Origin of the sequence: Pseudomaricurvus alcaniphilus, from assembly GCF_011440395.1 — a bacterium.
GTDB classification, from domain to species: Bacteria; Pseudomonadota; Gammaproteobacteria; order Pseudomonadales; family Cellvibrionaceae; genus Pseudomaricurvus; species Pseudomaricurvus alcaniphilus.
The window spans coordinates 288358-346028 of sequence record NZ_JAAOIX010000003.1; the positions used below are offsets into that span (position 1 = coordinate 288358).

The window sequence follows — 57671 nt, forward strand, 5'->3', positions numbered from 1 at the left end:
CAATTCGAGCCTCGGCCATGAAATCGGCGACCAGTTGATTATGGAAGTGGCCAGGCGCTTGCAGCGGCTACAAGCGGGGCAGGGGGTTTTTCATTTAGGCGGCAGCGAATTTATTGTCATTCACGACCTGGCTGCCGCTGAAGACACAGTGGTCAACGCTCATGGCCAGGCGATTTTAAAGGCCATGGAGCCGGCGTTTCGCTACCAAAGCATTTCCCTGTATATCGAAGTGCAATTGGGTCTGGCGGTCTACCCAGCCGATGACCTTGAGTCTGCCAGGCTGCTGCAAAAATCTGCCATTGCCCATCAGTACGCACGCAGTTGCAGCCAACCCATGCAGGTGTACAACGCGCGTATGTGTGACCAGGGTGTCGAACGCCTGCAGTTGATCAACGATCTGAAAATTGCCATCCAGCAAAACCAGCTGGAGCTTTACTATCAACCCAAGCTGGACCTGGCGACAGCCACAATCGGCCACGTCGAGGCCCTGGTGCGCTGGCATCATCCCCTCAAAGGCATGATTCCCCCGGACACGTTTATCGGTATTGCCGAGCAGACCGGACTGATCAACCCGTTGACCCTTTGGGTATTGCAAGAGGCTGCACGGCAGTATCGGCAATGGACGAGGGATGGCGTCGAGCTGTCCATTGCGGTAAATATCTCCGCCGAAAACCTTAAGGATAAAGACTTTTACACAACCGTGTTATCCATCATCGACACTGAGTTGCTGGCACGCAAGGCCATCTCGCTGGAAATGACTGAGAGCGTGGTGGTGGCCGAGCCGGAAGCCGCCATTGCCGAATTGCGGCGCTTGCAGGCGTTGGGGCTGGGCATGGCTATTGACGATTATGGCACCGGTTACTCCTCCCTGGCGCAATTGAAGCAGTTGCCGGTTGGCGAACTGAAAATCGATAAATCCTTTGTCCAGCACCTGACTGGCGACGCCGCTGACCAGGTCATTGTCAAATCCACCATCGAGCTGGCCCACCAACTGCAAATGCAGGTGGTCGCTGAAGGGGTGGAAGATGTGGCTACGCTCAATTGGTTGCGCAACAACGGCTGTGACCTGGCACAGGGATATTTTATCTGTCGGCCCAAGCCGGCAGCAGAGTTGCTTGAATGGTTGGCCCAGCGCAACGCTCAGGGCCCGGCAAAGATATATTCCCTGCAGCGTGGTGAATAGGAATACCGGGGCCCTCAGTTAATGAATATTCGCCAAGCCGTTGTGATTATCCTGCCCTGGTTGTTTTATCTTGCCGCCGCTCACGGCGTCGAGCACAAGCTGGGTGGTTTGCTGGATCTGCGCTTCAGCGTCAGTGACACGCTGCCGTCCTATTTGGGCGGCGACTACGGCAAGTTTCAATACGCTGATGGTGCCACCCTTGCCCCGGCGCAGGCCGCACTGAGCTACCGGGGGGAGCTGACCGATGCGGTCAGTGTGCACCTGGTCGGCCTCGGCTATTTTGGCGGGGTGCGGGATGGTGCCGGCCTCAGCGAGGCTTATCTCCAATACCGGGGTTTACCATCGGCGCAGGGTTGGCGCTGGCAGGCCCGGGCAGGGCTGCTGTATCCGCAAGTGAGTATGGTCAATATCCAGACCGCTTGGACTTCACCCTACACGCTTGATTTTGACACCATCAATAGCTGGATCGGCGAGGAGGTGCGCCACCAGGGCATTGATATTGCCCTGACCAGGCTCGGCAATGCCCACAACAGTGGCCACGATTTTAGCGCTGGCATGGCGGTCTACCGGGATAACGATCCGGTGGGGGCAATGCTCTCCTGGCACGGCTGGGTGCTTAGCAGTCGCCAGTCCCTGCGCCATGAAACCCTGCCACTGCCCCAGTTGGAGCCGGGTTTTGTACCCGCCGCTTCCGACCCTTTCCTGGAACTGGACAATCGCCTCGGCTACCACTTACGCGGGCAGTGGCACTGGCACAATCACGGCAAGCTGTTGCTGGGCTACTACGATAACCAGGCCGACCCCAAGGTCGTGGAGCGCGGCCAGTGGGCCTGGACCACCCGCTTTGCCCATCTGGGGGTTCATTGGCAGTTGCCCGGTAACATTGACCTGGTGGCACAGTACCTGGCAGGTGACACCTTGATGCAGTCGTCCCGGTCGGGCACGGACCTGGTCAATAACGGCTACCACAGCGGGTTTGTGATGCTGAGTAAGAAAGTCGCCCGCCATCGCCTCAGTGCACGGTTGGAGGAATTTGCAGTGGTCGACCGGGATAGCATCGCCGCCGACAACAACAACGAGTACGGCAAAGCCGCGACCCTCAATTACAGTTACCGGCTCAATCGGCACTGGTTCCTGCACTCGGAATACAGTTGGATGGAGAGCCGGCGTCCCGCCCGAGCCGCAGCCGGTCATTCTTTGAATTTAACCGAGCAACAGTGGCAGCTCGGTGTGCGCTTCTTGTTCTAGGAGCCTGTCGGACTTAGGTGCCCGTAGCGAGAGAAAGTCCGATTTGAGTCAGTTTTTAACCATTTTTGAGGCGAATAGTGGTTCTATTTAACGAGGAAATGGTTAAAAAATGGCCAAACTCGGCTTTTTCGCAGCAGGGCAACCCTAAGTCCGACAGGCTCCTAGCTCAGGTCAACCACACCGCCAGGCACACCGCGATCACGATCACCAGCAGTAACCAGCGCAGTACTTCCTGGTTAACCGAAACGGCGAAGTTGACCGACAGTCGCGCGCCGATTACCGAGCCCAGCGCCAGCAGCAATCCGGGTATCCACAGTATCTGGTCGCGGGCAATAAACACCGTCAGCGCAATGGCGGTAAACACTCCGGTGGCGACCATCTTCAGGGCGTTGGCGCGCACCAGGTCATAACGCAAGGCGCCGGCGAGGGCGGCAATCAGCACAAACCCCACTCCGGCCTGGATAAAACCGCCGTAGACACCGGCAAAGAACATTCCCGCAAACCCGCTCGCCGACTGCCAGGGGGACAGAGGCTCGGTGCCCGGTGGCGGCGTGACAAATGAGGGCTTGAAGACCATCAGCAAGGCCATGCTGATCAGGGTGATGAGAATAATCGGCTCGAGTAGTGCCAGGGGCATATAGGAAGCCAGCAGTGAGCCCAGCAGTGAGCCGGTAACGGTGGGTACCAGCATCGGCACGATGGCATTCTGTGGCAGCATGCCTTTGCGCTGAAAACCGCGGATACCCTCCACCGCTTGCAGCATGACGCCGACCCGGTTGGTGGCATTGGCAATGTCGGCGGGAATGCCCAACAGCATCAGTGCCGGAATGGTGAGAAAGGAGCCGCCGCCGGCGAGGATATTGATAAAACCTGCGATCAGGCCGGTGCCGACCAACAGGGTCGCCATCCACCAACTGAGTTCGTATGCCAAAATGTATATTCCTTAGTGACTTGTTCTGCTGTGACGCGAATGACTCCCGCTTAGACGGGGATCAATGGTAGCGGTAATGCGACTGCGACCGGGGGGTAGCTTGGGACAAAAAACAGCTTGGGTTGCCGCCGGAGACGCTAGCGGCTTAAAAAGCTTCTACCTGGAAGCGCGATACGTTTAGCGTCTCTGGGTCGATGTCTGTCGGGATGCCAGCCTTGCGCCGCAATTGCAGCAGGAATTCTACAGGGTCTGGCAGCATTTCCCAGACTTGCGGTAAAAAAACAGCGCGCCGGCCATGGGCCTCAAGGATGACGCCATCCACCCGGGGGCGGAGAATGTCGTGCAGTTCAGTGACCTGCTGGAACTCCACCGGCCGCGGCTGGCTGAGTATGGAAAGGCTGATGTTGAGTTGCTCTACTTCGGTCGCCGTCACCGGCTCGAAGCGCGGGTCTTGGAAAGCGGCGGCGTGGGCGTTCGCACTGACGTCCAGCACCAGTGCCCGATGGGATTCGATGGTGCCGATGCAGCCGCGCAGTTTGCCCGCCAGTTTGAGGGTGACAAAGCTGGCCCCGGGCCGGGTCAGCTTTTGCGGCCAGTGCTGCAGGTCAATTTGCACAGTTTCACCGTCGAGCAGTGGCTGCTCAATGGCTGTTCGGGCCAGTTGCAGCAGTTGCTGCCGTTCGCCGGGGTTGAGCATGCCCGCCTCAGTGTACGGCGTAGGCGCCATAGCCCACTACCCGCTGTTTATCGCCGGCGGTATCGCCGGAATTGCGCAGGTCGAGGGTGGCTACCCGGCAGTGGTGGCTGGCAGCGACCTCCAGCAAACCACAGAGGGAGCGGCAGCCGCAGGCTTGCTCGGGGCCAATGGCGCTAATGTCACAGTGTTCGATAGCGTCTGAGGTGCTGCGATCGAGTCGCTGGGCGGTGCGGTAATCGTGGTAATGGCTGAGATCTGAGCTGATGGCCACCAGGGTTTCCCCGTCCTGCCAATAATGTTGAATAATTTCAGCCACTTGCGCCGGACTCGCCTCGCCGACCACCAGTGGCAACAGCTCGGCCTCGGGAAACAGTAGCTGGATAAAGGGCAGCTGGACCTCCAGGCTGTGCTCCTGGGCGTGGGCGGCGGCGTTGGCCTGGACAAAGGGCAATGCCTGCAACTGTTTGGCCCCCGACTGGTCCAATGGCACAGGGCCCAGTGGTGTTTGCCAGTGGCTGGCCGGGCTGGTGGCAAGGCCGCGCAAGGCCACTCTATGACTGGGGCCAAGTAACAATACCCGCTTGATGTGCGCGCCACAGCGGCTGGCATGGGCCCAGGCTACGCCGGCGATGGCACCGGAATAAATGTAACCCGCGTGGGGGGTGACAATTGCCAACGGCACGTTGTCCTGTGCAGCCGCAGATTGATCCTCTGCCCTGGCGGCGGCCAGGAATCCTTCGACCTGGGCTTGCAGTTTCTCCCGTTGCTCCGGGTAGAACAGCCCGGCCACCGCCGGCGGGCGGAGATTGGTGGCAGTCATATCGGCCTCCTTTCAGGCTTATAGCTTTAAATATGGGCCTATTGCCCCAAGGTTTCAAGAGAGGGAGCTGGCCGCAGTGAAACGGGCCCGGGTTAGATCGTGGAGCCACTGATTGAATCACGGCTAAATTGGTCAGACTCCCCATGCTGGTAGAGGTAAAGGCAGATGAGTGACACAGGTATAGTCCGCGACAGCAGTGTGGTCGAGACGCGCTACTGGCATCCATTGACGGACGGTCGCATCCAGTGCGACGTCTGTCCCCGAGCCTGCAAGCTCAGGGAAGGGCAGCGTGGCCTGTGTTTCGTGCGGGGGCGGCTCGACGACCGGGTGGTGCTGACCAGTTACGGCCGCTCCAGCGGCTTTTGCATCGACCCCATCGAGAAGAAGCCACTCAACCACTTCCTGCCCGGCACACCGGTGCTGTCGTTCGGCACCGCCGGCTGCAACCTGGCCTGCAAGTTCTGCCAGAACTGGGATATGAGCAAGTCCCGGGAAACGGATACCCTGGCCGATGCCGCCAGCCCGGAAAAACTGGCCCAGCGCGCCGCCGAGCTGGGTTGCCGCAGTATTGCCTTCACCTATAACGACCCCGTGATATTCATGGAATACGCTATCGATACAGCCCTCGCCTGTCACGAGCACAACCTCAAGGCGGTGGCGGTGAGCGCCGGTTATATTTGCGATGAACCCAGAGCAGAGTTTTTCCGGCATATGGATGCCGCCAATATTGACCTGAAGGCTTTCAGTGAAAACTTCTACCACAAGGTCACCGGCGGCCACCTGCAGCCGGTGCTCGACACTCTCAAATATTTAAAACATGAAACCAATGTCTGGTTTGAGATCACCACCCTGCTGATTCCGGATGAAAACGATTCCGACCGGGAGCTGGAGGCCATGTGCCAGTGGCTGAGTGAGGAGTTGGGGCCGGATGTGCCACTGCATTTCAGCGCCTTTCATCCGGACTACAAGATGACCGACAAGGCCCACACCCCGGCGGCAACCCTCAGCCGGGCACGCAAGATCGCCCTGCAGGCCGGTTTGCGTTACGTCTATACCGGCAATGTACACGACCGGGTGGGCGGCACCACTCACTGTCACAGCTGCGGTGAAGCACTGATTGCGCGCGACTGGTACGAATTGCTGGAGTGGAACCTGAACCCGGCCGGTCGCTGTAAATATTGTGATACGGCTTGCGCGGGCGTATTTGAGGCGCAAGCGGGGCGCTGGGGCGCACAGCGAATGCCGGTGCGCATGTTAGCCGGCAGGTAAAGGCCTGCTCACCCAATCATCATAATTCAAGCTTCATTGCTAACGGCATCAGGGCACAATTAAGGAGGAGTTGCGCATAGCGCGCCAGTCGCTATCATATCGCCCAACCACGCCGGCCAAGTTATGCGGGAGTCGCCAGCGTTCCGAGTACCACTATCATTTATCCCATAAGGCGGCCCATGAGCAGCGAATTTCCCATTGTCTATATTCCCCACGGAGGTGGCCCAAGGCCGGTGCTGGGGGCAGACGATCACCAGGCATTGATCGACTTTTTGCGAGGCCTCGGCGCAACTTTGGGCCAGCCCAAAGCCATAGTGGTGATCAGCGCCCACTGGGAAGAAGAGATTCCGACCCTGACCGGCGCCGAGAACCCGGGCTTAATCTACGATTACTACAATTTTCCCCCCGAGTCCTACACCATCGAATACCCGGCACCGGGCGCACCGGCACTGGCGCAATCCGTGCAACAGCTACTGGATAAAAAGGGGATAGCGGCCACCATTGATCCGCAGCGCGGGTTTGACCACGGCCTGTTTATCCCGCTGAAACTGGTGTACCCAGAGGCGGATATCCCCTGTATCCAGCTGTCACTGCGCAGTGACCTGGATCCGGCCAAACACATCGAGCTGGGCAGGGCGCTGGCGGAACTGCGCCAGCAGGGGGTGTTGCTTTTCGGCTCCGGCTTGTCGTTTCACAATCTGCAGGCGTTTTTTACCGACGACCCGGGGAATAACGAGCATGTGGAATTTCAGCATTGGTTACTGGACACCCTGGTCAATCCGCGCCTCAGCGAGCCGGAGCGGACCCAAATGCTGATCGACTGGAGGCGGGCGCCCCACGCCAGTTACTGCCACCCCCGGGAAGAGCACTTGCTGCCCCTGCACGTCTGTTACGGCGCCTCACTGGCGGACCAGTCAGGCGCTCGCATTGTGTTTGATGACGTCATTATGGGGCGCAAGGCGCTGGGTGTTATGTGGTCGTAACTATATATGATGCGGTCGTAGCTATCTGTAGTGCTGGCTGGTGGCTTGTCCTGCCCCGCTCACTTGCCGCGAAAGACCGGTGTGCGCTTCTCGTTGACCGCTTGCAGCCCCTCCTGTAAATCCGGGGAAGCATTGCAAGTGGCAATGAGCTCGGCGGCAGCCTCGGGGTCCAGTTGGTGATGGGTAATCTGGTCACATAATTGCTTCATGGCCTGCACTGCCAGTGGTGCCAGGCCGGCAATGGTTTGGGCAAAATCACTGGTAGCGCTTTCCAGGTCTTCGGGTGCCAGCAAGTGGGTGAGATAACCCAGTTCATAGAGTTGCTGGCCGTTGAACTCTTCACCGGCAATCAGCAGGCGCTTGGCGAATGTGTTGCCCAAATTCCTGACCAGGCGTTTGATTCCGTCCAGCGGATAGCACAGGCCAATGCGGGCGGGCGGCACAAACAGGCGCATTCCCGGCGTGCCGAAGCGAAAGTCACAGCACAGTGCCAGTTCGGCACCGCCGCCGTAGGCGTTACCGTTGAGCATGGCGATGGTGGGGATTGGCAGGGTGGCCAGTGAATTGGTCAGGGTGGAAAACAGCTCGCCACTCATACTGCCGTCGAGCATTTGCTGCAGCGATGCGCCGGCACAGAAGGTCTTACCCTCCCGATTGGTGACAATCAATACCCGTACCGCGGGATCCGTGCGCAGCGTATCGAGGTGTCGTATAAACAAGCTGACCGCGTCAGCGGTGAGCGAGTTGTGTTTGGCGGGGTTGCTGAGGTTGATGGTGGCGATCGCACCATCTACAACCAGTTCTATGGTCATGTTGGATTCCGGAGTGATTGCGCTGGTGCAGGTGCGGAGTTCTGGATAACCAGTAGCAAAAAAAGTCTATGGTCAGGCCGCCCAAGGCTAGGAGCCTGTCGGACTTAGGGTTGCCCTGCTGCGAAAAAGCCGAGTTTGTCCATTTTTTAACCATTTTCTCGTTAAATAGAACCACTATTCGCCTCAAAAATGGTTAAAAACTGACTCAAATCGGACTTTCTCTCGCTACGGGCACCTAAGTCCGACAGGCTCCTAGATGGAAAGGGCTGTATTCTACCGGGATCAGCTTTGAGTTAAAGGTATAACCGGTGCCCGGCGGCAAACGCATGCCGTGGTGGGCTACAAATAATCCACCGTTTCGAACTGGCTGACCAGGTGCTCGACAAACATCCGCACCTTGGGTGACAGGTGGCGGTTACTGGGGTAGATGGCCCAGACCGCGGTGTCGGTGGCCTGGAAACTCTCCAGTGTGGTCTGCAAACGGCCGGCATTGATGTCGGCGTAGACGTAGAACTCCGGCAGTTGCACCAACCCCAGGCCCTTGCGGGCAGCGGCGAGCAGGGCGTGGCCGTTGTTACTGTGCCAGTTGCCCTCCACCTTGATGTCCAGATGTTGGCCGCTCTCGTCGCGAAAGCGCCAGGTGGGCAGCGACCCCACCAGGCAGTTGTGGGCTTTCAGTGCGCGCAAATCCTCCGGAAAGCCGTAGCGGTCAAAATAATCGCGGCTGGCGCAGGTGATCAACTGCCGGTTGGCAATGCGGCGGGCGATCAAGGACGAATCTTTCAACACTCCGGCGCGGATGGCCAGGTCGTAGCCCTCAGCCACCAGGTCGACGTTGCGGTTGGTAAAGTCCAGTTCGATGCTGAGCTCCGGGTGCTGCTGCATAAAGATGGCGGCGGCGGGGGCCACGTAGCGCTCGCCAAAGGCACCGGCAACGGTCAGGCGCAGGTTGCCGCGGGGTTTTTCCTGCTGGTCGATCACCGCCAGCTCCACTTCGTTGAGCTGGTTGACGATATCGCTGCAGCGCTGGTAGTAGGCCTGGCCGGTTTCCGTCAGCGCCAGTTTGCGGGTGGTGCGTTGCAGCAATTGCACCCCGAGGCGATTTTCCAGCTGGCTCACCTGGCGGCTGGCGTGGGACTTGGACAGCCCCAAACGCCGGGAGGCGGCGGAAAAGCTGCCTTCGTTGACGACGGTGACAAATATTTCGGTGGCATCCCAGCGGCTCATAGGTTGCTTTTCCAAAGGGTATCCGATGAGATCATTGTTGTTGCCTGGCAACAATCAGTTGACTGGCGGCTATATTATCATTCCGGGGAACAAAATATATACTGGCTCAGACTTTTCAACCTATATATAAAAGCGGAGCAAAGAATGAAGACAAAAGCAGCGGTAGCCTTTGCGGCAGGCAAACCCCTCGAGGTAGTGGATGTCGACCTGGAAGGGCCCAAGGCCGGTGAGGTGATGGTGGAGATCAAGGCCACCGGTGTCTGTCACACCGACGCCTTTACCCTGTCCGGCGATGACCCGGAAGGGGCCTTTCCCGCCATTCTCGGCCATGAAGGCGCCGGCGTGGTGGTGGAAGTGGGTCCGGGGGTGAAGGGCCTCAAGCCTGGCGACCACGTAATTCCCCTGTACACGCCGGAGTGCCGGGAGTGCAATTTTTGCCTCAACCCGAAAACCAACCTCTGTCAGTCGATCCGCTCAACCCAGGGCCAGGGCCTGATGCCCGATGGCAGCAGTCGCTTCTCCCTCGACGGCAAGCCGATCCTGCACTATATGGGTTGCTCCACCTTTTCCAACTACACCGTGTTGCCGGAAATTGCCCTGGCCAAAGTGCGCGATGACGCGCCGTTCGACAAGATCTGTTACATCGGTTGCGGCGTCACCACCGGTATAGGCGCGGTGGCCTTTACCATGAAAGTTGAAGCCGGCTCCACGGTGGCGGTATTTGGCCTCGGCGGTATCGGCCTGAACGTCATTCAGGGCGCCAAGATGGTGGGTGCCACACGTATCATCGGGGTCGATATCAACCCGTCCAAGGTGGCGCTGGCGAAGAAGTTTGGCATGACCGATTTCGTCAACCCCAAGGAAGTGGACAATGTGGTGGATCACCTGATCCAGATGACGGGCGGCGGTGTCGATTACAGCTTCGAGTGCATCGGCAACGTCAACGTTATGCGCCAGGCGCTGGAGTGCTGTCACAAGGGTTGGGGGCAAAGCTGCATCGTCGGTGTCGCCGGCGCCGGCCAGGAGATATCAACTCGCCCGTTCCAGTTGGTCACCGGTCGCTCCTGGCGTGGCACCGCATTTGGCGGCGCCCGCGGCCGTACCGATGTGCCGAAGATCGTCGACTGGTATATGGAGGGGCACATCAATATCGATGACCTGATCACCCACACCATGCCCCTCACCGACATCAACAAGGCCTTTGACCTGATGCACTCCGGGGAAAGTATTCGCTCGGTAGTGCTTTACGATTAATGCTGCACAAAGACTTTTAATAGGGTCGAACCTGAGTAACAGGTAAATCCGGTTAACGTCATTCCCTGTCAAGGTCACCCCGGTGTTAGCGCCGCGGTGACCTTTGGGTAGAGACAAATTGCGGCATTTCAAAAGAGCGAACTATGGAACAACTTAGCGACAACAAATCCTTTGGCGGGCGCCAATTGCGCTTTAAACACCCGTCGGCAACCCTCGGCTGCGACATGACCTTTTCCATCTACTTGCCACCCCAGGCGTGCAGCGTGCAGGGCGGCGCCAATGGTGGCAATAAAATTCCGCTGCTCTATTGGCTGTCGGGGCTCACCTGCAGCGATGAAAATTTTGTTATCAAGGCCGGTGCCCAGCGCTACGCCGCCGAACATGGCATTGCCATTGTCTGCCCGGATACCAGCCCCCGCGGGGACGGTGTACCCGACGATGCCGAAGGTGCCTATGACTTTGGTTTGGGGGCGGGCTTTTACGTCAACGCTACCGAGGCGCCCTGGGCACAGCACTACCATATGTACGACTACGTGGTGCAGGAACTGCCGGCGTTGATCAACAGCAACTTCCCGGTGGACCCGGCGCGAGCGGGAATTTTCGGTCACTCCATGGGCGGCCACGGGGCGCTGACCATCGCCCTGAAAAACCCTACTCAGTACAAATCGGTGTCGGCCTTTTCACCCATTTGCTCGCCCATGAACTGCCCCTGGGGCGAGAAGGCGCTGGGCAATTATATTGGCAATAACCGGGATGATTGGCGCCAGTATGACGCCACTGAACTGTTGCGCAGCGCCAGCCACAAACTGCCCATGCTGGTGGATCAGGGCGGCGCGGATAATTTTCTTAAAGAGCAATTGAAAACCGAGCTGCTGTTGCGAGCCAGTATCGAAGCCGATTACCCGGCCAATATTCGCCTGCAGGCGGGCTACGATCACAGTTACTTTTTTATCGCCTCATTTATCGGCGAGCATATCGAATTCCACGCCCAATACCTGTGATGCTCAAGTGGCACCAAACACCTCATCAACGGTCTTGATGGTGCCGCAACCGTCGGCGGAGTAGCCCGGCAACTGCTGCACGGCATTGCTAAAAGTGTCACCCCGAATAAAGTCCAGCAGTTGTTGTACTGCGGTCTTTTCGAGACTGTCACGATGGCAGACCAGCAGGTAGTCTTCCGTGGTGACCGGGACGAAGTCGAGGCCGAATTGGCGCGCTGCCGGTTCTACCCCAAAGGCGGTGTCGGCCATGTCCGAAGCGACGTAGGCGGCAACCGCCGAATGGGTAAATTCTTCATTCTGGTAACCATTGACCTGGTGGGGTTGGACATTGCTGTTGAGTAGCAGTTGATCCAGCATTGCCCGGGTGCCCGAGCGTGTATCGCGATTGACAAAGCGCACATCGTCCCGCGCCAGGTCGTCGATTCGTAAAATGGCTTTGGGATTGTTCGGCTGCACGTGCAACCCCAGGTGCCGGGTTACCAGGTGCACGATGCGGTGGGTTGCGCGGTCCAGCAAGCGGGCATAGTCCTGCAGCAGGCGCTCGATTCGAACCTGCGCCGGCAGTGGAAACCCGGCCATGTCGCAGCTGCCGGAGTTGAGGGCCTGCAGCGCCTGTAGCGGGCTTTTGTACTGTATGTCCAGTTGAAAGCTGTAGTCGAATGTGGGCAGCAGGGCGACCGCATAGCCGTAACTGGCGTGGATCTGCAGCAGCGGGCTGCTGTGATTGAGAATGCGTTGAATATCCACATTCAATTCGGAGGCGAGGTTCTCCATCTGTGGGTTGAAGCGGGCGCTGGCCCGCTGTTCCGCCCAGAGCAATTTTTCCCCCAGTGGCGTCAAACTGGCGCCGCGGCCGCGCTCCAGTTTGACCAGGTCGCTGCCAAAGAACGTCGACCAGTTGCGAATCAGGTTCCAGCCGTGGCGATAGGAGACACCTATTTGCCGGGTTGCCTCGGTCAGCTTGTGCTGGTGACGGATGACCGCCAGCAGGCGAAACAGATGCGGGTCTATGCGGTTGCCGGCATCGTCGGTGAAAACCCACGAGGGCGAGATCTGGATGCGTTTCGGGGGCATGGAGTAACCGGGGCCGGAATTCAGAAGTTAGGCACAAAATATCATATTTTCCCCCGCCGAGGGGCGTGATATGGTCAGTAGAATGGATCAGTTGCAAGAAGCCGAGCAGCGGTCTGCGTAATCGGCAACAAGTATAACAACGTCATTTTCAGTCATACCAGCAGAGAGAATAACGATGGCATTAAGCGCCACGCAAACAGCAACCATTGCCTCGCTGATAGAGGCAGAGGCTCACCGCCAGGGCCCTCTGTTGCCGATATTGCATGCGGTGCAGCAGGCACTGGGCTATATACCGGCAGACGCCGTACCCACCATCGCCAAGGCGCTGAACCTGTCCCGCGCTGAAGTGCACGGCGTGATCAGCTTCTACCACGAATTTCGCACCGAACCGGGCGGCCAGACCACGGTGCAGGTGTGTCGCGCCGAGGCCTGCCAGGCCCGCGGCAGTCGCGCCCTGGAAGCCCACGCCAAACAAGCACTGGGGCTGGAATACGGCGAGACCAGCGCCGACGGCAGCGTCACGCTCGAGGCCGTCTATTGCCTTGGCAATTGCGCCTGCGGTCCGTCGCTGCGCATCGCCGATGAGGTTTACGCCCGAGTAGACGCCGGTCGTTTTGATCAATTACTTAGCCGGATAACCGGGCGGGGGGACGCGGTATGAGTATTCGCCTGTTTCTGCCCCAGGACACCACCGCCTGTGCACTCGGTGCCAATGAGGTTGCCAGCGCACTGCTGGCAGCAGCTGCCGAGCGTGATATGGACATCGAGCTGGTGCGCAACGGCTCCCGCGGGATGTTTTGGCTCGAGCCCATGCTGGAGGTGGAGGAGGATCATCAGCGCCATGCCTTTGGTCCCCTGACCACCGACGACGTCGACCTGCTGTTGCGTTGCCTGCTGGATGACCTGAGTGTGCACCCGCGTTATCTCGGCCCCACCGAGGCCATTCCGTATCTGCAACAGCAGCAGCGCCTGACCTTCGCTCGGGCCGGCATTGGCGATCCCTTGTGTCTGGATACCTATACCCGCCTGGGTGGTTTTAAGGGTTTGCAGCGGGCTCTGCAGATGGATGGCCAGCAGATCGTCGACGAGGTCAAAAGCTCGGGTCTGCGCGGCCGCGGCGGGGCGGCATTTCCGGCCGGGATCAAGTGGCAGACGGTGCTGGATGCCCAGTCTGCCAAGGGACAAAAATACATCGTCTGCAATGCCGACGAGGGCGATTCCGGCACCTTTGCCGACCGCCTGTTAATGGAGGCCGACCCCTACCAGTTGATTGAGGGCATGCTGATTGCCGGTTTGGCCGTGGGCGCCACCCGTGGCTTTATCTACCTGCGCTCCGAGTACCCCAGGGCGTTTAAAATATTACAGCAAGCTATCGAGCGGGCCGAGCAGGCCGGTTATCTGGGCGCTGACATCTGCGGCAGCGGCAAGACCTTTGAGCTGGAAGTGCGCCTCGGCGCCGGCGCCTATATTTGCGGCGAAGAAACTTCGCTGCTGGACAGCCTCGAAGGCAAGCGCGGCATGGTGCGCGCCAAGCCGCCACTGCCGGCCATCGAGGGTTTGTTCGGCCAGCCGACGGTGGTCAACAACGTACTGACCCTGGCGGCGGTGACCACTGTTATGGCGGAGGGGGCAGACTACTACCAGAACTACGGTATGGGTCGCTCCCGCGGCACCTTGTCGGTGCAGTTGGCCGGCAATATCCAGCGTGGCGGCCTGATTGAGTTGGCCTTTGGCGCCACCCTGCGCCAGGTGGTGGAGGAGTTTGGCGGTGGCACCTTTAGCGGTCGCCCGGTGCGCGCCATCCAGGTGGGTGGTCCGCTGGGCGCCTATCTGCCCCAGCAGCACTGGGATACGCCACTGGACTACGAGGCCTTCGCCGCCATCAAGGCCATGCTCGGTCACGGCGGTATCGTGGTGTTTGACGATACGGTGGATATGGCCGACCAGGCCCGCTTTGCCATGGAGTTCTGCGCGGTGGAGTCCTGCGGTAAATGCACACCCTGTCGCATTGGCTCGGTGCGCGGGGTCGAGGTGATCGACAAGGTTCGGGCAAATGTTGAGCGGGACAACAACCTGATTCTGCTGCGCGATTTGTGCGACACCATGGAGGCGGGCTCGCTCTGCGCCATGGGCGGTATGACGCCCTACCCGGTGCGCAGTGCGCTGGATTATTTTGCGGACGACTTTCAGCGCTGAGACGCGAGCCAAAAACAACGAGGTAACAGGCAATGCTGCAGTTTTACGAACCGGACGCCGATTACGGCACCCCACCCAGCACCAGTGACACCCAGGTGACCCTGAGCATCGATGGAGTGCCGGTTACCGTAGCCGAGGGCACCTCGGTGATGCGCGCTGCCGCCGAGGCCGGCATTAAAGTGCCGAAATTATGCGCCACCGACGCCCTGGATGCGTTTGGCTCCTGTCGTATCTGTCTGGTGGAGATCGAGGGACGCAAGGGCTATCCCGCCTCCTGCACCACTCCGGTGGCTGCCGGCATGGTGGTGCGCACCCAATCCGACCCCATTGCCAAATTGCGCCGCAACGTGATGGAGTTGTACATCTCCGACCACCCGTTGGACTGTTTGACCTGTCCCACCAACGGCGACTGCGAACTGCAGGATACCGCCGGTGAGGTGGGATTGCGGGCGGTGCGCTATGGTTACGAGGGTGAGAATCACCGCGCCGCGGAGAAGGACCAGTCCAACCCCTATTTCACCTTTGACCCGTCCAAGTGCATTGTCTGTTCCCGCTGCGTGCGCGCCTGTGAAGACGTGCAGGGCACCTTTGCCCTGACCATTGCCGGGCGCGGTTTTGATTCCAAGGTCAGTTCCGGCCAGGAGGAAAGCTTTATGGCTTCCGACTGCGTCTCCTGCGGTGCCTGCGTCAACGTCTGTCCCACCGCGACATTGACGGAAAACAGCATTATCGACGCCGGCAAACCGGAACACAGCGTCATCACCACCTGCGCCTATTGCGGGGTGGGTTGCGGTTTTAAAGCCGAGCTGAAGGGCAGTACCGTGGTGCGCATGACGCCGTGGAAAGACGGCAAGGCCAACGCCGGACACGCCTGCGTCAAGGGTCGCTTTGCCTTTGGCTACGCCACCCACAAGGATCGCATTACGGCGCCGCTGATTCGCCAGTCCATTGATGATCCCTGGCAGGAGGTGTCCTGGGAAGAGGCGGTCAGCTACGCCGCCCAGCGTTTGCGCGAAGTGCAGGCGAAACACGGCCGCACCAGCATCGGCGCCATTTCCTCGTCGCGCTGCACCAACGAAGAAGTCTGGCTGGTGCAGAAGATGGTGCGCACCGCCTTTGGCAACAACAATATCGATACCTGTGCGCGGGTGTGCCATTCACCCACCGGTTACGGCCTGAAGCAGACCCTCGGTGAATCCGCCGGCACCCAGACCTTTGAGTCGGTGCAAAAAGCCGATGTCATTATCGTTATGGGTGCCAACCCTACCGAAGCCCACCCGGTGTTCGGTTCGCAGCTGAAACGGCGCCTGCGCCAGGGCGCGAAACTGATCGTTATCGACCCGCGGGAGATTGAGCTGGTCAATTCGCCCCACATCAGCGCCGACTATCACTTGCCAGTGCGCCCGGGTACCAATGTCGCCGCGCTCAATGCCATGGCTCACACTATTGTCAGCGAGGGCCTGCAGAATCAGGCCTATATTGAGGCCCGCTGCGAAGGGCCGGCGTTTGAACAGTGGCTGGCGTTTATCCGCGACCCGCAACACTCGCCGGAAGCCAGCGAGCAGTACACCGGTATTCCCGCCGCCGATCTGCGCGCTGCTGCCCGTCTTTACGCCACCCAGGGCAACGGCGCCATCTACTACGGCCTCGGTGTCACCGAGCACAGCCAGGGTTCCACCACGGTGATGGCCATCGCCAACCTGGCCATGCTCACCGGCAACGTCGGTCGCGAAGGCGTCGGCGTCAACCCGTTGCGCGGCCAGAACAATGTGCAGGGTTCCTGCGATATGGGCTCCTTCCCCCACGAGTTGCCCGGCTATCGACCGGTCACGGACGACGCCATTCGCGCGACCTTCGAAGCGGCCTGGCAGGTGGAGCTGGACCCGGTGCCGGGGCTGCGTATTCCCAATATGTTTGACTCGGCGCTGGACGGCGAGTTTAAAGGGCTTTATTGCCAGGGCGAGGACATCGCCCAGTCCGACCCCAATACCCAGCACGTGGAGGCGGCGCTGCGATCGCTGGAGTGCCTGATCGTGCAGGATATCTTCCTCAACGAAACCGCTAAGTTTGCCCACGTGTTTTTGCCGGGCTCCTCTTTCCTGGAGAAGAACGGTACCTTTACCAATGCCGAGCGCCGTATCTCCCGGGTGCGCAAAGCCATGCCGGCGCTGGCGGGCAAGGAAGACTGGCAGGCCACCCTGGCGCTGGCCAACGCCCTCGGCTGCAACTGGAACTACCAGCACCCGGGGGAGATTATGGACGAAATCGCGCGCCTGACTCCTACGTTCAGTGGCGTCAGCTACGCTCGCCTGGATAAGTTGGGCAGCATCCAGTGGCCCTGCAACGAAGACGCGCCGCTGGGCACACCCACCATGCACGTGAATGAATTTGTGCGGGGCAAGGGTCAGTTTGTGGTCACCGATTACGTGCCCACCACCGAGCGCACCAATCGCAAGTTCCCGCTGCTGTTGACCACCGGCCGCATCCTCAGCCAGTACAACGTCGGCGCCCAGACTCGGCGTACACAAAATTCCGCCTGGCATCCGGAGGATATTCTCGAGATCCATCCCCAGGACGCCGAGGAGCGGGGCATCAATGACGGCGACTGGGTCGGTATCCAGAGCCGGATCGGTACCACTGTATTGCACGCCCAGCACTCCACCCGGGTGCGGCCCGGCGTGGTGTACACCACCTTTCACCACCCGGTGTCCGGGGCCAACGTGATCACCACGGACAACTCCGACTGGGCCACTAACTGTCCCGAGTACAAGGTTACCGCGGTGCAGGTGAGCAAGGTCACCGCGCCCTCGGCCTGGCAGACCCGCCAGCAGGCGTTCGACAAAAAGCAGAAAGCGCTGCTGCAAGAATCCCGGCAATGATGGCGACGAAAAAAGTGATGGCAGCAGGTAAAGTGCCGGGAGCTGATAAAGTGCCGGGAGCCGAAAAAGTGCCGTTAGCGAAAAAAGTACCGGCAGCCAATAAAGCGCCTGTTCCCGAAGCGGTGGCGGGCATCAAGTCCGCCAGGCGCAGCGTTTGGAACCGCGGCGAGCTCAGCACCGATACCGATCAGGTGGTGACCGAATGCCCGGTGGCGCTGGTTTATAACGGCATCTCCCACGTGGTGATGATGGTGACGCCGGTCAATCTGCGCGAGTTCGCCCTGGGCTTCAGCCTGTCGGAAGGCATTCTGGAGTCGGCCGCGCAACTGCTGGATTTCGAGGTCAACGAGACCGAACTGGGGCTGGAACTGGCCCTGATCATTCCATCGCGCCAGTTTGCTGGCCTCAAAGCTCGGCGCCGCAATTTGACCGGCCGCACCGGCTGCGGTCTCTGCGGGGCCGAATCCCTGCAGCAGGCCATTGTCCAGCCCCGTTCAGTAAACAGTGATGTGCAAGTCACCCACGAGGCCATAGATCGGGCCATCGGCGCCTTGCAGCAACACCAATTGCTGCAACAACAGACCGGCGCCGTGCACGCCGCCGCCTGGTGTGACGCACAGGGGGAGATCCTGCTGTTAAGGGAAGATGTAGGGCGCCACAACGCGTTGGATAAGTTGCTGGGTGCCTTACAGCTGCACGAGGCGAGCAAAGAAGGCTTTGTGTTGATCACCAGTCGTGCCAGCTACGAAATGGTCACCAAAACCGCCAGCGCCAATGTTGCCGTGCTGGTGGCGGTCTCCGCGGCGACTTCACTGGCCATCGAGATGGCCGAGCAGTGTGGTATCGCCCTGGTGGGCTTCAGCCAGCCGGGCCGGCACGCCGTGTACAGTTGTGTGGAGCGCATTAGCACGGCCTAGGAGCCTGTCGGACTTAGGGTTGCCCTGCTGCGAAAAAGCCGAGTTTGGCCATTTTTTAACCATTTTCTCGTTAAATAGAACCACTATTCGCCTCAAAAATGGTTAAAAACTGACTCAAATCGGACTTTCTCTCGCTACGGGCACCTAAGTCCGACAGGCTCCTAGCCGAATCGCTACTGCATCTTTTTTAGCAGTTGCTCCAGATTGATCTGGTCTTTGACAAAGTTGCGAATACCTTCCGCCAGCTTCTCGGTGGCCATGGCATCGTCGTTCATGGCGTAGCGGAACTCAGCTTCACGGTAGGATACTTTTTCTTGCGGGGCTCCGGTGGCGTCTGCGCTGAGCTGGCGCTCCAGCGGGGCCGTATCCTGCGACAACTCCTGTAACAACTGCGGGCTGATGGTCAGCCGGTCACAGCCGGCCAGGCCTTCGATCTCTCCGGTATTGCGAAAGCTGGCGCCCATGACAATGGTGGGGTAGCCGTGCTGCTTGTAGTAGTTGTAAATGCGGGTCACCGAGATCACCCCGGGATCGGTGGCCGGGGTATATTCCTTGACCTCGGTGTTGGCTTTGTACCAGTCGAGAATCCGGCCCACGAACGGTGAAATCAGGGTGGCGCCGGCGTCGGCACAAGCCACTGCCTGGGCGAAGCTGAATAACAGGGTCAGGTTGCAGTTAATGCCTTCCCGCTCTAATACCTCAGCGGCGCGAATACCCTCCCAGGTAGAAGCCGTCTTGATCAATATGCGGGAGCGGTCGACGCCAGCCTGCTGATACAGATCGATCAGGTGGCGGGCCTTGGCGATGGTGGCTTCGGTATCGAAGGAGAGGCGCGCATCCACCTCGGTGGAAACGCGACCGGGCACCAGTTTGACGATTTCAGTGCCGATGGCGACCGCCAGGTGGTCACAGGCCCGGGCGATATCGCCGCCGGCGCTGTTCAATGACTGGCGCAGCAGGCCTTCGTATTGTGGCATCTGCGCCGCTTTGTAGAGCAGCGATGGATTGGTGGTGGCATCCAGTGGCTGGAAGCGGGCGATGGCTTCGATATCGCCGGTGTCGGCCACCACGTCGGTCATTTTCTTCAATTGGTCCAGTTTGCTGATCATGTGACTTCCTGAGTTCCTGATTTATTAGCTGCTCGTCTTCCTCATTTAAACACGGAAACATGTACGGCAAAAGTCCACTTCACAGCGGGATTAGGTAGAATAGCGCTCCTTTACAATTGTCCACAGAGGTAGGTTATGAAGTTGGTTAGCGCTTTGCTGGTAACAGTAATGGTTACAGGATGCAGTTGGGTGAAAGTGGCGCCAGAAGCGCGGGATATTCCGTTAAAAACCCTGGCCGAGGTGGGCCAGTGTAAATACCTGGGCACCGCCACCGGCAAGACCAAGGCCAAAGTGACTGTGATTTCACGCAATGATAAGAAGGTGGCCAAAGAGGTATTGGACCTGGCCCGCAATGAGGCACTGAGCATGTCCGGCAATACCCTGGTGGCCAAAGGTGACCTGGTGGACGGTCGCCAGACCTTTGCGGTGTATCGCTGTCTCCAGTAGCTTTAATTGCAGTAACCCGGTTTGCAGAAATCAGGCTTTGGTAGCCGTTCCCCCCAACAGGTAAGCGCAACGATGTCGACATCCGCAGCCGACGCTGTCAGCGTAGTGGACGGCTTTATCCTCAGTCGTCACTGGGACGATGTGCCGGTGGCCAGTCGTCTGGGCAGTTTGCGCAGCTTGCAGTTGTGCTACTGGCTGACCAGCGCGCAGGGCCCGGTCAAGGTAGTGGTGGACGGCCAGAGCGCGGTATTTTTCCTGCCCCAGGCGCAGGAGGCTGAAGCCAGGGCGCTGCTGGAGCGGGAGCTGGGCAAGTCGGCCAGTCATCCGGCGGTTATCCCGGTCTGGGAAATACGCCCGTTGCAACTGCGGTCTTTTGACCACCAGCCGGTGGTAGGTGTGTATTTTCGCGAGCAGCGCACCCTCTATCGGGCGCGGGAGTTGCTGGGGCGACGCAAATTGACACCGCTGGAGGCCGATATCCAGCCCGCCGATCGCTTTCTGATGGAGCGTTTTATCACCGGGGCCATGCAGGTAGAAGGGCAGGTGACCTTTGAGGATGATATCCGGGTGCTGCACAACCCGCTGGTTCGCCCTAGCCAGTTTGCCCCGCACTACCGGATGTTGTCGCTGGATATTGAAACCTCAATGAGTGGCGACCAGCTGTACAGCATCGGCGCCGTGGTTGCGAATAGCGGCGGAGAGCAAGAAGTTATCGAGCGCAAGGTGATGATGGTGGGCACCGGCGAAGTGCCGGCCAGCCACTCCTACCTGAGCTACTGCGAGGATGAAACGGCACTGCTGCAGCAGTTTCTGCTCTGGTACCAGCAGGTGGATGCCGACATCCTGATCGGCTGGAATGTGGTTAACTTCGATTTGCGCTTCCTGCAGCGCAAGGCCGATGAGCTGGGCCTGAGGCTGACGCTCGGCCGTCAGCAGTCAGTACCCGACTGGCGCCAGTCCCGGGACGACAACCAGCACTACACCGTCACCCTGGCGGGCCGCTTGGTTATGGACGGCATCGATACCCTGAAGTCAGCCACCTATAACTTTGAGAGCTTTGGCCTGGATTTCGTCGGCCGGGAGTTGCTGCAGCGCGGCAAGTTGACCGACGATGTCGACCATCGCGGCGACACCATCACCGAGCAATTCCTGACCGATAAACCGGCCCTGGCGGCCTACAACCTGGAAGACTGCCAGCTGGTGTGGGATATCTTTGTGCACACCAAACTGCTGGACTTCGCCGTGGAGCGGGCGCGCCTGACCGGGCTGGCCATGGACCGGTTTGGCGGTTCAGTGGCCTCGTTTGACAACCGTTACCTGCCGCGCCTGCACCGGCAGGGATTTGTTGCACCCTGCCTACCCGCCGAGCCGGTGGGGGTGGGCAGCCCCGGTGGCTACGTGATGGACTCCAACCCGGGCTTCTATCGCCACGTGCTGGTGCTGGATTTTAAATCACTGTACCCCTCGATTATTCGCACCTTTCACATCGATCCGCTGGCCCAGGCCTGCGGCCGCGAATACGAGCGCACTGAGCTGGGGTTGGAGCGGGAAGACAGCTGGGATATGCAGGAAACCGCCGACGTGGATCGGGCCGAGCTGGTGCCGGGCTACAACGGCGCGGTGTTCCTCAAGCGCAACGCCCTGTTGCCAAACCTGATTGGCGAGCTGTGGCAGGCGCGCGACAAAGCCAAACAACAGCGCAACCAGGCCATGTCCCAAGCCATCAAGATCATTATGAACTCGTTCTATGGAGTATTGGGTACACCGGGCTGCCGCTTCTTCGACCACCGCCTGCCCAGTTCCATTACCCTGCGCGGCCACCAGATCCTGACCCGCAGCCGGGAGTTGATCGAGGAGCTGGGGCACCGGGTAATCTACGGTGACACCGACTCGGTGTTCGTGTGCCTGGAGGGCGCTGCGGGCAAAAGCCTGGCCGAGATCAATGAGCAGGGCACCGCCCTGGCCAGCTACCTGAACGCCTGGTGGTCCGAGCACTTGCAGCAACACTATCAATTGCAGAGCTTTCTGGAAATCGAGTATGAAACTCATTATAGCCGCTTTCTGATGCCCACCATCCGCGGTATGGAAACCGGCAGCAAGAAGCGCTATGCCGGCCTGATCGAGCGCGGTAATGGCGAGCCGCAGCTGGTGTTCAAGGGGCTCGAAGCGGTGCGCACCGACTGGACGCCACTGGCGCGGGAATTCCAGCGCGAGTTGTATCGGCGGGTGTTCCTGGAGTTACCCTACGAAGACTATATCTTCGAGACTCTGAACGACATTCGCGCACAAAAACTGGATGCCAAACTCTATTACCGTAAGCGTATCCGGCGCCATTTGGCAGACTACACCCGCAACGTGCCGCCGCACGTGCAGGCGGCGCGCAAGGCGGATGACTGGTTGCGCGCCAACGGTAATAAACCTCGCTATGAACGCGGCGGCTGGATAAGATACGCGCTCACCGTCAATGGCGCCGAACCGCTGGAGCGACTGCTTTCCCCGCTCGACTACGAACTGTTGATCGAACGCCAGATCGCCCCCATCGTCGATGGCATAGTGCAGTTTTTGGGCACTTCATTTGCCCGTATTGCCGGTCGCCAGATTGGTTTGTTTTAGGCGCCCAACGCTCTTCTGGCGGACACTAACCAACTTTGATCGAATCACACTCTATATAGAAGCACATTATGACTAAACAACAGTGGCGCGCCGCTCCGGCCAGCCCCGGCGACACCCATGCTTACACCCTGTGGATCCTGTTAAGTTTCTTGCTACTCAACGGTTGCGCAACATTGACCCCAAGTTTCGAAACCCCGTCGGTCAGCGTCACCAGTCTGCGCCTGTTGCCCTCCACTGGATTGGAACAAAGCTTCGAGGTGGGTTTACAGGTCACCAACCCCAACTCCAGGGCACTCAAACTGAAAGGCATGAGCTACAGTCTCACCATCGATGACTACAAATTGGCCAGTGGCGTTACCGCGGACATTCCGGAAATCGCCGGTTACGGCTCCGCCCGGGTAACGGTGCCGGTAACTGCCAGCCTGATGAACAGCCTGCGCCTGGTACAAAGCCTGGTGAGCACCAAGCGCGAACAGCTGAGTTACCGCCTGGAAGCCAGCCTGGATACCGGTATCAGGTTGATGCCGCGCATCAAAGTGGTGGAGGAAGGGGCGTTACCCCTGGGGCCCAACGGAACCTAGGGGCCTGGAGTACAGCAGGGCCAGAATGCACGCCCTGCTTATGGCAAAGCGATCTGAAATGTCACGCCTTTAGTTGTTTTGGATCATTGCAAAGGCTTGCCGGTAAGTGAGATATTGCTAATGAACAATATTTGGATGTTTCCGGTATTGTACTGTTCTAGCGGGAGGGATTATGTCGGAAGATAAACTGAAGGATTCAATTGCCGAGGTGAAGGAGCTAATGCAAACCGCACTGGATGGCAAAGAAAGGGATTTATTGGGCGATCTGATGAAGGGTATCACCAAAAAACACCCGGCAGAGATCGACGAAAGTATCAGCGATCAATTGGACAGTAAAGCGGTGGAGTTCGAAAGCAAACACCCAAAGCTGGCCCGAGCCCTTAGGGAGGTGTTGGACTCGTTGAATAAGATGGGCGTGTAAACACGCTCCCAGGGAAGGGAGTAACGCCCTGTGCCTTACTGCCATTATTAAATTTTCTGCATAATATACTTTCCGCGTACGATAGCCTCTGCATAGTAATACAGTCCCTTGATATCGCCGTTGGTCGATTTAGTCTCCTGTTGCTCGCTGTATATAGATGATTCTAATGGCATATTGGTAGGTTGCCGTTCGGAGGCGAGAACACGTGTGGATCGATTCTAATGGCATATTTTTATGCTGCCCGTCAGCGCTGGGGGGAGCCCATTGCGGATCGGCCATATCCCCCCGACCACATTTGGCGGCTGCGAAACTCAACCATTTTTTGCGCAAAAAGACGCGCAAAAAATTGGGATTCGAACAGTCCTCGCCGACTACCCCAAATGTGGTCGGGGGGATAAGCATGGCCTGATTGATCCGCAACGAGCTCCCCCCACCGCTGACTACATTGTGCGTTCTAAGAGCAGTGTGATTTCTTTATCAGCCAGCTACAGCTCATTTTTTGTCATCCCCGCGCAGGCGGGGATCCATTGATTTTAAGTACGTACTGGATCCCCGCCTGCGCGGGGATGACCTTAAATTGGTTGTTTTGCAACTCCCGAAACCTCGCTCGATGCCTGGTCAAGGCTCGGTGGGGGTGCCCTGCCAGACCAATCAGGTCGCGTTTAGGCTCTCCGCGCTTTTCGGGCTTTCGCGGACGGATGTTTGAACGTAGCGCCAGCGGAGTGAGTTTCCGGGAGCGCGAAAAGTGCGGAGAGCCTGCGGCCGGTCTGGCGGGGCACACCCACCGGGCCGCCGCGCTAAACCATATTTTGCTACCAACAAATATTCCGCGAAATCACAGAGAAGCGACAATATAAGGAGTTCACAAGAGGCCGGAAGCGCGAAAAGCCGACGGCCGGTCTGGTAGGGCGCACCCACCGGGCCGCCGCGCTACACCTGTTACCAGGTCCTCCGGGCCGCCGCGCTGCACCCGGTTTACGACAGTTCTAACCCCGCACCCGCAAAGAATTCGGCACAGTAATGATCAATTTGCTAAACTGCGCGCTTTTTTGAATCCTGGGGCCGCAGAACCACTGGCCTACAGGTTGAAACAGCATTCTCAGGTGCCCCTATGTCCGAATCAACGACGCCAGATACCCAAACGCCAGAGTCACAACTGCAGAAAATTCGCATTGTGCTGGTTAACACCACCCACCCAGGTAATATCGGTGGCGTGGCGCGAGCCATGAAAAACATGGGCCTGTCGCAACTGTATTTGGTGGAACCGCGAGACTTTCCGGCCGACAAGGCCGTCTGGCGGGCCGCCGGAGCGGTGGACGTACTGGACAACGCCATCGTCGTGGAAACCCTCGACGACGCAGTCGCCGACTGCGGCCTGGTGGTGGGCACCAGTGCCCGCGAGCGACGTATCCCCTGGCCGCTGGTGACCCCGCGGGAGTGCGGCGAGCGGGCCGTTGCCGAAGCCCGCCAGCACGACGTCGCCATCGTCTTTGGGCGCGAGGACAGGGGGCTCACCAACGAAGAGCTGCATAAGTGCAACTACCACGTGCATATTCCCGCCAATCCGGACTACAGCGCGCTCAACCTCGCCGCCGCGGTACAGGTGGTGAGCTACGAAGTGCGCATGGCCTGGTTGACTCTGCGCGAGGGGCGAGCGCCGCACTTTGAAGACTGGGACCAGCCGCCGGCGGACCACCAGGCGCTGGAAATGTACTACCAGCACCTGCAGGAAACTCTCGAGTCCCTCAGTTTTATCGAGCCGGGTAACCCGCGCCAGACCATGACCCGGTTGCGGCGCCTCTACAGCCGTATTCGGCTGGACCAAATGGAGCTCAGTATCCTGCGGGGAATGCTGACCTCCATCCAGAATTATATCTTCCACTCGGACAATAAAATAAAGGCGCTGCGCGGGGAAACCCCGGCCGAGAAGAAATAAACCGGTGCGGGGTTAATACCGTACTAATTTAGTGGGTCTTATAGTTGACTAAAGTAGTAGGGAATTAGATAATTGCCTTCTATTATGAATGGTTACAAAGGATAGGCTGATGCGTCTTACCACCAAAGGCCGATACGCGGTTACAGCAATGCTGGACCTGGCATTAAATGCCGAAAACAAGCCCATTAGCCTGGCGGATATTTCCCGCCGCCAGGATATATCCCTGTCTTATCTTGAGCAGTTGTTTTCCAAGTTGCGACAGCAGGGGTTGGTCAGCAGCGTGCGCGGCCCGGGCGGCGGCTACAAGCTGAGTCGCGACGCCGAGGCGATCTGCGTGGCGGAAATTATCGATGCCGTCAACGAATCGATTGACGCCACCAACTGCGGTGGCTCCGGCAATTGCAGCGATGGCCAGATATGCCTGACCCATCACCTGTGGTGTGACCTCAGTGACCAGATACACCAGTTTCTCTCCAGTATTAGCCTGGCGGGCCTGGTTGCCAGGAATGACGTGCGCGAGGTGGCGGAGCGACAGAATCGCGAGCGCGACCGCGAACAGACGCTTGAATTTATCGGCGCAGGTGGCGCGTGAAGAAACCGATTTACCTGGATTACGCCGCCACCACCCCGGTAGATCCGGCGGTTGCGGCCGCCATGACCGAGTGCCTGACCATGGACGGCGTGTTCGCCAATCCGGCTTCCCGCTCCCATGTGTATGGCTGGCAGGCGGAAGAAAAAGTCGAGCAGGCGCGGGGCGAAGTGGCAGATTTGCTGGGTTGCGACCCCCGGGAAGTGGTTTGGACCAGCGGCGCTACCGAATCCAACAATCTCGCCCTGAAGGGCGTGTTTGAGGCGCAGGAATACAGCGGCCACCTGATTACCTCGCGGGTGGAACACAAGGCGGTTATCGATCCGGCGCGCTGGCTGATGCAGCGTGGGGTCGAGGTGACTTGGCTGGAGCCCGGTGCCGATGGCGCTGTCGATGTCTCCCAGGTGCGCGATGCACTGCGGCAAGACACCCGGCTAGTGAGCTTGATGATGGTGAACAACGAGACTGGCGCCATCAACCCCATTGCCGAAATCGGCAAGATGTGCCGGCAGCAGGATATTCTGCTGCATGTGGACGCGGCTCAGGCTATCGGCAAGGTGGAATTGGATGTGGCCGCCCTGCAAGTGGATCTGCTGAGCTTGTCCGGGCACAAGTTTTATGGCCCCAAAGGTGTGGGTGCCCTCTATGCCCGGCGCGCCATTCAGCGTCAGTTGCGGGCCCAGATGCACGGCGGTGGTCATGAACGCGGGCTGCGCTCCGGTACCCTGGCCACCCATCAGCTGGTGGGGCTGGGTGCCGCGGCGGCGCTGGTAACGGCCGGGCAGGCGCAGGAAATACCGCGCCTTGCGGCCCAGCGGGATTGTCTCTGGGATGGTATCAAGGATCTGCCCGGGGTCAGGCGCAATGGCTCGGCCACGGCGGTTAGCGCGGCACACCTGAACGTGTGTTTTGGCGGGGTCGACGGCGAGGCGCTGGTGTTGTCGCTGCGGGAGCTGGCAGTTTCCACCGGTTCTGCCTGCACCTCGGCCAGCATCGAGCCTTCTTACGTATTAAAGGCGATGGGCGTGAGCGACGCGGACGCGCACAGCTCGATTCGCTTCTCGCTGGGGCGCTTTACCAGCGATGACGACGTGGCGCGAGCCATAGCGCATATTCGCGACGTGGTGACACAACTGCAGCCGGCCTGAACAGGGCCGGGCTCGACGCGGGCGAAACTGCATTCATCAAAATGTATTACCGAAACAAGTGAGTGGTAAACATGACTGAGCAAATTGACAGAGCACTGCAGCGGGAATACTCCGCCGGGTTTGTCTCCAATATCGAATCGGAAACCTTCGCTCCGGGCCTGGACGAAGATGTCATCCGGCGCATCTCGGCGATGAAAAATGAACCCGAGTGGATGCTGGAGTGGCGCTTGAAAGCCTATCGCGGCTGGCTCGAAATGGAAGAGCCGACCTGGGCCCACGTGCACTACCCGAAGATCAATTACCAGGACATCTCCTACTACTCGGCGCCAAAGAGCATGAAGGACAAACCCAAGTCCCTGGACGAGGTTGATCCGGAGCTGCTGGCGACCTATGAAAAGCTCGGTATCCCCCTGCTGGAGCAGCAGATGCTGGCTGGCGTGGCGGTGGATGCGGTGTTTGACTCGGTGTCCGTGGTCACCACCTTTCGGGAGAAGCTGGCCGAGGCGGGGGTTATTTTCTGCCCGATATCCGAGGCGATCGAAAAATACCCGGAGCTGGTGAAACAGTATTTGGGCAGTGTGGTGCCGCAGCGGGATAACTACTTCGCCGCGCTCAACTGCGCCGTCTTTACCGATGGCTCCTTTGTCTACATTCCCAAGGGCACGCGCTGCCCCATGGAGCTGTCCACCTATTTCCGCATCAACGAGCAGAATACCGGCCAGTTCGAGCGCACCCTGATCATTGCCGAAGAGGGCAGTTACGTCAGTTACCTGGAGGGCTGCACCGCGCCCCAGCGGGACGAAAACCAGTTGCACGCCGCAGTGGTGGAACTGGTGGCGCTGGACGGGGCGGAGATCAAGTATTCCACCGTGCAGAACTGGTACCCCGGCGACGAGAACGGCAAGGGCGGAATCTACAACTTCGTCACCAAGCGCGGCATCTGTCACAACGACGCCAAGATCTCCTGGACCCAGGTGGAAACCGGCTCGGCGGTTACCTGGAAATACCCCAGCTGTATCCTCAAGGGCGATAACAGCATCGGCGAGTTCTACTCCGTGGCCCTGACCCGCGGCATGCAGCAGGCCGACACCGGTACCAAGATGATCCACCTTGGCAAGAATACTCGCTCCACCATTATCTCCAAGGGGATCTCGGCCGGGCGCAGCAACAACAGCTACCGCGGCCTGGTGCGCATGAACAGCAGCGCCACCGGCGCCCGTAACTACACCCAGTGCGATTCGCTGCTGATCGGCGACCAGTGCGGCGCTCACACCTTTCCCTACGTGGAGAGTCGCAACCCGAGTGCCATTGTCGAGCACGAGGCCACCACCTCGAAAGTTTCCGATGAGCAGATGTTCCTGTGCCAGCAGCGCGGGCTCGACCCGGAAAAGGCGGTGTCGATGATCGTCAACGGCTTCTGTAAGGAAGTCTTTAAAGAGTTACCCATGGAGTTTGCGGTAGAAGCCGGCAAGCTATTGGAAATCAGTTTGGAAGGGTCGGTGGGTTAAGCCCGCCGCAAGAGGAATCATTAATGCTGTCGATAAAAAACCTGCAAGTACGTGTCGAAGACAAGACCATTCTCAAGGGCCTCAACCTGGAGGTTAAGCCCGGTGAAGTGCACGCCATTATGGGCCCCAACGGCTCCGGCAAGAGCACCCTGGGTTACACCCTGTCCGGCCGGCCCGGCTACGAAGTGGAGGGCGGTAGTGTCACTATCGACGGTGCCGACCTGTTGGAACTGGAGGCGGAAGATCGTGCCCGCGCCGGTTTGTTCCTGGCTTTTCAATACCCGGTGGAGATTCCCGGGGTCAGCAATATGGAATTTCTCAAGGCGGCGCTGGATGCCCAGCACAAGGCGCAAGACAAGGAGCCCATGAGCTCGCGGGATTTCCTGCAGGCGGCACGGGCGGCCTGCAAGCAGGTGAACCTGCCGGCGGAGTTCCTCAAGCGGGGCGTCAACGAGGGCTTTTCCGGGGGCGAGAAGAAGCGCAATGAAATCATGCAGATGCTGATGTTGCAGCCGAAAATCTGCATCCTCGACGAAACCGACTCCGGGCTGGATATCGATGCCCTGCAGGTGGTGGCCAATGGCGTCAACAGCCAGCGCTCGCCGGAGCGCAGCTTTATCGTCGTTACTCACTATCAGCGCCTACTCGACTACATCAAGCCCGACTTCGTCCACGTGCTGTCCGACGGCAAGATCGTCAAGAGTGGCGACTCCTCACTGGCGCTGGAACTGGAACAGCAGGGCTACGCCTGGTTGCAGGACCAGCCAGCGCCAGCAGGCGAGGAATAAGGGTATGACTAATTGGTTGAGTAGCGCGGCGCAGCGGGGAGAGGCCATTCACGACTGGCTGGCGCCCCGGCGCCAGGCTTCCCTGCGACTGTTACAGGAGAGCCAGTGGCCGACCCGTAAAACCGAGGCCTGGAAATACGTTCCCATCAATGTCTGGGAGCGGGCGGAGCTGTCCACTGCGGTGGCTTCCAATATCGAGGCCGAGCCCATCGAAGGCTTGAACAGCTTTGATATCGTTATTCGCGACGGCCAGCTGCAGGCCGATACCCTGGCCGCGGCCTGGCCCGAGGGCCTGCAAGTGCTGCCCCTGGCCAGCGCTGAAGCCGCGCGCCTCGACTGGGCCCAGGCGACCTTCGCCCAGGTCAAGCCGGAGCGCCATCTGTTTGGGTTGGTCAACGATGTGCTGGCCACCGACGGTTTGATCATCGACGTCGCCGACGGCGCTCGCATCGAGCGGCCGTTGCGTATCGTCAATATTGTCAATGGCGGCAGCGAAGCCCACGCCCGGGTACTGGTGCGTGTCGGCAGCGGCGCCAAAGTCAGTATTGTCGAGCACTACGTCGGCAACCAGTTGAGCCAGAGCACCGGCTTCGCCGAGTACAGCATCGGCACCGACGCTGAGCTGGAACACTACCGTTTTGCCCTGCAATCCGGTGAGGCCATGCACATCGGTGGCAGCCACTTTGACCTGGCCGAGCGGGCCACCCTGACCAGTAACCTGGTGGCGTTTGGCAGCCGCCTTTCGCGGGTGGATATGGACATCAACCACAAAGGCGAGGGCGCCAAGGCGCTGTTGAACGCCATTTACCTGCTGGATGGCAAAGAGCTGTTCGACCTGCACAGCAATATCGAGCACGCCGTCGCCAACGGCACCTCGGAGGAAAACGTGCGTGGCATCGTCGCCGACAATTCGCGCGCGGTATTCAATGGCAGAATCCACATCCACCGCCACGCCCAGAAAACCCTGGCCGAGCTGAACAACCGCAACCTGCTGCTGTCAGACCGGGCGGAAATCAACACCAAGCCGGAGCTGGAGATCTACGCCGACGATGTGCGCTGTGCCCACGGTGCCACGGTTGCCGAAATCGACAAGAAAGCCATGTACTACCTGCAGTCGCGCGGTATCGAGCGCGAGCAGGCGCAGATTATGCTGAACTTCGGTTTTATCAATGAGCTGGTGGACGATATGCCCAATGCCGTTTTGGCCGAATGGCTGCGACCGCAATTGCGGCAGCGTTTCGCGGCGATGGAGGTCAAATGACAGCGGCTGATTTTCGTGTCCAGTCTGCCTTTGATGTGCAGGCCCTGCGCGAGCAGTTCCCGATTCTGTCGCGCACGGTGGACGGCAAGCCCCTGGTGTACCTGGACAATGCGGCGACTACGCAAAAGCCTCAGTGCGTGATTGATGCGATTGTCGACTACTACAGCAACTGCAATTCCAATGTCCATCGCGGTGCCCATCGGCTGGCGGATGAAGCAACCCAAAAGTACGAGGGTGCCAGGGATATCGTGGCCGGGTTTATCAATGCCCGGGCGCGGGAGGAAGTGGTCTGGACCAGCGGCACCACCGAGGCGATCAATATCGTCGCCCACGGTATCGCCAGCCGCCTGCAGGCGGGCGATGAAATCCTGGTGACCGAGATGGAGCACCACGCCAACCTGGTGACCTGGCAGCAAGCCTGCCAGCAGTCCGGAGCGAGCCTGAAGATCGCCCCCATCAACGAGGCCGGTGAATTGCAGGTCGAGGCGTTCCGCGAGTTGCTCAGCCCGGCCACCCGGCTGGTGGCGTTTCCCCAGGTGTCCAATGCCCTCGGTACCATAAACCCGGTTGAAGAGCTGTGCCAGCTGGCGCGGCAGGCCGGCGCGCTGGTGCTGGTGGACGGTGCCCAGGGAGTCGCCCACGGCGATATCGACGTGCAGGCCATGGGCTGCGATTTCTACGCCTTCTCCGGCCACAAGATTTTTGGCCCTACCGGCATCGGCGTGCTGTGGGGCAAGCAGGAGTTGCTGCAAGACTGGCCGGTGTGGAAAACCGGCGGCGAGATGATTGCCGAGGTCACCTACCAGTCGGCAGTTTGGAACACCTTGCCCTACCGGCTGGAGGCGGGCACCCCCCATATCGCCGGAGTTATCGGCCTGGGTGAGGCCATCCGCTGGTTTTCGCAGCTGGATTTGGCCGCAGTGCAGGCCCACGAAGCGGCCCTGATGGAGCGCGCAACTCGCGCCGCGGAAGCATTCGACGGCCTGACCATTGTCGGTCGCGCGGCCCGTAAAATAGGTGTGCTGAGCTTTCTTATGCAGCAGGGCCACCCGGCCGATATCGGCTTCTTGCTGGATCGCCAGGGTATCGCCATCCGCACCGGGCACCACTGCGCCCAGCCATTGATGGGGCGCCTGGGTGTACCGGGCACCGCCCGGGCCAGTTTTTCCATCTACAACACGCTGGAAGAAGTTGACGCCCTGTTCGCGGGCTTGAAAAAAGTCCGGACCATGTTGGATTAACCCGCTGTGGTCCGGGCGGACTGGGCCATACCGGCTAGGACCAGACCGGATTTCAAGAGACCGGGTTTAGGGTTTATTGCAGTATTGTGAGGTAAATATGTCAGTTTCTACGTTTGAACCCACCGCAGAGGTGGTCACCATGACCGAGGCCGCAGTGCGGCACTTTCGCACCAAACTGGCAGGGCAGGCGGGTAAAATCATTCGTCTCAGCACCCAGACCAGCGGTTGCACGGGCTATGCCTACGTACTGGATTTTGCCGACGGCCCGGAAGCGGGCGACACGGTTATTCACCCGGCCGAGGGCATTACGGTGGCGGTGGACACGCAGGCGCTCAAGCTGCTGCGGGGCACCGAGATCGATATGGCGACCGAGGGCGTCAACCGGGTGATCAAGTTTAATAACCCGAACGTGGTGGCGGAATGCGGCTGCGGTGAAAGTTTTAATGTGGAATAGTTTGGGCGTGAGCGGGGAAAAGCGTTAATGCAGCAGTCCATGGTTGTCACCCGGCAGGCGTGTCCGGCGCGGCGAGTGCCCTCGGGCGAGCCGGTTGTGATTCCGGTCGACCAGTTTATTACCATCAACCAGAGTCTGGGGGGTAATTTTACTGTCACCTGGCGCGGCAATATGTACCGTATCGATGGCACGGACGCTGCCGCCATAGGCCAGGAGGTGGAGTTGCCGGATTTTGCCGACGACGGCAGTGGCGAGATCAACGAGGAGCAGGTGTGGCAGGCCCTGGACAGTATTTTTGACCCGGAAATACCCATCAGCCTGGTTTCGCTCGGCTTGATCTACGGGGTTGCTATCGATCGCGACAGTGGTCGGGTCGAGGTTAAAATGACCTTGACCGCGCCCGGTTGCGGCATGGGGCCGGTGCTGGTCAGCGACGTGGAATACCGGGTTGGCAAGGTGCCCAACGTCAAGGCGGTGGCGGTGGAGCTGGTGTTTGACCCACCCTGGTCGCGCGCGATGATGAGCGAAGAGGCGCAACTGGAAGCCGGATTATTTTTTTAGGCTAGACGAGACTTATGAGCTTACCGACACCCGACGAAATTCTTGATGACCTGGCCTTTTTCGATGACTGGGAAGAGCGCTACACCTACATTATCGATCTGGGGCGGGGGCTGCCCAAGCTGGATGAATCCCTGCACACCCCCGAGCGCCTGGTCAAAGGCTGCCAGAGCAACGTCTGGATCGATGTCCAGGCCGACGCCGACAAGCTGTATTTCAAAGTGGACAGCGATGCGGTTATCGTGCGCGGTTTGCTGGCGCTGGTGATGGCGGCTTATAACGCCAAAACCGCCGCCGAAATTCGCAGTTTTGACATCGACGAATACTTCCAAAAGCTGGACCTCGAACGCCATTTGAGCCCCACCCGCGGCAACGGTCTGCGCGCCATTGTCTCTCGCATCCAGGGTATTGCCCGGGCCGCCGAGCCCGCCTGAGCCCGGTGCCCGCCTGGTCGGTCCTGGCTGGCTGGCAGAATGCCCCGGTTTGCCGGAAAATAGCCCCTGCTCGCGTATGAAATTCACACGAACCTGCGTATAATCCGCGGGTTTACTTGCCCCGGCAGCGGTTTGGCGCTGGCAAAACCGGGAGAGTGGGTTTATCGACACAGGAAAGTAGGCCTCACATTGAGGCTTTATCATTGATTTTAATTTGTTTCGGAGACACAAATGGCTGTTGAACGCACCCTGTCCATTATCAAACCTGATGCTGTTGCGAAAAACGCAATCGGTGAAATTGCTGCCCGTTTTGAAAAGGCCGGCCTGAAGATTGTCGCCATGCAAATGCTGCAGCTGGATGATGCCAAAGCCGGTGGATTTTACGCTGAGCACAAAGAGCGCCCGTTCTTCAAGGACCTGGTAGCCTTTATGACGTCTGGTCCTGTGGTTGTGCAGGTGTTGGAAGGTGAGAACGCCATCAGCACCAACCGTGACCTGATGGGTGCCACCAACCCGAAAGAAGCCGCCGCTGGCACCATCCGCGCTGACTTCGCCGAAACCATTGACGCCAACGCGGTGCACGGATCCGATTCACCGGAATCTGCGGCCCGTGAAATTGCCTATTTCTTCAGCAGCAGCGAAATCTGCCCGCGCTGATTGCAGTAAGCTGATTGCAGTACGCAATAAACAGGGGCTCGTGAGTATTAACGGCATGACAGAACAGCAGATAGCGGCGGTAAACCTGGCAGAACCTGCAAAGGTCAACTTGCTGGGTTTGTCGCAGGCAAAGATGGAAGCATTCTTTGAGTCGATCGGGGAGAAGAAATTCCGCGCGACCCAGGTCTTGAAGTGGATCCACCAAATGGGTGTAGACGACTTCGAGCAGATGTCCAACATCAGCAAGGCGCTGCGAGAAAAGCTCAGCCAGGTGGCGGAGATCCGTCCACCCGAGGTGCTGCAGCAGCTGGATTCGGCCGACGGTACGCGCAAGTTCCTGATTCGTGTCAGCGGTGGCAGTGCCATCGAAACGGTACTGATTCCGGATGGCAACCGCGGCACCCTGTGTGTCTCATCACAAGTGGGCTGTTCGCTGGACTGCAGTTTTTGCGCCACCGGCAAGCAGGGCTTTAACCGCGACCTGACCGCGGCCGAGATCATCGGCCAGGTCTGGCTGGCGGCCAAATCCTACGGCCAGTTCGGCGAGAACCGGCCGCGCATCATCACCAATGTGGTGATGATGGGTATGGGCGAGCCGCTGCTGAACTTCGATAACGTCGTCGATGCCATGAACCTGATGCTGCACGACAACTGCTACGGTCTGTCCAAGCGACGGGTGACCCTGAGTACCTCAGGGGTGGTGCCGGCACTGGATCGACTGGGCCAGTACACTGATGTCTGCCTGGCCATTTCGCTGCACGCGCCCAACGACGAATTGCGCAACCAGCTGGTACCGATCAACAAGAAATACCCCATCGCCATGTTGTTGGAGTCGGCCCAGCGCTATGTGGCCGGGTTGCCCGACAATCATCGTAAAATTACTATCGAATACACCCTGATGCGGGAGATCAACGACCGGCCCGAGCACGCCCACGAGTTGGCGCAACTATTGCAGGATATCCCGGTCAAAATCAACCTGATTCCCTTTAACCCCTTCGATCAATCGGATTATCGACGGGTTAGCAATAACGCTTTACGCACCTTTCAGGATATCCTCACCAGAGCCGGATTTACCACCACGGTGCGCACTACCCGGGGTGACGATATCGACGCTGCTTGCGGTCAGTTGGCCGGCGCGGTAAACGACAAGACCCGCCGCAGCCAGCGCTACCGGGAGCAGCACAGCGGCACGGGTCGCAGTGCCAATGCCAATTGGGCTGCTGTAGAAAGCCGGACTGTTGAAAACCGGTCTGTAGAAAACAGGAGTTAGGAGCGAAAATCGAGACCAGAATATTCGCAGCTACCTTCGAAACTATCTTCGCAACTACCGAAGTCAGTGTCATTCGCGGTAACAGAATGTATCAGTGGTTGCAGCCAAAGTGTTGCAGCGACAGCAAAAGAGGTGAGCAATGCCGCGCTGGTTAACAGCAATTGAAAGGTTACTCCTGCAGGCAGTGGGGTTGTCGGCCCTGCTGCTGGCGGTGAGCGGCTGCGTCACCACCAGTAATTCCCCGGAACGTACGGTGGACCTGAAAAAGGCCGAGCAAACCCACGTCCAGGCGGGCATGGGTTATTTGCGCCAACGCGACAAGGAGTCGGCGCGGCGCCATTTCCTCAAGGCCATCGATATCAACTCGCGTTCGGCCGGTGCCCACAATGGCCTGGCGCTGGTCTATCAATTTGAAAATAACGAGGAGTTGGCAGAAAAGCATTTCACCCGGGCGCTGGCACTGGAACCTGGCTTTTCCCTGGCGCGCAACAACTATGCGGCCTTTCTCCACGGCCTGCAGCGCTACCCCGAGGCAGAAAAGCACCTGCTGCAGGTGGTGGAGGACCAGTCCTACGAGCGCCGTGATGTCGCCCTGATGAACCTCGGCCGGACCCAGCTGCAGCTGGGCAAAACCGATGCCGCCATCAAGACACTGAAGCAATCCCTGGGAATTAATTTCCGGCTGAGCCTGGCCCATATCGAGCTCGCCGATATTTACTACGCGCGCCAGGATTACGTGGTCGCCAAGCACTATTTTGAGCAGTTCTCAAAGTTGAGCCGGCAGACACCCCGCAGCCTCTGGTTGGGGATTCGGCTGGAGCGCCACTTTGGTAACAAGGACAAGGAAGCCAGTTACGCGCTGGCACTTAAAAACCTGCACCCATACTCGGAAGAGTTTCTTGAGTATAAGAAGAGCATAGAATGATTGAATTAAGGCACAACACCAACCACAAGGATGAAAGCCCCAGCGGTCAGCCGGATATGAATTCGCCGGGCTTTCAGTTGCAAAGTGCGCGCAAGGAAGCCGGCCTGGATGTGGCGTCAGTCGCTACTGTGTTGCATATTTCGGAAAATTACGTGCACGCACTGGAAAACGATCGCTACGAATATTTACCGGTTGAACCCTTCGTGCTGGGCTATATTCGGGCCTACGCGAAGCTGGTTGGGCTGCCGCCCCAGGAACTGATCGACAGTTACCGGGCCTACCGCGATCAGCTCAATAACACCGTTGAGCCGGTGCTACACCCGTCTAACAACGGTTTTGGCAGTCATTTTAATTCCAGGGAACTGCTCAGCCAGCATCACAAGAGCATTATTCTGCTGCTGCTAGTTCTGCTGGCCGGAGCGGTAGCGTATTTTATTGTCAGTGGCAATGACGATGCCCAGCTGACGACGCAAGCTGCCACTAGTTCTGTCAGCAAGCCCGCCAGCAGCAGAGCGGCCGCGCCGCGACAGCTGGCCGCTTCCAGCACTGAATCGACGCAGGCGGCGGCGGGCAACCAGTTGCAAGCAGCGGCAGCTGGCAGCGCAGCGCCGCTTGAGGCGGAGCCGCAGGGCAAGGCAGGTACAGTCGAGGCAGGTACAGTTGAGGCAGGTACAGTTGAGGCAGGTACAGTTGTGGCATCAGCACCTGCAGCGACCGGGCAAGCAGCGGCAGCCCCACTGGCGGCCGCGGTTGCCCCCGTCGCGGCAGATGTGCGTGATCAGCTGGCGCTTGAATTCAGCGGCGAGTGCTGGCTGGAGGTGATTGACGCCGATGGCGATGTGCTGGCGACCAACCTCTACCAGGCCGGCGACCGGCTGCAACTGGAAGGCAGGGCACCGTTTAAAGTGGTGTTTGGTGATATCCGCGCCGTCAGGGTCGCACTCAACAGCACGGCTGTGCCGCTGTCCGGCGGCGACAGTAAAAATCGCCTGAAAACCACCATTGGCAAATAGCCGCAATCAGTAGCAGTCGCGCAGGATATTGTCATGCATTTTGAATCTCCCATAAAACGTCGTAAATCCCGCCAGATCATGGTGGGCAATGTGCCGGTGGGTGGCGATGCCCCCATCAGTGTGCAGAGTATGACCAACACCGAAACCTGTGATGTCGCCGCCACGGTGGCGCAGATCCAGCGCATCCAGAATGCCGGTGCGGACCTGGTGCGAGTGTCGGTGCCGAGCCTGGAGGCGGCCGAGGCATTTGGCGAAATACGCAAGCAGGTGACTGTGCCGCTGATTGCCGATATTCACTTCGATTACCGCATCGCCCTGCGGGTGGCGGATCTCGGGGTCGACTGCCTGCGCATCAACCCGGGCAATATCGGCCGCGAAAAGCGCATTCGAGCGGTGGTCGATAAGGCGCGCGATTTGAACATACCCATCCGCATCGGTGTCAACGCCGGCTCGCTGGAAAAGGATCTGCAGAAGAAGTACGGCGAACCGACACCGGCGGCGTTGGTGGAATCGGCCCTGCGTCACGTGGAAATTCTCGATCAACTGGATTTCCAAAACTTTAAGGTCAGCGTCAAGGCCTCGGACGTGTTTATGGCGGTGGCGGCCTACCGCCAGCTGGCCGCCCAGATCGAGCAACCCCTGCACCTCGGTATCACCGAAGCCGGAGGCCTGCGCTCCGGTACTGTGAAGTCGGCGGTGGGGTTGGGGGCACTGTTGCTCGATGGTATTGGTGACACGCTGCGGATTTCCCTGGCGGCCGACCCGGTGGAAGAGGTCAAGGTCGGCTGGGACTTGCTGAAAAGCCTCAAGCTGCGCAGCAAGGGCATCAACTTTATCGCCTGCCCCAGTTGCTCGCGGCAGAACTTCGACGTTATCCAAACCATGAATGAACTGGAAGTCAGGCTGGAAGACATCACCACACCCATGGACGTGGCCGTGATCGGCTGTGTGGTCAACGGCCCCGGCGAGGCCCGGGAAGCGGATATCGGCCTCGCTGGCGGTACCCCCAACAACCTGATTTACGTCGACGGTGAACCCAATCAAAAGCTGGGCAAGGACAATCTGGTGGATGATCTCGAACGCCTGATCAGGGCCAAGGCGCGGGCCAAGGCCGAGGCTGAAAAGGACCTTATCGCCAAGGCCTGATGCCGTCCGCGACGGCCAGGCACACTGATTGTTAAGACTCTTTGATTGTTAAGGAAAGAAACTTGAAAAAACTGCAAGCCATTCGTGGCATGAATGACCTGCTGCCCCGGGACTCGATCGTTTGGCAACACCTGGAATCCACCGTCGCCAGTGTGGTCGCCAGTTACGGCTACCAGGAAATTCGCTTTCCCATTCTGGAGCCCACCGAGCTGTTTAAGCGCTCCATCGGCGAAGTGACCGACATTGTCGAAAAAGAAATGTACACCTTTGCCGACCGCAACGGTGAAAGCCTGACCATGCGCCCCGAAGGTACCGCCTGCTGTGTGCGCGCTTGCGAGCAGCACGGCTTGTTGTACAACCAGACCCAGCGGCTCTGGTACCAGGGCCCGATGTTCCGCTACGAGCGCCCGCAAAAGGGACGCCTGCGTCAATTTCACCAGATTGGTATCGAAGTGTTTGGCCTGCAGGGGCCTGATATCGATGCCGAGTTGCTGCTGATGACTGCGCGCCTGTGGCGCGAGCTGGGCGTCGCGGAGGCGGTTACCCTGCAGATCAATTCCCTCGGCTCGGCCGAGTCCCGGGCCCGCTACCGGGCGGCACTGGTGGATTATCTCGGCAGCCGGCGCGAGCAGCTGGATGAGGACAGCCAGCGCCGCCTGGACAGCAATCCGCTGCGGATCCTGGACAGCAAGGATCCGAAAACCCAGGCACTGCTAAACGACGCCCCGGCCCTGCACGATTATCTCGACCAGGAGTCGGCCAGTCACTTTGCCAGCCTGCGCGCCCTGCTGGACGCCGCGGGTATCGCCTATGAGGTCAACCAGCGGCTGGTGCGCGGGCTCGACTACTACGGCAAGACCGTGTTCGAGTGGGTCACCGACAAGCTGGGTGCCCAGGGCACAGTGTGTGCCGGGGGGCGTTACGATGGCCTGGTGGAGCAATTGGGTGGCAAGCCCACGCCGGCGGTGGGGTTTGCCATGGGCGTGGAGCGGCTGGTGTTGCTGTTGCAGGAACTGCAGGTGGTCCCGGCCGGGCTGGAGCAGGCGGTGGACGTCTACGTCATGGCCAGCGGCGACGTGCAGGCGCAGGCCTTTGCCACCGCCGAATACATGCGCGAGCAACTGCCGCACCTGCGGGTGATGTCCCATTGTGGCGGTGGCAACTTCAAGAAACAGATCAAGAAAGCCGATGCCAGCGGCGCTGAATTTGCCTTGATTATTGGCGAGGAAGAGGCCCGGCAGCAGCAGGCGACGGTAAAATACCTGCGCCAGGACAAGCCGCAACAAACATTGGCGCTTGCCGAACTGGTGCGGGCGTTGCAAGATTAGGCCCGCCGCGGCCCCGCCCTGGAAACAAAAACGTAGAAACCGGGTCAATAACACGGTTGCTCAGATACTGAAAATGCTAAGTCAGGAGTTATTGTGACAGCACACTTAACCGAAGAAGAACAATTGGAAACCCTCAAGCGCTGGTGGGCCGAAAATGGCAAGTCGACCGTGATCGCGGTGGTACTGGCCGTGGCCGGCTACCTCGGCTGGAACAGCTGGCAAGACAGCCATCAGGCGAACGCCGAGCAGGCCTCGGCGACCTACCAGACCCTGATGGAGGCGCTGGTGAGCGAGCCGGGGCAGGAGTTGAGCGAAGAGCAGGTGGCCAATGTTACTCACCTCGCCGGTGAGCTCAAGGAGAAACACAAGGGCAACTTGTACGCCAGTCAGGCGGCGATGTTCCTGGCCAAGCTGGCCGTGGATAAAGGCGATCTCGATGGGGCTGCGGCAGAATTGCAGTGGGTCATCGATCGCGATGTCGATAAGGCGGTGACCCTGCTGGCCCGTGCCCGCCTGGCCCGGGTAAAAATCGCGCAGCAGGATTACGCGGCCGCGCTGGCGCTGGTGAAAGAAACTCGTAACCCTGCTTTTACTGCGACGTTCGCAGAGATTCGCGGCGATATACTGCTGCAGCAGGGTAACACCCAGGAGGCCCGTGCGGCCTATCGACTGGCGATGGACAACCTGGTGCCGGGGCTCGAAGGCCGGGCTCAGTTGTTGCAGATCAAGCTCGATGACCTGCAGACCAGCCCGGTGGTTGTCACCCAACCGAGCCAGGCTGATGAGGCTCTGGAAAGTGAAAACCTCGACGGCGCGGCTGGAGAAAATTCATGAATCGAATTCTAGCCCTGGGCCTCTGCCTGCTGCTGGCGGCTTGCTCCTCCAATGACACGGTAGAACTGGAACCGGCGGAGTTGGTCAAGTTCAAGGAGACCGTCGAGGTCAAGCGGCTCTGGTCGCAAAGCATAGGCTCTGGCGCGGGTTCCCATTACACACTGCTGCCCACCGCAATTGCCGGTGATGATATTTTTGCGGTGGATACCGAGGGCTTGTTGATGGCGGTCAATCGCCTCAACGGCAAGAAACGCTGGCGTATTGAGCTGGAAGAGCGGGTCGCCAGCGGCGTTGGCGCGGCCCAGGGCAAGCTCTTTGTCGGCACCCTGAACGGCGAGCTGGTGGCACTCTCTGCCAGCGATGGCAGTGAATTGTGGCGCACCAGGCTCAGCAGCGAGGTATTGGCGCCGCCCCAGAGCAATGGTTCGGTGGTGGTTGTGCAAACCCAGGACGGTCGCATCGTCGGCCTCGATACCGGTTCCGGCAGGCAGTTGTGGATGCAGGAGGTGGCGGTTCCGGCCCTGACCCTGCGCGGTACATCGACCCCGATCGTCACAGACACGGCGGTATACGCCGGCTTCGCCTCCGGCAAGATTATGGCGCTGGATGTCAAGGACGGCCTGGTGCAGTGGGAGCAGCGGGTCGCCCTGGCCACCGGCCGCTCGGAACTGGAGCGGGTGGTGGATATCAACGCGGCGCCACTGCTGGAGGGCGATATTCTCTATTGCGGTAGCTACCAGGGGCGACTGGTGGCACTCAATCGCGGCACCGGCGCCGGTCTCTGGGCGAAAAAGGAATCCAGCTTTAACAACCTGGCGGCCGGCAACCAGCAGATTTACCTGACCGACGAAAACGCAATAGTGAAGGCCTACAACGCCAACTCCGGGACGCTGGTTTGGGAAAACGACCAGCTGATTCGGCGCCAGGTGGGCGCGCCGCAGACCTTTGGCAATTACGTCGCGGTGGCGGATTTCGAGGGTTATGTGCACATCATGAACCAGAGTGATGGCACCTTTGTGGCCCGCCGCAAGGTGGACGGCGACGGGGTGCGCTCGCCCATGCAGGGGGTCGACAATATCCTCTATGTGTACGGCAACAGCGGCGACCTGGTAGCGTTGCGCGCCGAATAGACCAACCCATTTAGGGTATACTGAGGCCAGCGCAGATGACTGCGCTGGCCTTTATTTATTTGGAAACTTGTTGAGATAGCTGATGATCCCTGTTATTGCCCTGGTGGGCCGCCCGAACGTGGGTAAATCCACGCTGTTTAATCGTCTCACGAAGACCCGGGACGCTATCGTAGCGGATTACGCCGGCCTGACCCGTGACCGCAAATACGGCGAGGCGGAAATGCTGGGCCACAAGTTTATGCTGATCGATACAGGCGGTATCAGTGGCGATGAACACGGTATCGACGAAGTTATGGCCGAGCAGTCCCTGCAGGCGATCGCCGAGGCGGATGCCGTGCTGTTCCTGGTGGACTGCCGCGACGGCTTGACCGCAGCGGACCAGATGATCGCCAGGCACTTGCGAATCAACAACAAGACCACCTACGTGGTTGCCAACAAGGTGGACGGGCAGAATTTTGACGTCGCCGTGGCACCCTTTTACGAGTTGGGCATGGGAGATGTGTACCCGACCACGGCCACCCACGGTCGCGGGGTCAAAAGCCTGATGGAGGAGGTGCTGGAGAAGTTTCCGCCGCCGGAGGAGACCCCGGAAGATGATCAGCGCGGTATCAAGATTGCCATAGTCGGGCGCCCTAACGTGGGTAAGTCGACGCTGGTGAATCGCATGCTGGGTGAAGACCGGGTCATCGTATTCGATCTCCCGGGAACCACCCGGGACAGTATTTACATCGATTACGAGCGTGACGGCCAGCCCTACACGATCATCGATACCGCCGGTATTCGCCGCCGCAAGAACGTCAAAATGACGGTGGAAAAGTTTTCCATCGTCAAAACCCTGCAGGCCATCGAAGATGCCAACGTGGTGATTCTGGTAATGGATGCGCGCGAGGGGGTGGTGGACCAGGACCTGCACCTGATGGGCCAGGTTATCGACAGCGGCAGGGCGCTGGTGGTGGCCCTGAACAAATGGGACGGGCTGCAGAGCGAGCAGAAGGATTACATCAAAACCGAGCTGGATCGGCGCCTGCGGTTTGTGGATTTTGCCGATGTGCACTTTATTTCCGCCCTGCACGGCACCGGTGTCGGCCATTTGTACGAGTCCATCGAGAAGGCCTTCCACTCCGCCACGGACAAATTGTCGACCCATCACCTGACCCGAATCCTGGAAGACGCGGTGTCGGTGCACCAGCCGCCGCTGGTCAATGGTCGCCGCATTAAACTGCGCTACGCCCACTCCGGTGGCCACAATCCGCCCATCATCGTTATCCACGGTAACCAGACGGATAAAATCCCCGGTCACTACGCCAAGTTCCTGGAGAAGACCTTTCGCCAGGCGCTGGATTTGCACGGCACACCGATCCGAATCCTTTTTAAAACCGCCGACAACCCGTTCGAAGGCCGCAAGAACAAGCTCACCGATCGCCAGTTGCAGAAAAAAATGCGCCTCACCAAGCATTACCAAAAGCAGAAGAAGCAGGGCAAGAAGAAGTAACTTTTTGTTATTGGTTTGTGGTTTGTGGTTAGTGGTTTGTATTGAGTGTCGGTTACCGAGGTCGCGCAGCTGACGCGCTCAAGCCCATATATGGTCTCCTCCTCGTTTGCAAGGCCTCGTATCAGATGTAAAGTCAGGTTGAGTACGCCGGTATTACCTGCTTTGTCATCTGCTTTACGTTGCCATCGCAATCTTTAGGAAGGTTAATGTTTACCCTTTAAATTATTGCTCGAGCTACTAACTTCATTCACTGGGTTTGTTTCACCCAATGGCTATCGCATGTGGCAATGACCGAGGTCGCGCAGCTGACGCGCTTGAACCCTTCCTTGGGTCGCTCGACTGCCGACATCCATGTCGGCAGACGGTCAGCCGCGCAACCTCGCCCATCGCCACAACCACCTATACAGCGGAATTCAAGCTAAAAACCCCAAAACCCCAAAACCCTAAAACTGTTGCTGCTTTATGCACAGTGGTAAATGAATCGTCCGGGCACTCGGCAATTCGGTTCTCAAGTGACATACCTCCGCTGTAGATTAATAGTTATTATCTTTCTTTGGGCTTGCGCGTTGGTGGGTGCATTGCCCTGCGTGCGAGCAATCCAGACCTTCTGCCGCCAGGGAAGGCGGCAGAGAGCCTCCAGGGACGGATTAACGGCGTGTCTGGATTGCTCGTGCGCAGGGCAATGCTGGCAGTTAAGCAGCAGCTTTACTCACATTGTCATAATTAGTAAAAAACCGGTAACTATGGCGCAAAAAATGGTCTATATTTAAGTAGAGGTAAGCGAACAGCACAGCAGGGCAAAGGCGGCAAGGGCTTACCGGAGAGGGTTTAAACAGTCAGTTGTTAACTGCAACGGGTAACAATACATGAGCCGGGTTGTGCATCAGCCTCAATTGCACTGCTTCACTATCGATCTGGATGGCCAGTTGGCCAAGCTGGATTATCGACTGCTTAACGACGACGTGATCGAATTTACCTCAACCCACGTGCCGTTCAGCTTGCGCGGTCACGGTTACGGCGCCGAATTGGTGGCAGCCGGGCTCGAGTGGGCCAAAAAGCATAATTACCAGGTGACCAGCCGCTGCTGGTATGTCGACCGGTTTCTCGACACAGCCGTTTCCTAAAGCACAACACATCCCGCCGACGCTCCTATCAGGCAAAAACCTTTACTGCTTCTTCCACTACCATCGCGTGGCGGGCTGCCAGTGCGTGGCGGTCATCGTCGTAGCCACCGCCAATGACCGTGGCCACAGGCAGGCCCTTGGCTTTACACAATTCAAGTACCAACCGCTCGCGCTGGCGCAGCCCGGCCAGGCTGATATTCAGCAAGCCCAGCGGGTCGTGTTCGTATACATCCACCCCGGCATCGTAAAAGACCAGCGCCGGGCGGGACTTATCCAGCGCCTGCATGAATGCGCGTTCCACGGTTGCCAGATATTCGTCATCGCCGGTACCCGGCTGTAACTCCACGTCCATATCGCTGTTGGCCTTGCGCGCCGGGAAGTTTTTCGCGCAGTGCACGGAACAGGTGAAGATGCGCGAATCGCCCCGCAGGATATTGGCGGTGCCGTCGCCCTGGTGGACGTCGCAATCAAATATCAGCAGCGAGGGCTTTTCCAGCTGGGTTTTGCGCGAGGCGTGCAGGATACCCAGTGCCGCTACGGCGAGGTCGTTTATGATGCAAAAGCCGGACGCGGCGTCGTAGTGGGCGTGGTGGGTGCCGCCGGCGAGGTGGCAGGCGATGCCGTGTTGCAGGGCGAGGTTGGCGGTGAGGAAGGTGCCGTTGGGTGAGATCAGGGTGCGCTTCATCAGCGCTGGTGACCAGGGTAGCCCCATGCGGCGCAGTTCCTGGGGCGTTTGCCGGTTGTGGATAAAACGCTGCAGGTACTGCGGGCAATGGGCCAGTTGCAGCAGTTCCATTTTGGCACGGCCGGGGCGCAGGGTATTGGCGGCGGTGGCGATGCCTTGCTGCTGCAGATACTCGTGCAGCAGGCGAAACTTTTCCATGGGAAAGCGGTGCTTGCTGGGAAAGTCGAAGCTGTATTCCGGGTGGGTTACCAGCGGCACGGTCACAGTTGCCTGACCCCCTGGTAGACGCCGAGCAGGGTGACGATAAACAGTACCGCGCCCAAAACACGGAAAAACACAGGGCTTTCTGCGGTTAACAGTCGGTCGTGCAGGCGCAGGCCGAACACATGGCCGACGGCGGCGCAGGGCAACAGCCACAGGTGGTGGATCAATTGCAAGTCAATGCCGGCCCAGACGAAGGCCGCCATTTTGATGCTCACCAGGATGACCCAAAGGGCGAACATCGTGTCCCGCAGTTTTTCCCTGGCCACGTGGTTCATAAACACGGCGATAATTAATGGCGCACCAATCAGGGAGGTGCCGCTGATATAGCCGCCCAGCATCAGGAAGATAATGTCCAGTGTGCGACTGTTGCTCTTGAACGGCTTGTTGAGCATATAGCTGATGGCGTAGCCACCGACGATCACGAAGATAATCAAACTCATCAGGGTGTTGGGCAGCATAAGCAAGCCAAACACACCCACCAGTTTGGGGACGATCATGATTGGCAACACGCGCCACAAGTAGGCCCAGTCGACGGTGCTGGCACGGGTGTCCATTGCTGCCGTGGCGCCGGCGGAGCGACTGCGGTTGTTTTGCCAGATTGTCAGGGTGGCGAAAAACAGCAGGTGTACGGCGATGATGGGCAGGTACACCAGCGGCTGGTTGTCGATCATCAGCAAAAACGGTAGTGACAGTACCGAGCCACCAAAACCCAGCCCGGAGCGGACAAAACCGCTCCAGACAAAGACCAGCCCAATCAATGCCAGTTGCAGATAGCTCAGTTCCGCCATCTACCCGGTGACGCCGATGCTGACACTGGCTCTGTGGCTGGCGCCCGCATCCAGGCTGAGGGCATTAGTGCCGGCATTGCCCCGTTCCAGGCAGATAAACTCTTGCCCGTGTTCGGCGCCTACATCGGCCAGTGCGGCGGCCTTGTCATACCCCGGGTTCCAGACTATAGCACTGGGGCAGTTGCTGCCACGGATGGCCAGCGCTGGCTCGGTGGCGATGATCTGCTCGTCGGGTACCGACAGGTAGATCCGGTCCAATTCGCCATTGAATTGAACATCCCCCTGCTGCCGGCGTCGTTCCAGTTGGCGGGTGTTGTCCAGGAAATCGCAGCCCGCCAATCCGCGCACCCGCACCGCCGCCAGGTCGCTGACCGGATGATAGCTGTGCAGCGCCCAGCTCAGGGGCATGGGGCTGGTGTCGCAATTTTGGATCTCCAGGCCCAGCTCGATACGGGTGCCCAGGGTCATAGTCAGGCGGGCGCTGAAGCGCCAGGGGAACTCGGGGTGCGGTTGGCTGGCATACTGCCCGAACCCCCAGCTGAGTACGACATTGCCATCGCTGTCGGCCTGGGCGCCGAGTAACTGCCAGTCTTCGTTGCGGGCAAAGCCGTGCTGCGGCTTGCCCGGTTCGTTGTGTGGGCCAAACCAGGGCAGGCACAGGGGCACGCCGCCGCGCAGCGGTTTACCGCGGACAAAAAGCGCTGTGGGGCTCAGCCATAACAACTGATCATTGTTGCTGGTGGTACGGCCGTAAGAGGTATGGGTGAGCAATTGCGCGCCCTGGGGGGCGATAACCGAACGGCACAGCGGCGACTCCACCACCAGCAGCGGCAGTGAATCGACAGAATTGTGTTGTGGAAACTCGGTGGCGGAATCGCTGAGTCGCCACCAGGGGTGATTTTCGGGTGAAGCGGATGTGAGTCCAGTCATAACGTCTCCTTCGCGGGCGGCGCTATTTTATAGTCAGTGCCGCAAATAGAACAGGGCACGAAGGTGATCGTGTTATATTCCCGGTACATTATTAAATTTTAATCAGTCATTTATATGCGCAGTATGCGAACCGACGTCGCCATGGGTGACGTCAACTGGACCGTCCTGAAATCCCTGCTGCCGTATCTGTCCGAATTCAAGGCGCGGATGTGGCTGGCAATCCTTTGCCTGGTCATGGCCAAGGTGGCCAGCGTCGGTTTGCCGTTTGTGCTCAAGTACATCGTCGATGACCTGGACGCTGCCAGCGACTTAGGGGGGATTGTGGCGGTGCCGCTGGGGCTGCTGCTGGCCTATGGGCTGGTGCGCTTTGCCAATGTCCTGTTCGGCGAGATTCGCGACACCCTGTTTGGCCGCATTACCGAGCGCGCCATGCGCCGCATCGGCCTCAAGGTGTTTCAACACCTGCACGCGCTGGACCTGGATTTTCACCTCAATCGGCGCACCGGTGGCCTGTCCCGGGACATAGAGCGGGGCACCAATGGTATCAGCTTCCTGCTGCGCTTTATGGTCTTCAATATCGTGCCCACCTTTATGGAGATCGGCATGGTGATTGGCCTGCTATTGTGGCGTTACAACGGCTGGTTCGCCCTGATTGTGGCGCTGGCGGTGAGTTGCTACGTCGCCTATTCGATCTTTGCCACCGAGTGGCGTACCCGCTTCGTGCGCGAAGCCAACCGGGCTGAATCAGACAGCAGCACTCGTGCCATCGACAGTCTGTTGAACTACGAGACGGTCAAATATTTCACCAACGAGCATTACGAGGCACGCCACTACGACCGCGAACTGGAGTCCTGGGAGCTGGCCCGGCGCAAGAATCGCCTGTCGCTGTTTGCCCTGAACGGTGGCCAGGCGCTGGTGATTGCGGCAGCCATGACCGCGGCCATGATCCTGGCCGCGGTCGAAGTGCGCGATGGTCGCATGACCCTGGGGGATTTTGTCCTTATCAATGCCTTCATGATACAGGTGTTTATGCCGCTTAATTTTCTCGGTTTTGTCTACCGGGAAATGAAAGGTGCAATGGCGAATATTGAGAGCATGTTCGGGTTATTAGAGGTGCAGCCGAAGGTGCGGGACCTGCCCGGCGCGAAGGAGTTGCAGGTAAGCGGCGGCGCACTGGTATTTGAGAATGTCTGTTTCCACTACCAGCCGGAGCGCCCCATACTGCAGGGCGTGACCTTCACAGTGCCGGCCCGCAGCAAGGTGGCGGTGGTGGGTAGCAGTGGCGCGGGTAAGTCAACCCTGGCGAAATTGCTGTTTCGCTTTTACGACGCCAGCGCCGGCCGGGTGACCATCGACGGCCAGGACGTGCGCCAGGTTACCCAGCAGTCACTGCGCCGGGCCATTGGAGTGGTGCCGCAGGATACGGTTCTGTTCAATACTTCTATCTTTGAGAATGTCCGTTATGGCAATATAGATGCAACGGATGCCGAGGTGTGGGAGGCGATCCGTATGGCCCATTTGGATGCTTTTATCAAGCAGTTGCCCAAGGGCGCTGAGACGGTGGTGGGGGAGCGCGGGTTGAAGCTCTCCGGCGGGGAAAAACAGCGAGTCGCCATCGCCCGAACAATACTTAAAAGGCCGCCGGTGATGGTGTTTGACGAGGCGACGTCGTCACTGGACAGCCACTCCGAAAAGGCGATTTTGCAAGCCATCAAGGAAGTTTCCAGCCAGCAAACCAGCCTGGTGATTGCGCACCGATTATCGACCATCGTGGATGCCGACAAAATCGTGGTGCTGGACCAAGGGCAAGTGGTGGAGCAGGGCAGTCACGCCGAATTGTTACAGAAAAACGGGCACTATGCGCACCTGTGGCGGGTGCAGCAGCGGCAGCAGTCCGAGCCGGTATACAGTTAGTGTCTGGCCATAGCGGTGTATTATTTTTTAATCTCATTCCAGCGCAGGCGGCGGGCTGGTATACCGGGTTCTGTGGATTTCACGCACTTACTGGATCCCCGCCTGCGCGGGGATGACAAAAAACAGCGTTTCTAGACGAGTACTAGTTAGTTTTTATTGTTCCTTAATCATTGGTTATTGGGGTTTGGCATGAGTTTGGATGTTGATACACAGAGCGACGTAAAACTGAGCGTAAGAAACCTCAGGTTGGAAGACTTCGACGAAGTCAAAGCCATTATGGACCGGGTGTATGAGTCACTGGGGGGCGCCTGGCCGAAGAAAAAATATGTCTCGATGCTGAAGACCTTCAAAGAGGGGCAGATCTGTATCGCCGACAGCGACAAGGTGATCGCCTGTGCCTTCTCGGTGGTGGTGGACTACGACAAGTTTGGCGATGACCACACTTACGATGAAATCACCGGTGACGCCTATTTGACCACCCACGACCCAAATGGCGATGTGCTCTATGGCGTCGATGTGTTTGTCGACCCGGATTACCGCAATCTGCGTCTCGGTCGGCGCCTGTACGAGGCGCGCAAGGAACTGTGCCAGAGCCTGAATCTGCGCGCCATTATTGCCGGCGGGCGCATTCCCAACTACAAGGAATACGGCCACCAGATGTCGCCGCAGAAGTACATCGAGGCGGTCAAGCGCAAGGAAATCTACGATCCCATTCTGACCTTCCAGTTGTCCAACGACTTTGAAGTGAAACGGGTGCTGCGAGCCTATTTGCCGGAAGACAAGGAGTCGGGCGGTTTTGCCACCCTGCTGGAGTGGGTCAACCTCTATTACGAGCCGAAAAAGCCCAAGCTGTTCGGCGCCAAAAAGGAAACCGCTCGTATTGGTTGCGTGCAGTGGCAGATGCGGGAGATGGCCAGTGTCGAGGAGTTGCTGCAACAGGCCGAGTATTTTATCGACGCCCTGTCCGACTACCGCAGCGATGTGGCCCTGTTCCCGGAGTTTTTCAACGCACCGCTAATGGGGCTCAGCAGCGACGCATCGTCGATTGAGGCCATACGCCACCTGGCTTCCTATACCGAACAGATCGTTTCGGAAATGTCGAAGCTGGCTGTCAGCTACAACATTAACGTGATTGCCGGTTCCATGCCCATTATCGAGCAGGAGCAACTCTATAACGTCGCTTTCTTGTGTCGCCGCGATGGCACCGTGGACACCCAGTACAAACTGCACCCCACGCCCCATGAAAAACGTGACTGGCTGATGGCCGGAGGCGATGCCCTGAGGATGTTCGATACTGACTTTGGCCGCATTGGTATCCTTATCTGCTACGACGTGGAGTTCCCCGAGCTGGGCCGGATCCTTGGTGAGAAAGAAGTGCAGATCCTGTTTGTACCCTTCTGGACCGACACCAAAAACGGTTATCTGCGGGTGCGTCGCTGTGCCCAGGCGCGGGCCATCGAGAACGAATGCTACGTGGCCATTGCCGGCAGCATCGGCAACCTGCCCAAGGTGGATAACGTCGATATCCAGTACGGTCAGACCGCGGTGTTCTCACCCTCGGATTTCGCCTTTCCCCACGACGCCATTATGGCGGAGACCACGCCCAACACCGAGATGACCCTGATCGTCGACGTTGACCTGGAGAAATTGCAAACCCTGCAGAATGAAGGCTCGGTGCGTAACTTCCTCGACAAGCGACGGGATTTGTACCGTATCGACTGGCTGGGTGAGGAGTGAGCGGCTTTTAAACGCTTGCTGCGCCGCCAGCCAGAGCCTGGTGGCGCAGCTTTACTCGTGGCAGTGCACATGCTCCTCCGTACACACCTTCCCGGTAAAAGTGTGACCTCGGTCACGATCCTCTCCAGACCATCGTCCCCAGTTGTCGCCGAAATCCCGCAATTACCATCTCAGGTGGATATGGCATGGTCATTGCGTTAATATCACGCCCCGTTATTGAGCGCCCCGGTGGTGGGCCGACCTGGTTTTCGCCTGTCAGGCGTACAGAAAGTGTCACAAGTAACGGGTTGCTATGGCGGGTTAATGGAGAGAGGCGTCAATTAAGATGCGTAAGACCGGTTTTATGAACCTTAAACTGTCAATTTTGGCGTTGACTGCGATCTCGGTCGCACTAAATGGGTGCGCCACCTGGGATGAAGGCACCACAGGTTTGCACAACAATGTTGCAACCAGTGCTCCGGCACTGCCGCCCGACCTCGGTCAATTTTTTGGCGCTATGCCCGCCGGTTCCGTCGCGGCCTTTGATTCGACTCCCTGGGGTAACCAGGTAGAACTGCAATTGGCCGAGACCTATTACGCCGCCAGCGGGCGAGAATGCCGCACGGTGCATCTGCATTTTAAAAAAATGTCACCTGATTCAACCGATCGTGCCGAACTTGCCTGTAAAGTCGATGCCGGCCAGTGGCAACCCGTGCGCGCCGTGACGCAACTGTTAAAGTGACAGGCAGCAAGGTGGCTATTTAATTAGCTGACTCTGAATAACAGGCTTATAAATTACAGGCTTTCAGTATTCGTATCTAAAGCGCATTGAGCCCTCTGCCTGCCCTGTGGGCATCGAGCCAGACAATATTCCCGTGATTGAGACAAACACTTAAATGTTCAACTTAAATTGCAAAACAGCCTTGTTGCTGTCCGCGCTACTGTTGTTGCCCCTGGTTGGCAATGCCATTGGTCTCGACAGCGGTGGCATCCTGCCCACTGAGCAGAGAGCTGCCGCCATTCCCGAGATGGTGGATGAGCCCGAGCGGGTCAACTGGACTTCTGCCCAGTACGGCACCCTGGCCGCACCTGCCGCAGACACTGGCCTGAAGCCGTTTGGTCACGCCCTGTTCAACGGCGGTTTCAGCGGTGTGCGCGGCGATGGCCTCAACCAGAACTACCGACTGGTGCCCGGCGACATGGTGACCCTGCGCATCTGGGGCGCGGTGGAAGTCGAACGCGAGCTGCCGGTGGATGCCCAGGGCAATATCTTTATTCCGTCTATTGGCCCGGTGCGAGTGCAGGGCCTGACCAACGGCCAGTTAAATGACCAGGTGACCAAGGCGGTGCGCTCGGTCTACCCGGACAATGTGCGGGTCTATACCAACCTGCAAGGGGTGCAGCCGGTGGCGGTGTTTGTCACCGGTTATGTTAAGAATCCTGGTCACTACGCCGGTACGCCCAACGATTCCATGCTCTATTTTCTCGGCCAGGCCGGCGGTATAGATGACCAGCTCGGCAGTTATCGCAAGATTAAGGTGTTGCGTGGCAAGCAGACCATCGCCAGGGCCGACCTCTACAGCTTCCTACTTTCCGGCTCCATTCCGCAATTGCAGTTCCAGGACGGCGATACCCTGGTGGTAGAGGCCCGTGCCGCCAGCATCGTGGTCAGCGGTGATGTAGAGCGGGAATACCGCTATGAACTGCCGGGCGCTTCGGTGCTGGGCCAGGAGTTGCTGGGCCTGGCCCGGCTGCAGGCGGACGCATCTCATGTGTTGGTCCGCGGTGTGCGTGACAACGGCCCCATCTCGGTCTACCTGTCACTGCAGGAGTTTGCCACCCAGCAACTGCGCCACGGTGACGAGGTGCTGTTCAGTGCCGATCAGCGCGATGAAACCATCGTCGTGCAACTGGAGGGCAGTTTCTATGGTCCCTCACGCTACGCCTTGCCAAAAGACGCGCGCTTGCATGAATTTCTCGACTCCATTGCGGTGCCGGAAGGTTTGACTGCGGTCAACAGTGTCTCCTTGCGCCGCTTGTCGGTTGCGGCCCGGCAGAAGGAATCGCTGGTGGAAAACCTGCGTCGGCTGGAAACCACCTACCTGGGGGCTTCCTCGTCCAGCGCCGAAGAGGCGAGCATCCGCATAAAAGAAGCTGAACTCATCAAGGAGTTTGTGCGCAAGGCCGAGCAGGTCGAGCCCACCGGCCGCATGGTGGTGTCCTACCGCGACCGCATCGCCGATATCCGCCTCCAGGACGGCGACGTCATCACCCTGCCGGAGATCAGTGATTCCCTCTTGATCAGCGGCGAAGTGATGGTGCCGCGAGCAGTGGTCTATACCCGCAAGCTGGACGCACTGGACTATATCGCCAGTGCCGGTGGCTTTAGCCAGCGCGCCGATAAAGATCGTATCCTGGTGGTGCGCCAGAACGGTGAAATTCGCGATGCCGACGACGTCAAACTGCGCCCCGGCGACGAGATCCTGGTGCTGCCGAAGGCGCCCACCAAGAACATCCAGCTGGCCACCAGCATCAGCCAGATTCTCTACCAGATTGCCGTGGCTACCAAAGTCGCGATCGATCTCTAGTGACACCGGGCCGGTAGACGATGACGCTCAGCACCAGGACACCCTGGCAGGTTACCCGTTCGGTTTGGCACGCGATGTTTCTGCGCGAGGTGGTCGCCAGGACCATGGCCGACCGTATGGCCTGGTTCTGGATGCTGGTTGAGCCTATCGCCATGATCGCAGTGATGGTGGCCATACGAGCTTTTGTTATGGGAAGGGCGCGGCATATCAATGGCGCCGATTTCATTCCGTGGTTGTTGCTAGGGTTGTTCGGGTTCTTTCTATTTCGGGAAAATATGATGCGCTCCATCGGCGCTCCCGAGGCCAACAAAGGGCTGTTTGCCTATCGCCAGGTAAAGCCCATCGACACAGTGTTAGTCCGCTGTTACCTGGAGGGTTTGTTAAAAACCTTTATCTTTTTAATGTTCGTTCTGGCCGGGTTGCTATTGAACGTGGATTTGACCCCGGACTATGCGCTGCAGGCCCTGTTTGCCTGGTTGTCCCTCTGGAGTTTGGGGCTCGGCGCCGGCTTGGTGTTTTCCGCGTTGGCAGGCCTGGCGCCGGAATTTGGTCGCATTGTTAAAATTGCTACCTTGCCGCTGCTGATTATCTCCGGAGTGATATTTCCGCTGAATTTTTTGCCTGAGAGTTTACTCTACTATTTGATGTTGAACCCGATTGCGCACGGACTGGAATTGTTCCGGGCCAGTTTCTATGCTGAATATCGAGTGGTGCCGGGCACCAGCCTCCTGTATTTATGGTGGTGGACTCTCGGTTCGATTGCGCTCGGCCTGATGTTACACCTGCGTTTTGAAATGAGGTTGAAGCGCCAGTGATTCGCATCGAAAACCTCAGTAAGCGCTACCATAAACAGCACGGCAGTGACTGGGTCTTGAAGGACATCAATTTGGAAATTCCCGCCAATGTCAGCGTCGGCCTGATCGGTCGCAATGGTGCCGGCAAATCCACCTTGTTGCGTTTGATCGGTGGCATGGACGCGCCGGATCGTGGCCACATTCATCGCGACTGCCGGGTTTCCTGGCCCATCGGCCTGGGGGGCGGCTTCCAGGGCTCCATGACCGGGCGCCAGAATGTTCGTTTTGTGGCCCGTATCCACGGTAGTGGCGAGGATATGCACGATACCATTCGCCGGGTTGAAGAGTTTGCGGAAATTGGTCGCGCGTTTGATGACCCGGTGCGCACCTATTCATCGGGAATGCGCGCCCGACTGGCGTTCGGTTTGTCGCTGGCGTTTGATTTCGATGTGTACCTGTCCGATGAGGCCACCGCAGTGGGTGACAGATTGTTCAAGGCGAAGGCGCAAAAGGCGTTTCAGGATCGCATCGGCAGGGCGAGTATTATCATGGTCTCCCACCAGGAAAAGATTTTGCGGGATTTGTGCCAGGCCGGTGTATTGCTGGAAGGTGGCAAGGCGACCTGGTACGACGATATCGCCGATGCCATCGCCGCGTATCACCTTGAGCCCACAGAGAGGCAGAAGGATAAGCGCGCGGCACAACAGCAAGCTCTGCAGCAGCGAGCGGCAACCATTGCGGCCAGAAAAGCGGCCAGAGAGGCGGCCGCCCTGCGGCGGCGCCCGAGAGAAGAGAAGTAGATGAGTAAAGTATTTTTACCCCCGGCGCTGGTCGAGAGAACAAGGTCGTTTGCACTGCGCTACCCGCATTGGGCCGCATGTATAGTGGCCACTTTCATGGCCCTGGTCTACTGGTCACTGTGGGCGTCGGATCGGTATATATCCGAGACCAATGTGGTACTGGAGAGCCCACAAATCGCCGCACCGACCATGAGTTTCGAGTCGCTGTTTAGCGGCAATACCGGCAATGCCGGGGATATGCTGCTGCTGCGCGACTATATGCTGTCGGTGGATATGCTGCGTAAAATCGACAGCCAACTGGATTTTCGCGGCCACTTCAGCGGCAAGGGTATCGATTTCCTGTCCTCGCTTGGTGACCGCGATGCGCCCATGGAAGACCTGCATGAATACTATCTCAAGCGGGTTGCGGTAGAGTTGGACGACTACGCTCAGGTGCTGCGCGTCAAAGTAGCCGCCTTCGACCCCGCAATGGCTCATCGCATAGCAGAGGTGCTGTTGCAGGAAGGTGAGGCACACATGAACTCTATGGGCCAGCGACTGGCAGAAGAGCAGGTCAGCTTTCTGGAAAAGCAGGTAGAAAAGTTGGGCCATAAGCTGGACTCGGCCCGCGCCGAACTGCTCGACTACCAGAACGAACACGGCCTGGTATCGCCTACTGGCACCGTGGAAACCATCAGTGCCGTGGTGGCAAGCCTGGAAGGGCAGTTGGCCACTACCCGGGCCAAGCGCTCGGCTATGCTAAGCTACCTGAGCCCTCGCTCGGCGGAAATACTGCGTGCCGAAAGCGAAATCGAGGCCCTGCAGCAACAGATTGGCATAGAGCAGGCGCGCATGGCCCAGCAATCCGGCGGCGCCCTGAACACAGTTTCATCTGAATATCAAAAACTGGATATGCAGATGAAATTTGCCCTGGAGAGCTACGCCGCCGCGCTGGCCGCCCTGCAAAACACCCGCATCGAAGCGGCCAGGAAACTGAAGCAGGTTTCCGTGTTGCAGAGCCCCACCGTGCCGGAATACGCCGTGGAGCCCCAGCGCCTGTACAATATTACCGTATTTACCATCATCACGTTTTTTCTGGGTTTGATCTTGCAGATGCTGGTGATGATTGTGAAGGATCATAGGGATTGATCCGAAATAGTGCGAACTATTCATAAGGCCCACGCCAAGGCCACCGATAACTTACTACGAGCTGCATTTAAATTATGATGAAAGCCAACGCTGAAACACTCTCAGACGAACCCCTGGTATCCAACAATCAAGTTGAGGGGGAAAAGCCAACCGATGAAGCAGAACACTATAAGGTGCAAGGCTACCTCGAAGGTATCACAGCAAATTCTATTAATGGATGGGCCTGGATTCCTGGGCTGCCAGATGAGCATGTAGAGATAGAATTGACTCTTGATGGCAAGGTTATTAAGAGTGTTATGGCGAATCAGTATAGAGAAGATTTGGCTGCAGCTGGTCTGGGGCACGGAGATTACGGATTTAGCCTGAAGTCTGAGAAGGCTATTGACTGGAATAAAGTTAGGCTTGAAATAAAGGGTTTTGAAGGTCAGCTGATAGGCGGTAGTGCAAGTGAGATTGCAGAAAAAGTAAAAACAGTTGTAAAAGCCAAAGAGCCGATGGTCCACCTGACGTATTTTCCGGATTACTCCATTACTAATCCATATCAGAAAAGGTTAGTCGGATCGTTGCCGGGAAACTGGCAGCATTCCCCGGGTAAAATCGATGACGCTATTGACAAAATTCGCAACAACATTGATGGCGATGGTCATGTTTTTCATCTTCATTGGCTGAACCCTGTTTTCAGCAATGCGCCGAGCGTTTGGGCTGCAGAAAGGCAGAAAGACGAATTTATTGGTAAGTTAAAAGAATTTACTGCGCTGGGTGGTACTGTCATCTGGACGATACACAATGTTCTTTCACACGACAGACGATATGAAGATGTCGAAAGAAGTCTATCTCAATCTGTTGCCGATATCGCCGCAAAAGTTCACGTGCATTCTCAGCTCGTAATAGAAGAAATAAAGAACGAATACAGCATAAGTGCCGACAAAGTTATAGTTTTACCGCACCCGAATTATATTGATGTATATCAAAACTATATTACGCCCAAAGTGGCCAGAGATTATTTTAAAATACCTGATGATACTATAGTTTTCTCATTTATCGGTCAGTTGCGCCCTTATAAAGGGTTGCGAGAGTTAATCGAAGCATTTCGAAAGCTCAAAAGAGAATTCAGCAATATCCATTTGTTGATCTCTGGAAAGCCAGTGCATCCTTACAATTCTGAAAGTATTCGTCAGTTAACCAGTGGCGTGGATGATTGTACAGTGGTGTCTGACTTTATTCCTGACGATCAATTGCAGCTGCACTTTAATGCCACTGATTTTGTGGTCTTGCCCTATCTTAATGTATTGACTTCAGGCTCCGTTCTGAATGCATTGTCTTTTTCAAGGCCTGTTATCGCGCCTTGTATGGGTGTGCTGCCAGAAACTATTGTTAATGGTAAGAATGGTTGGCTTTATGACCCTGAAGACAATGACGCGTTATACAACACAATGCGCGCGTGTCTGAGCAAAGAGATACTGGAGCAGAGGGAGACGTTATTTCAAAACGCGAAAGCTAGCGTAGAGCATCTAACCTGGAAGGATTTTAGCCGGAATCTGGCATCTGCTGTTTCCGAGAAGATGG

The 57671-nt window shown here is 58.4% G+C and carries 53 protein-coding genes (2 of these 53 only partly in view); 43 read left to right on the top strand and 10 right to left on the bottom strand.

The annotated features are described in order from the left end of the window. Both G8764_RS09615 and G8764_RS09620 read left to right on the top strand, forming a co-directional pair. Positions 1–1183, top strand: partial view of a putative bifunctional diguanylate cyclase/phosphodiesterase gene (locus tag G8764_RS09615; protein WP_166164407.1) — the end only. The gene continues 1193 nt to the left of window position 1, outside the view; only the last 1183 of its 2376 coding nucleotides appear in the window; its start codon lies beyond the left edge, outside the window; it ends in the stop codon at positions 1181–1183. Positions 1184–1204: 21 nt separating this feature from the next. Further along, positions 1205–2431: a hypothetical protein gene (locus G8764_RS09620; RefSeq protein ID WP_166164408.1), complete on the top strand. Its 1227-nt coding sequence runs from the start codon at positions 1205–1207 to the stop codon at positions 2429–2431. Between the two features lie 166 nt (positions 2432–2597). Here G8764_RS09620 and G8764_RS09625 read toward each other — a convergent pair whose 3' ends face one another. From G8764_RS09625 to amrB, 3 genes are all read right to left on the bottom strand, one after another. Then, positions 2598–3362, bottom strand: a complete 765-nt coding sequence (locus G8764_RS09625) for a sulfite exporter TauE/SafE family protein (protein ID WP_243748699.1) — start codon at positions 3360–3362, stop codon at positions 2598–2600. A 145-nt stretch (positions 3363–3507) separates the two neighbouring features. Further along, positions 3508–4089 carry an AmmeMemoRadiSam system protein A gene (amrA, locus tag G8764_RS09630; protein ID WP_166164409.1) on the bottom strand — a complete coding sequence of 194 codons (582 nt, stop codon included), beginning with the start codon at positions 4087–4089 and terminating at the stop codon, positions 3508–3510. Continuing rightward, positions 4067–4879, bottom strand: coding sequence for an AmmeMemoRadiSam system protein B (amrB, locus tag G8764_RS09635; RefSeq protein WP_166164410.1), 813 nt, complete (start codon positions 4877–4879; stop codon positions 4067–4069). The genes amrA and amrB overlap by 23 nt, the downstream gene beginning before the upstream one ends. A gap of 165 nt (positions 4880–5044) precedes the next feature. On the opposite strand from amrB, the gene amrS reads away from it, so the two are divergent. Together amrS and G8764_RS09645 are read left to right on the top strand one after the other, a co-directional pair. Next, the gene (gene amrS, locus G8764_RS09640) at positions 5045–6148 is read left to right on the top strand and encodes an AmmeMemoRadiSam system radical SAM enzyme (protein ID WP_166164411.1); all 1104 of its coding nucleotides are present in this window, start codon (positions 5045–5047) and stop codon (positions 6146–6148) included. Between the two features lie 179 nt (positions 6149–6327). After that, positions 6328–7131 carry a DODA-type extradiol aromatic ring-opening family dioxygenase gene (locus G8764_RS09645; RefSeq protein WP_166164412.1) on the top strand — a complete coding sequence of 268 codons (804 nt, stop codon included), beginning with the start codon at positions 6328–6330 and terminating at the stop codon, positions 7129–7131. Between the two features lie 59 nt (positions 7132–7190). On the opposite strand, the gene G8764_RS09650 is transcribed toward G8764_RS09645, so the two are convergent. Continuing rightward, positions 7191–7943, bottom strand: coding sequence for an enoyl-CoA hydratase/isomerase family protein (locus G8764_RS09650; RefSeq protein WP_166164413.1), 753 nt, complete (start codon positions 7941–7943; stop codon positions 7191–7193). 339 nt (positions 7944–8282) lie between these two features. Beyond that, complete coding sequence (locus G8764_RS09655; RefSeq protein ID WP_166164414.1) at positions 8283–9170, bottom strand: LysR family transcriptional regulator; 888 nt, start codon at positions 9168–9170, stop codon at positions 8283–8285. A gap of 144 nt (positions 9171–9314) precedes the next feature. Between G8764_RS09655 and G8764_RS09660 the strand changes: the two genes are divergently transcribed. Together G8764_RS09660 and fghA are read left to right on the top strand one after the other, a co-directional pair. Continuing rightward, positions 9315–10424: an S-(hydroxymethyl)glutathione dehydrogenase/class III alcohol dehydrogenase gene (locus tag G8764_RS09660; protein ID WP_166164415.1), complete on the top strand. Its 1110-nt coding sequence runs from the start codon at positions 9315–9317 to the stop codon at positions 10422–10424. 143 nt (positions 10425–10567) lie between these two features. Next, complete coding sequence (gene fghA / locus G8764_RS09665; protein WP_166164416.1) at positions 10568–11425, top strand: S-formylglutathione hydrolase; 858 nt, start codon at positions 10568–10570, stop codon at positions 11423–11425. 3 nt (positions 11426–11428) lie between these two features. Here the strand turns inward: fghA and G8764_RS09670 are convergent, their stop codons facing one another. After that, on the bottom strand, positions 11429–12499 hold the full coding sequence (locus G8764_RS09670) for a substrate-binding domain-containing protein (protein ID WP_166164417.1): 1071 nt from the start codon (positions 12497–12499) through the stop codon (positions 11429–11431). 175 nt (positions 12500–12674) lie between these two features. Between G8764_RS09670 and G8764_RS09675 the strand changes: the two genes are divergently transcribed. The 4 genes from G8764_RS09675 to fdhD are packed head-to-tail and all read left to right on the top strand — an operon-like array spanning position 12675 to position 18491. Further along, positions 12675–13160, top strand: coding sequence for a formate dehydrogenase subunit gamma (locus G8764_RS09675; RefSeq protein ID WP_166164418.1), 486 nt, complete (start codon positions 12675–12677; stop codon positions 13158–13160). Next, positions 13157–14695 (top strand): NADH-ubiquinone oxidoreductase-F iron-sulfur binding region domain-containing protein, encoded by a 1539-nt coding sequence (locus G8764_RS09680; protein WP_166164419.1) that lies wholly within the window; start codon positions 13157–13159, stop codon positions 14693–14695. Before G8764_RS09675 ends, G8764_RS09680 begins: the two co-directional genes overlap by 4 nt. 32 nt (positions 14696–14727) lie before the next feature. Next, positions 14728–17574 carry a formate dehydrogenase subunit alpha gene (fdhF, locus tag G8764_RS09685; RefSeq protein WP_166164420.1) on the top strand — a complete coding sequence of 949 codons (2847 nt, stop codon included), beginning with the start codon at positions 14728–14730 and terminating at the stop codon, positions 17572–17574. Next, positions 17571–18491, top strand: a complete 921-nt coding sequence (fdhD, locus tag G8764_RS09690; RefSeq protein WP_243748700.1) for a formate dehydrogenase accessory sulfurtransferase FdhD — start codon at positions 17571–17573, stop codon at positions 18489–18491. The genes fdhF and fdhD overlap by 4 nt, the downstream gene beginning before the upstream one ends. A gap of 173 nt (positions 18492–18664) precedes the next feature. Here fdhD and tal read toward each other — a convergent pair whose 3' ends face one another. Continuing rightward, complete coding sequence (tal, locus tag G8764_RS09695; protein ID WP_166164421.1) at positions 18665–19600, bottom strand: transaldolase; 936 nt, start codon at positions 19598–19600, stop codon at positions 18665–18667. 168 nt (positions 19601–19768) lie between these two features. On the opposite strand from tal, the gene G8764_RS09700 reads away from it, so the two are divergent. The 25 genes from G8764_RS09700 to G8764_RS09820 all read left to right on the top strand — a co-directional run bounded on the left by G8764_RS09700 (position 19769) and on the right by G8764_RS09820 (position 44498). Beyond that, positions 19769–20047: a DUF4156 domain-containing protein gene (locus tag G8764_RS09700; RefSeq protein ID WP_166164422.1), complete on the top strand. Its 279-nt coding sequence runs from the start codon at positions 19769–19771 to the stop codon at positions 20045–20047. A 72-nt stretch (positions 20048–20119) separates the two neighbouring features. After that, positions 20120–22660, top strand: a complete 2541-nt coding sequence (locus G8764_RS09705; protein ID WP_166164423.1) for a DNA polymerase II — start codon at positions 20120–20122, stop codon at positions 22658–22660. 68 nt (positions 22661–22728) lie between these two features. Then, entirely contained in the window at positions 22729–23241 is a 513-nt protein-coding gene (locus G8764_RS09710; RefSeq protein ID WP_166164424.1) for an LEA/WHy family protein, read from the top strand. A 172-nt stretch (positions 23242–23413) separates the two neighbouring features. Beyond that, positions 23414–23662, top strand: coding sequence for a DUF4404 family protein (locus G8764_RS09715; protein ID WP_166164425.1), 249 nt, complete (start codon positions 23414–23416; stop codon positions 23660–23662). 234 nt (positions 23663–23896) lie between these two features. Further along, positions 23897–24193 (top strand): hypothetical protein, encoded by a 297-nt coding sequence (locus G8764_RS09720; RefSeq protein ID WP_166164426.1) that lies wholly within the window; start codon positions 23897–23899, stop codon positions 24191–24193. A 580-nt stretch (positions 24194–24773) separates the two neighbouring features. Next, on the top strand, positions 24774–25598 hold the full coding sequence (gene trmJ / locus G8764_RS09725) for a tRNA (cytosine(32)/uridine(32)-2'-O)-methyltransferase TrmJ (RefSeq protein WP_166164427.1): 825 nt from the start codon (positions 24774–24776) through the stop codon (positions 25596–25598). Between the two features lie 109 nt (positions 25599–25707). Next, positions 25708–26190 (top strand): Fe-S cluster assembly transcriptional regulator IscR, encoded by a 483-nt coding sequence (gene iscR, locus G8764_RS09730; protein ID WP_166164428.1) that lies wholly within the window; start codon positions 25708–25710, stop codon positions 26188–26190. After that, on the top strand, positions 26187–27335 hold the full coding sequence (locus tag G8764_RS09735; RefSeq protein ID WP_166164429.1) for an aminotransferase class V-fold PLP-dependent enzyme: 1149 nt from the start codon (positions 26187–26189) through the stop codon (positions 27333–27335). The genes iscR and G8764_RS09735 overlap by 4 nt, the downstream gene beginning before the upstream one ends. A 71-nt stretch (positions 27336–27406) precedes the next feature. Then, complete coding sequence (sufB, locus tag G8764_RS09740; RefSeq protein ID WP_166164430.1) at positions 27407–28843, top strand: Fe-S cluster assembly protein SufB; 1437 nt, start codon at positions 27407–27409, stop codon at positions 28841–28843. Positions 28844–28866: 23 nt separating this feature from the next. Beyond that, entirely contained in the window at positions 28867–29631 is a 765-nt protein-coding gene (gene sufC / locus G8764_RS09745) for a Fe-S cluster assembly ATPase SufC (RefSeq protein WP_166164431.1), read from the top strand. A 4-nt stretch (positions 29632–29635) separates the two neighbouring features. Next, positions 29636–30892 (top strand): Fe-S cluster assembly protein SufD, encoded by a 1257-nt coding sequence (sufD, locus tag G8764_RS09750; protein ID WP_166164432.1) that lies wholly within the window; start codon positions 29636–29638, stop codon positions 30890–30892. Further along, positions 30889–32133 carry an aminotransferase class V-fold PLP-dependent enzyme gene (locus G8764_RS09755; RefSeq protein ID WP_166164433.1) on the top strand — a complete coding sequence of 415 codons (1245 nt, stop codon included), beginning with the start codon at positions 30889–30891 and terminating at the stop codon, positions 32131–32133. Before sufD ends, G8764_RS09755 begins: the two co-directional genes overlap by 4 nt. Positions 32134–32230: 97 nt before the next feature. Beyond that, the gene (locus tag G8764_RS09760; protein ID WP_166164434.1) at positions 32231–32587 is read left to right on the top strand and encodes a HesB/IscA family protein; all 357 of its coding nucleotides are present in this window, start codon (positions 32231–32233) and stop codon (positions 32585–32587) included. Between the two features lie 27 nt (positions 32588–32614). Further along, a complete protein-coding gene (sufT, locus tag G8764_RS09765; RefSeq protein ID WP_166164435.1) occupies positions 32615–33148 on the top strand; it encodes a putative Fe-S cluster assembly protein SufT in 534 nt (177 codons plus the stop codon). Positions 33149–33162: 14 nt separating this feature from the next. Further along, entirely contained in the window at positions 33163–33579 is a 417-nt protein-coding gene (locus G8764_RS09770) for a SufE family protein (RefSeq protein ID WP_166164436.1), read from the top strand. A 231-nt stretch (positions 33580–33810) separates the two neighbouring features. After that, positions 33811–34236, top strand: coding sequence for a nucleoside-diphosphate kinase (ndk, locus tag G8764_RS09775; RefSeq protein ID WP_166164437.1), 426 nt, complete (start codon positions 33811–33813; stop codon positions 34234–34236). A gap of 55 nt (positions 34237–34291) precedes the next feature. After that, on the top strand, positions 34292–35506 hold the full coding sequence (gene rlmN, locus G8764_RS09780) for a dual-specificity RNA methyltransferase RlmN (RefSeq protein WP_166164438.1): 1215 nt from the start codon (positions 34292–34294) through the stop codon (positions 35504–35506). Between the two features lie 139 nt (positions 35507–35645). Beyond that, on the top strand, positions 35646–36431 hold the full coding sequence (pilW, locus tag G8764_RS09785; protein ID WP_166164439.1) for a type IV pilus biogenesis/stability protein PilW: 786 nt from the start codon (positions 35646–35648) through the stop codon (positions 36429–36431). Then, positions 36428–37444, top strand: coding sequence for a helix-turn-helix domain-containing protein (locus G8764_RS09790; protein ID WP_166164440.1), 1017 nt, complete (start codon positions 36428–36430; stop codon positions 37442–37444). Before pilW ends, G8764_RS09790 begins: the two co-directional genes overlap by 4 nt. Positions 37445–37477: 33 nt before the next feature. Then, complete coding sequence (gene ispG, locus G8764_RS09795; protein ID WP_207951802.1) at positions 37478–38590, top strand: flavodoxin-dependent (E)-4-hydroxy-3-methylbut-2-enyl-diphosphate synthase; 1113 nt, start codon at positions 37478–37480, stop codon at positions 38588–38590. A 62-nt stretch (positions 38591–38652) separates the two neighbouring features. Further along, positions 38653–39918, top strand: coding sequence for a histidine--tRNA ligase (gene hisS / locus G8764_RS09800; protein ID WP_166164441.1), 1266 nt, complete (start codon positions 38653–38655; stop codon positions 39916–39918). A gap of 93 nt (positions 39919–40011) precedes the next feature. Next, positions 40012–40752, top strand: coding sequence for a tetratricopeptide repeat protein (locus tag G8764_RS09805; RefSeq protein ID WP_166164442.1), 741 nt, complete (start codon positions 40012–40014; stop codon positions 40750–40752). Further along, on the top strand, positions 40749–41882 hold the full coding sequence (gene bamB / locus G8764_RS09810; protein ID WP_166164443.1) for an outer membrane protein assembly factor BamB: 1134 nt from the start codon (positions 40749–40751) through the stop codon (positions 41880–41882). The genes G8764_RS09805 and bamB overlap by 4 nt, the downstream gene beginning before the upstream one ends. A gap of 82 nt (positions 41883–41964) precedes the next feature. Next, entirely contained in the window at positions 41965–43374 is a 1410-nt protein-coding gene (gene der, locus G8764_RS09815; protein ID WP_166164444.1) for a ribosome biogenesis GTPase Der, read from the top strand. Between the two features lie 866 nt (positions 43375–44240). Next, complete coding sequence (locus G8764_RS09820; RefSeq protein WP_166164445.1) at positions 44241–44498, top strand: GNAT family N-acetyltransferase; 258 nt, start codon at positions 44241–44243, stop codon at positions 44496–44498. A gap of 28 nt (positions 44499–44526) precedes the next feature. Here G8764_RS09820 and G8764_RS09825 read toward each other — a convergent pair whose 3' ends face one another. From G8764_RS09825 to G8764_RS09835, 3 genes are read right to left on the bottom strand one after another with little or no spacing between them, the layout of a single operon-like run. Then, the gene (locus tag G8764_RS09825; RefSeq protein ID WP_341806353.1) at positions 44527–45447 is read right to left on the bottom strand and encodes a histone deacetylase family protein; all 921 of its coding nucleotides are present in this window, start codon (positions 45445–45447) and stop codon (positions 44527–44529) included. Further along, a complete protein-coding gene (locus tag G8764_RS09830) occupies positions 45444–46235 on the bottom strand; it encodes a sulfite exporter TauE/SafE family protein (RefSeq protein ID WP_166164446.1) in 792 nt (263 codons plus the stop codon). The genes G8764_RS09825 and G8764_RS09830 overlap by 4 nt, the downstream gene beginning before the upstream one ends. Further along, positions 46236–47165 (bottom strand): D-hexose-6-phosphate mutarotase, encoded by a 930-nt coding sequence (locus G8764_RS09835; RefSeq protein ID WP_166164447.1) that lies wholly within the window; start codon positions 47163–47165, stop codon positions 46236–46238. Positions 47166–47279: 114 nt separating this feature from the next. Between G8764_RS09835 and G8764_RS09840 the strand changes: the two genes are divergently transcribed. The 8 genes from G8764_RS09840 to G8764_RS09875 form a co-directional block, all read left to right on the top strand. Next, on the top strand, positions 47280–49079 hold the full coding sequence (locus G8764_RS09840; protein WP_166164448.1) for an ABCB family ABC transporter ATP-binding protein/permease: 1800 nt from the start codon (positions 47280–47282) through the stop codon (positions 49077–49079). A 189-nt stretch (positions 49080–49268) separates the two neighbouring features. Beyond that, a complete protein-coding gene (locus tag G8764_RS09845; protein ID WP_166164449.1) occupies positions 49269–50816 on the top strand; it encodes a carbon-nitrogen hydrolase family protein in 1548 nt (515 codons plus the stop codon). 343 nt (positions 50817–51159) lie between these two features. Beyond that, positions 51160–51537, top strand: coding sequence for a DVU3141 family protein (locus G8764_RS09850; protein ID WP_166164450.1), 378 nt, complete (start codon positions 51160–51162; stop codon positions 51535–51537). A 154-nt stretch (positions 51538–51691) separates the two neighbouring features. After that, entirely contained in the window at positions 51692–53383 is a 1692-nt protein-coding gene (locus G8764_RS09855) for a polysaccharide biosynthesis/export family protein (protein WP_166164451.1), read from the top strand. A gap of 20 nt (positions 53384–53403) precedes the next feature. Next, positions 53404–54198, top strand: a complete 795-nt coding sequence (locus G8764_RS09860; protein WP_166164452.1) for an ABC transporter permease — start codon at positions 53404–53406, stop codon at positions 54196–54198. Beyond that, on the top strand, positions 54195–54977 hold the full coding sequence (locus G8764_RS09865; RefSeq protein WP_166164453.1) for an ATP-binding cassette domain-containing protein: 783 nt from the start codon (positions 54195–54197) through the stop codon (positions 54975–54977). The genes G8764_RS09860 and G8764_RS09865 overlap by 4 nt, the downstream gene beginning before the upstream one ends. Further along, on the top strand, positions 54978–56105 hold the full coding sequence (locus G8764_RS09870; protein WP_166164454.1) for a KpsE/RkpR family capsule polysaccharide export protein: 1128 nt from the start codon (positions 54978–54980) through the stop codon (positions 56103–56105). Between the two features lie 74 nt (positions 56106–56179). After that, on the top strand, positions 56180–57671 hold the 5' end (the start) of the coding sequence (locus G8764_RS09875; protein WP_166164455.1) for a glycosyltransferase. Its footprint extends 3221 nt past the window's final position; the window shows 1492 of its 4713 coding nt (coding positions 1–1492); its start codon is at positions 56180–56182; its stop codon lies off the right edge, out of view.

Excerpts from the sequence above, each read along its gene's own strand:
- G8764_RS09680 (WP_166164419.1), top strand. The coding sequence starts at position 13,157 with ATGAGTATTCGCCTGTTTCTGCCCCAGGACACCACCGCCTGTGCACTC.
- G8764_RS09700 (WP_166164422.1), top strand. The coding sequence starts at position 19,769 with ATGGTTACAGGATGCAGTTGGGTGAAAGTGGCGCCAGAAGCGCGGGAT.
- trmJ (WP_166164427.1), top strand. The coding sequence starts at position 24,774 with ATGTCCGAATCAACGACGCCAGATACCCAAACGCCAGAGTCACAACTG.
- G8764_RS09845 (WP_166164449.1), top strand. The coding sequence starts at position 49,269 with ATGAGTTTGGATGTTGATACACAGAGCGACGTAAAACTGAGCGTAAGA.
- der (WP_166164444.1), top strand. The coding sequence starts at position 41,965 with ATGATCCCTGTTATTGCCCTGGTGGGCCGCCCGAACGTGGGTAAATCC.
- G8764_RS09675 (WP_166164418.1), top strand. The coding sequence starts at position 12,675 with ATGGCATTAAGCGCCACGCAAACAGCAACCATTGCCTCGCTGATAGAG.
- G8764_RS09710 (WP_166164424.1), top strand. The coding sequence starts at position 22,729 with ATGACTAAACAACAGTGGCGCGCCGCTCCGGCCAGCCCCGGCGACACC.
- G8764_RS09760 (WP_166164434.1), top strand. The coding sequence starts at position 32,231 with ATGTCAGTTTCTACGTTTGAACCCACCGCAGAGGTGGTCACCATGACC.
- G8764_RS09790 (WP_166164440.1), top strand. The coding sequence starts at position 36,428 with ATGATTGAATTAAGGCACAACACCAACCACAAGGATGAAAGCCCCAGC.
- G8764_RS09715 (WP_166164425.1), top strand. The coding sequence starts at position 23,414 with ATGTCGGAAGATAAACTGAAGGATTCAATTGCCGAGGTGAAGGAGCTA.
- fghA (WP_166164416.1), top strand. The coding sequence starts at position 10,568 with ATGGAACAACTTAGCGACAACAAATCCTTTGGCGGGCGCCAATTGCGC.
- ispG (WP_207951802.1), top strand. The coding sequence starts at position 37,478 with ATGCATTTTGAATCTCCCATAAAACGTCGTAAATCCCGCCAGATCATG.
- pilW (WP_166164439.1), top strand. The coding sequence starts at position 35,646 with ATGCCGCGCTGGTTAACAGCAATTGAAAGGTTACTCCTGCAGGCAGTG.
- G8764_RS09855 (WP_166164451.1), top strand. The coding sequence starts at position 51,692 with ATGTTCAACTTAAATTGCAAAACAGCCTTGTTGCTGTCCGCGCTACTG.
- sufB (WP_166164430.1), top strand. The coding sequence starts at position 27,407 with ATGACTGAGCAAATTGACAGAGCACTGCAGCGGGAATACTCCGCCGGG.
- G8764_RS09705 (WP_166164423.1), top strand. The coding sequence starts at position 20,120 with ATGTCGACATCCGCAGCCGACGCTGTCAGCGTAGTGGACGGCTTTATC.
- G8764_RS09620 (WP_166164408.1), top strand. The coding sequence starts at position 1,205 with ATGAATATTCGCCAAGCCGTTGTGATTATCCTGCCCTGGTTGTTTTAT.
- G8764_RS09720 (WP_166164426.1), top strand. The coding sequence starts at position 23,897 with ATGCTGCCCGTCAGCGCTGGGGGGAGCCCATTGCGGATCGGCCATATC.
- G8764_RS09840 (WP_166164448.1), top strand. The coding sequence starts at position 47,280 with ATGCGCAGTATGCGAACCGACGTCGCCATGGGTGACGTCAACTGGACC.
- fdhD (WP_243748700.1), top strand. The coding sequence starts at position 17,571 with ATGATGGCGACGAAAAAAGTGATGGCAGCAGGTAAAGTGCCGGGAGCT.
- sufC (WP_166164431.1), top strand. The coding sequence starts at position 28,867 with ATGCTGTCGATAAAAAACCTGCAAGTACGTGTCGAAGACAAGACCATT.
- amrS (WP_166164411.1), top strand. The coding sequence starts at position 5,045 with ATGAGTGACACAGGTATAGTCCGCGACAGCAGTGTGGTCGAGACGCGC.
- G8764_RS09655 (WP_166164414.1), bottom strand. The coding sequence starts at position 9,170 with ATGAGCCGCTGGGATGCCACCGAAATATTTGTCACCGTCGTCAACGAA.
- G8764_RS09645 (WP_166164412.1), top strand. The coding sequence starts at position 6,328 with ATGAGCAGCGAATTTCCCATTGTCTATATTCCCCACGGAGGTGGCCCA.
- rlmN (WP_166164438.1), top strand. The coding sequence starts at position 34,292 with ATGACAGAACAGCAGATAGCGGCGGTAAACCTGGCAGAACCTGCAAAG.
- bamB (WP_166164443.1), top strand. The coding sequence starts at position 40,749 with ATGAATCGAATTCTAGCCCTGGGCCTCTGCCTGCTGCTGGCGGCTTGC.
- G8764_RS09820 (WP_166164445.1), top strand. The coding sequence starts at position 44,241 with ATGAGCCGGGTTGTGCATCAGCCTCAATTGCACTGCTTCACTATCGAT.
- tal (WP_166164421.1), bottom strand. The coding sequence starts at position 19,600 with ATGATCAGCAAACTGGACCAATTGAAGAAAATGACCGACGTGGTGGCC.
- fdhF (WP_166164420.1), top strand. The coding sequence starts at position 14,728 with ATGCTGCAGTTTTACGAACCGGACGCCGATTACGGCACCCCACCCAGC.
- G8764_RS09830 (WP_166164446.1), bottom strand. The coding sequence starts at position 46,235 with ATGGCGGAACTGAGCTATCTGCAACTGGCATTGATTGGGCTGGTCTTT.
- ndk (WP_166164437.1), top strand. The coding sequence starts at position 33,811 with ATGGCTGTTGAACGCACCCTGTCCATTATCAAACCTGATGCTGTTGCG.
- amrA (WP_166164409.1), bottom strand. The coding sequence starts at position 4,089 with ATGGCGCCTACGCCGTACACTGAGGCGGGCATGCTCAACCCCGGCGAA.
- G8764_RS09660 (WP_166164415.1), top strand. The coding sequence starts at position 9,315 with ATGAAGACAAAAGCAGCGGTAGCCTTTGCGGCAGGCAAACCCCTCGAG.
- G8764_RS09835 (WP_166164447.1), bottom strand. The coding sequence starts at position 47,165 with ATGACTGGACTCACATCCGCTTCACCCGAAAATCACCCCTGGTGGCGA.
- sufD (WP_166164432.1), top strand. The coding sequence starts at position 29,636 with ATGACTAATTGGTTGAGTAGCGCGGCGCAGCGGGGAGAGGCCATTCAC.
- G8764_RS09850 (WP_166164450.1), top strand. The coding sequence starts at position 51,160 with ATGAACCTTAAACTGTCAATTTTGGCGTTGACTGCGATCTCGGTCGCA.
- G8764_RS09870 (WP_166164454.1), top strand. The coding sequence starts at position 54,978 with ATGAGTAAAGTATTTTTACCCCCGGCGCTGGTCGAGAGAACAAGGTCG.
- G8764_RS09650 (WP_166164413.1), bottom strand. The coding sequence starts at position 7,943 with ATGACCATAGAACTGGTTGTAGATGGTGCGATCGCCACCATCAACCTC.
- G8764_RS09860 (WP_166164452.1), top strand. The coding sequence starts at position 53,404 with ATGACGCTCAGCACCAGGACACCCTGGCAGGTTACCCGTTCGGTTTGG.
- iscR (WP_166164428.1), top strand. The coding sequence starts at position 25,708 with ATGCGTCTTACCACCAAAGGCCGATACGCGGTTACAGCAATGCTGGAC.
- G8764_RS09670 (WP_166164417.1), bottom strand. The coding sequence starts at position 12,499 with ATGCCCCCGAAACGCATCCAGATCTCGCCCTCGTGGGTTTTCACCGAC.
- G8764_RS09755 (WP_166164433.1), top strand. The coding sequence starts at position 30,889 with ATGACAGCGGCTGATTTTCGTGTCCAGTCTGCCTTTGATGTGCAGGCC.
- G8764_RS09770 (WP_166164436.1), top strand. The coding sequence starts at position 33,163 with ATGAGCTTACCGACACCCGACGAAATTCTTGATGACCTGGCCTTTTTC.
- sufT (WP_166164435.1), top strand. The coding sequence starts at position 32,615 with ATGCAGCAGTCCATGGTTGTCACCCGGCAGGCGTGTCCGGCGCGGCGA.
- amrB (WP_166164410.1), bottom strand. The coding sequence starts at position 4,879 with ATGACTGCCACCAATCTCCGCCCGCCGGCGGTGGCCGGGCTGTTCTAC.